55 protein-coding genes and 3 pseudogenes are annotated in these 47,045 nt (G+C 58.0%); 17 read left to right on the top strand and 41 right to left on the bottom strand.

The features are described 5' to 3' along the window. From M0808_RS20615 to M0808_RS20590, 6 genes and pseudogenes are all read left to right on the top strand, one after another. On the top strand, nt 1-982 hold a 982-nt coding region (locus M0808_RS20615; RefSeq protein ID WP_247842293.1), incomplete at its 5' end, for a phage baseplate assembly protein V. A 3-nt stretch (nt 983-985) separates the two neighbouring features. Further along, entirely contained in the window at nt 986-2,278 is a 1,293-nt protein-coding gene (locus M0808_RS20610) for a VRR-NUC domain-containing protein (protein ID WP_247842292.1), read from the top strand. A 12-nt stretch (nt 2,279-2,290) separates the two neighbouring features. Then, nucleotides 2,291-3,415: a type VI immunity family protein gene (locus tag M0808_RS20605; protein ID WP_247842291.1), complete on the top strand. Its 1,125-nt coding sequence runs from the start codon at nt 2,291-2,293 to the stop codon at nt 3,413-3,415. Nucleotides 3,416-3,484: 69 nt separating this feature from the next. Next, nucleotides 3,485-3,763, top strand: a pseudogene (locus tag M0808_RS20600) (contractile injection system protein, VgrG/Pvc8 family); the annotation flags it as partial. 72 nt (nt 3,764-3,835) lie between these two features. Then, on the top strand, nt 3,836-4,777 hold the full coding sequence (locus M0808_RS20595) for a PoNe immunity protein domain-containing protein (protein WP_247842290.1): 942 nt from the start codon (nt 3,836-3,838) through the stop codon (nt 4,775-4,777). A gap of 59 nt (nt 4,778-4,836) precedes the next feature. Continuing rightward, a pseudogene (locus tag M0808_RS20590) lies at nt 4,837-5,127 on the top strand (contractile injection system protein, VgrG/Pvc8 family); the annotation flags it as partial. 318 nt (nt 5,128-5,445) lie between these two features. On the opposite strand, the gene M0808_RS20585 reads toward M0808_RS20590, so the two are convergent. Then, entirely contained in the window at nt 5,446-5,742 is a 297-nt protein-coding gene (locus M0808_RS20585) for a hypothetical protein (protein ID WP_247842289.1), read from the bottom strand. Between the two features lie 489 nt (nt 5,743-6,231). Here M0808_RS20585 and M0808_RS20580 point away from each other — a divergent pair, with 489 nt between their 5' ends. Beyond that, nucleotides 6,232-6,501: a DUF2790 domain-containing protein gene (locus M0808_RS20580; RefSeq protein ID WP_223007571.1), complete on the top strand. Its 270-nt coding sequence runs from the start codon at nt 6,232-6,234 to the stop codon at nt 6,499-6,501. Between the two features lie 90 nt (nt 6,502-6,591). Continuing rightward, a complete protein-coding gene (locus tag M0808_RS20575; RefSeq protein WP_247842288.1) occupies nt 6,592-6,990 on the top strand; it encodes a hypothetical protein in 399 nt (132 codons plus the stop codon). Here M0808_RS20575 and M0808_RS20570 read toward each other — a convergent pair. Next, complete coding sequence (locus M0808_RS20570) at nt 6,987-7,256, bottom strand: DUF1652 domain-containing protein (RefSeq protein WP_007964586.1); 270 nt, start codon at nt 7,254-7,256, stop codon at nt 6,987-6,989. The two genes, M0808_RS20575 and M0808_RS20570, sit on opposite strands and share 4 nt — an antisense overlap. Nucleotides 7,257-7,626: 370 nt before the next feature. Between M0808_RS20570 and eco the strand changes: the two genes are divergently transcribed. Beyond that, on the top strand, nt 7,627-8,112 hold the full coding sequence (eco, locus tag M0808_RS20565; protein WP_139053904.1) for a serine protease inhibitor ecotin: 486 nt from the start codon (nt 7,627-7,629) through the stop codon (nt 8,110-8,112). A gap of 22 nt (nt 8,113-8,134) precedes the next feature. Further along, a complete protein-coding gene (locus tag M0808_RS20560; RefSeq protein ID WP_003225174.1) occupies nt 8,135-8,440 on the top strand; it encodes an NIPSNAP family protein in 306 nt (101 codons plus the stop codon). 30 nt (nt 8,441-8,470) lie between these two features. On the opposite strand, the pseudogene ilvA reads toward M0808_RS20560, so the two are convergent. After that, nucleotides 8,471-9,460, bottom strand: a pseudogene (gene ilvA, locus M0808_RS20555) (threonine ammonia-lyase, biosynthetic); the annotation flags it as partial. 252 nt (nt 9,461-9,712) lie between these two features. On the opposite strand from ilvA, the gene M0808_RS20550 reads away from it, so the two are divergent. Continuing rightward, a complete protein-coding gene (locus M0808_RS20550; protein WP_247842287.1) occupies nt 9,713-10,048 on the top strand; it encodes a DUF2834 domain-containing protein in 336 nt (111 codons plus the stop codon). 146 nt (nt 10,049-10,194) lie between these two features. Here the strand turns inward: M0808_RS20550 and M0808_RS20545 are convergent, their stop codons facing one another. After that, nucleotides 10,195-11,118 carry a magnesium transporter CorA family protein gene (locus M0808_RS20545; protein WP_247842286.1) on the bottom strand — a complete coding sequence of 308 codons (924 nt, stop codon included), beginning with the start codon at nt 11,116-11,118 and terminating at the stop codon, nt 10,195-10,197. Between the two features lie 7 nt (nt 11,119-11,125). Then, nucleotides 11,126-12,700, bottom strand: coding sequence for a RimK family protein (locus M0808_RS20540; RefSeq protein WP_096796561.1), 1,575 nt, complete (start codon nt 12,698-12,700; stop codon nt 11,126-11,128). Nucleotides 12,701-12,792: 92 nt separating this feature from the next. Here M0808_RS20540 and rimI point away from each other — a divergent pair, with 92 nt between their 5' ends. Further along, the gene (rimI, locus tag M0808_RS20535) at nt 12,793-13,902 is read left to right on the top strand and encodes a ribosomal protein S18-alanine N-acetyltransferase (protein WP_247842285.1); all 1,110 of its coding nucleotides are present in this window, start codon (nt 12,793-12,795) and stop codon (nt 13,900-13,902) included. A gap of 146 nt (nt 13,903-14,048) precedes the next feature. Here the strand turns inward: rimI and M0808_RS20530 are convergent, their stop codons facing one another. Further along, nucleotides 14,049-15,194, bottom strand: a complete 1,146-nt coding sequence (locus M0808_RS20530) for a PQQ-dependent sugar dehydrogenase (RefSeq protein WP_210557240.1) — start codon at nt 15,192-15,194, stop codon at nt 14,049-14,051. 52 nt (nt 15,195-15,246) lie between these two features. Continuing rightward, the gene (locus M0808_RS20525; protein WP_247842284.1) at nt 15,247-15,588 is read right to left on the bottom strand and encodes a hypothetical protein; all 342 of its coding nucleotides are present in this window, start codon (nt 15,586-15,588) and stop codon (nt 15,247-15,249) included. A gap of 189 nt (nt 15,589-15,777) precedes the next feature. Between M0808_RS20525 and M0808_RS20520 the strand changes: the two genes are divergently transcribed. Further along, nucleotides 15,778-16,650 (top strand): Ku protein, encoded by an 873-nt coding sequence (locus M0808_RS20520; RefSeq protein WP_247842283.1) that lies wholly within the window; start codon nt 15,778-15,780, stop codon nt 16,648-16,650. A gap of 76 nt (nt 16,651-16,726) precedes the next feature. Here M0808_RS20520 and lpxO read toward each other — a convergent pair whose 3' ends face one another. Continuing rightward, nucleotides 16,727-17,626 carry a lipid A hydroxylase LpxO gene (lpxO, locus tag M0808_RS20515; RefSeq protein ID WP_098968420.1) on the bottom strand — a complete coding sequence of 300 codons (900 nt, stop codon included), beginning with the start codon at nt 17,624-17,626 and terminating at the stop codon, nt 16,727-16,729. A 589-nt stretch (nt 17,627-18,215) separates the two neighbouring features. Here lpxO and M0808_RS20510 point away from each other — a divergent pair. After that, nucleotides 18,216-18,425, top strand: coding sequence for a hypothetical protein (locus M0808_RS20510; RefSeq protein ID WP_201137575.1), 210 nt, complete (start codon nt 18,216-18,218; stop codon nt 18,423-18,425). Between the two features lie 54 nt (nt 18,426-18,479). On the opposite strand, the gene M0808_RS20505 is transcribed toward M0808_RS20510, so the two are convergent. Then, nucleotides 18,480-19,544 carry a fimbrial protein gene (locus M0808_RS20505; protein ID WP_247842282.1) on the bottom strand — a complete coding sequence of 355 codons (1,065 nt, stop codon included), beginning with the start codon at nt 19,542-19,544 and terminating at the stop codon, nt 18,480-18,482. Nucleotides 19,545-19,872: 328 nt separating this feature from the next. Between M0808_RS20505 and M0808_RS20500 the strand changes: the two genes are divergently transcribed. Both M0808_RS20500 and M0808_RS20495 read left to right on the top strand, forming a co-directional pair. Next, nucleotides 19,873-20,598, top strand: coding sequence for a hypothetical protein (locus M0808_RS20500; protein ID WP_247842281.1), 726 nt, complete (start codon nt 19,873-19,875; stop codon nt 20,596-20,598). Between the two features lie 23 nt (nt 20,599-20,621). Beyond that, nucleotides 20,622-21,305 (top strand): SOS response-associated peptidase family protein, encoded by a 684-nt coding sequence (locus tag M0808_RS20495; protein WP_247842280.1) that lies wholly within the window; start codon nt 20,622-20,624, stop codon nt 21,303-21,305. Here the strand turns inward: M0808_RS20495 and M0808_RS20490 are convergent. From M0808_RS20490 to M0808_RS20375, 24 genes are all read right to left on the bottom strand, one after another. Further along, the gene (locus tag M0808_RS20490) at nt 21,295-21,801 is read right to left on the bottom strand and encodes a lysis system i-spanin subunit Rz (protein ID WP_247842279.1); all 507 of its coding nucleotides are present in this window, start codon (nt 21,799-21,801) and stop codon (nt 21,295-21,297) included. The genes M0808_RS20495 and M0808_RS20490 overlap by 11 nt on opposite strands. After that, nucleotides 21,801-22,223, bottom strand: coding sequence for a cell wall hydrolase (locus M0808_RS20485; RefSeq protein ID WP_247842278.1), 423 nt, complete (start codon nt 22,221-22,223; stop codon nt 21,801-21,803). Before M0808_RS20485 ends, M0808_RS20490 begins: the two co-directional genes overlap by 1 nt. Nucleotides 22,224-22,281: 58 nt before the next feature. Beyond that, the gene (locus M0808_RS20480) at nt 22,282-22,620 is read right to left on the bottom strand and encodes a tail fiber assembly protein (protein ID WP_247842277.1); all 339 of its coding nucleotides are present in this window, start codon (nt 22,618-22,620) and stop codon (nt 22,282-22,284) included. Nucleotides 22,621-22,623: 3 nt separating this feature from the next. Further along, nucleotides 22,624-23,844 carry a hypothetical protein gene (locus M0808_RS20475; RefSeq protein ID WP_247842276.1) on the bottom strand — a complete coding sequence of 407 codons (1,221 nt, stop codon included), beginning with the start codon at nt 23,842-23,844 and terminating at the stop codon, nt 22,624-22,626. A gap of 25 nt (nt 23,845-23,869) precedes the next feature. Next, the gene (locus M0808_RS20470) at nt 23,870-24,532 is read right to left on the bottom strand and encodes a hypothetical protein (RefSeq protein WP_247842275.1); all 663 of its coding nucleotides are present in this window, start codon (nt 24,530-24,532) and stop codon (nt 23,870-23,872) included. After that, on the bottom strand, nt 24,529-24,837 hold the full coding sequence (locus M0808_RS20465) for a hypothetical protein (protein WP_247842274.1): 309 nt from the start codon (nt 24,835-24,837) through the stop codon (nt 24,529-24,531). Before M0808_RS20465 ends, M0808_RS20470 begins: the two co-directional genes overlap by 4 nt. Before the next feature lie 41 nt (nt 24,838-24,878). Further along, nucleotides 24,879-27,923: a DUF1983 domain-containing protein gene (locus M0808_RS20460; protein WP_247842273.1), complete on the bottom strand. Its 3,045-nt coding sequence runs from the start codon at nt 27,921-27,923 to the stop codon at nt 24,879-24,881. Next, nucleotides 27,920-28,318, bottom strand: a complete 399-nt coding sequence (locus M0808_RS20455) for a hypothetical protein (RefSeq protein ID WP_247842272.1) — start codon at nt 28,316-28,318, stop codon at nt 27,920-27,922. Before M0808_RS20455 ends, M0808_RS20460 begins: the two co-directional genes overlap by 4 nt. A 2-nt stretch (nt 28,319-28,320) precedes the next feature. Beyond that, the gene (locus M0808_RS20450; RefSeq protein WP_097090050.1) at nt 28,321-28,923 is read right to left on the bottom strand and encodes a hypothetical protein; all 603 of its coding nucleotides are present in this window, start codon (nt 28,921-28,923) and stop codon (nt 28,321-28,323) included. Continuing rightward, a complete protein-coding gene (locus tag M0808_RS20445) occupies nt 28,923-29,507 on the bottom strand; it encodes a hypothetical protein (protein WP_247842271.1) in 585 nt (194 codons plus the stop codon). Before M0808_RS20445 ends, M0808_RS20450 begins: the two co-directional genes overlap by 1 nt. 29 nt (nt 29,508-29,536) lie before the next feature. Next, nucleotides 29,537-29,836 carry a hypothetical protein gene (locus M0808_RS20440; RefSeq protein ID WP_247842270.1) on the bottom strand — a complete coding sequence of 100 codons (300 nt, stop codon included), beginning with the start codon at nt 29,834-29,836 and terminating at the stop codon, nt 29,537-29,539. Beyond that, entirely contained in the window at nt 29,833-32,745 is a 2,913-nt protein-coding gene (locus M0808_RS20435; protein WP_247842269.1) for a phage tail tape measure protein, read from the bottom strand. The genes M0808_RS20440 and M0808_RS20435 overlap by 4 nt, the downstream gene beginning before the upstream one ends. 54 nt (nt 32,746-32,799) lie before the next feature. After that, nucleotides 32,800-33,141 carry a superinfection immunity protein gene (locus M0808_RS20430; RefSeq protein WP_097090047.1) on the bottom strand — a complete coding sequence of 114 codons (342 nt, stop codon included), beginning with the start codon at nt 33,139-33,141 and terminating at the stop codon, nt 32,800-32,802. A 59-nt stretch (nt 33,142-33,200) separates the two neighbouring features. Further along, a complete protein-coding gene (locus M0808_RS20425; protein WP_247842297.1) occupies nt 33,201-33,440 on the bottom strand; it encodes a hypothetical protein in 240 nt (79 codons plus the stop codon). 2 nt (nt 33,441-33,442) lie between these two features. Continuing rightward, on the bottom strand, nt 33,443-33,928 hold the full coding sequence (locus tag M0808_RS20420; protein ID WP_247842268.1) for a hypothetical protein: 486 nt from the start codon (nt 33,926-33,928) through the stop codon (nt 33,443-33,445). 79 nt (nt 33,929-34,007) lie between these two features. Further along, nucleotides 34,008-35,168 carry a phage tail tube protein gene (locus tag M0808_RS20415; RefSeq protein WP_247842267.1) on the bottom strand — a complete coding sequence of 387 codons (1,161 nt, stop codon included), beginning with the start codon at nt 35,166-35,168 and terminating at the stop codon, nt 34,008-34,010. 67 nt (nt 35,169-35,235) lie between these two features. Next, the gene (locus M0808_RS20410; RefSeq protein WP_247842266.1) at nt 35,236-35,748 is read right to left on the bottom strand and encodes a DUF1983 domain-containing protein; all 513 of its coding nucleotides are present in this window, start codon (nt 35,746-35,748) and stop codon (nt 35,236-35,238) included. Between the two features lie 8 nt (nt 35,749-35,756). Then, nucleotides 35,757-36,152, bottom strand: a complete 396-nt coding sequence (locus M0808_RS20405; protein WP_247842265.1) for a phage tail terminator-like protein — start codon at nt 36,150-36,152, stop codon at nt 35,757-35,759. Further along, nucleotides 36,149-36,724, bottom strand: a complete 576-nt coding sequence (locus tag M0808_RS20400) for an HK97 gp10 family phage protein (RefSeq protein WP_247842264.1) — start codon at nt 36,722-36,724, stop codon at nt 36,149-36,151. Before M0808_RS20400 ends, M0808_RS20405 begins: the two co-directional genes overlap by 4 nt. Then, nucleotides 36,724-37,083 (bottom strand): hypothetical protein, encoded by a 360-nt coding sequence (locus tag M0808_RS20395; protein ID WP_064361197.1) that lies wholly within the window; start codon nt 37,081-37,083, stop codon nt 36,724-36,726. The genes M0808_RS20400 and M0808_RS20395 overlap by 1 nt, the downstream gene beginning before the upstream one ends. Before the next feature lie 3 nt (nt 37,084-37,086). Next, nucleotides 37,087-37,476, bottom strand: a complete 390-nt coding sequence (locus tag M0808_RS20390; RefSeq protein ID WP_247842263.1) for a protein singed — start codon at nt 37,474-37,476, stop codon at nt 37,087-37,089. Between the two features lie 40 nt (nt 37,477-37,516). Next, on the bottom strand, nt 37,517-38,101 hold the full coding sequence (locus M0808_RS20385; protein ID WP_247842262.1) for a hypothetical protein: 585 nt from the start codon (nt 38,099-38,101) through the stop codon (nt 37,517-37,519). A 50-nt stretch (nt 38,102-38,151) separates the two neighbouring features. Continuing rightward, a complete protein-coding gene (locus M0808_RS20380) occupies nt 38,152-39,120 on the bottom strand; it encodes a major capsid protein (RefSeq protein ID WP_047297589.1) in 969 nt (322 codons plus the stop codon). A 12-nt stretch (nt 39,121-39,132) separates the two neighbouring features. Continuing rightward, a complete protein-coding gene (locus M0808_RS20375) occupies nt 39,133-39,843 on the bottom strand; it encodes a hypothetical protein (RefSeq protein ID WP_247842261.1) in 711 nt (236 codons plus the stop codon). A 176-nt stretch (nt 39,844-40,019) separates the two neighbouring features. On the opposite strand from M0808_RS20375, the gene M0808_RS20370 reads away from it, so the two are divergent. After that, complete coding sequence (locus M0808_RS20370) at nt 40,020-40,613, top strand: hypothetical protein (protein ID WP_247842260.1); 594 nt, start codon at nt 40,020-40,022, stop codon at nt 40,611-40,613. A 38-nt stretch (nt 40,614-40,651) separates the two neighbouring features. Here M0808_RS20370 and M0808_RS20365 read toward each other — a convergent pair whose 3' ends face one another. The 8 genes from M0808_RS20365 to M0808_RS20330 all read right to left on the bottom strand — a co-directional run bounded on the left by M0808_RS20365 (nt 40,652) and on the right by M0808_RS20330 (nt 46,816). Continuing rightward, nucleotides 40,652-41,698 (bottom strand): phage head morphogenesis protein, encoded by a 1,047-nt coding sequence (locus M0808_RS20365; RefSeq protein WP_247842259.1) that lies wholly within the window; start codon nt 41,696-41,698, stop codon nt 40,652-40,654. Continuing rightward, nucleotides 41,691-43,106, bottom strand: a complete 1,416-nt coding sequence (locus M0808_RS20360) for a DUF4055 domain-containing protein (protein WP_247842258.1) — start codon at nt 43,104-43,106, stop codon at nt 41,691-41,693. The genes M0808_RS20365 and M0808_RS20360 overlap by 8 nt, the downstream gene beginning before the upstream one ends. 8 nt (nt 43,107-43,114) lie before the next feature. Then, nucleotides 43,115-44,416 carry a terminase family protein gene (locus M0808_RS20355; RefSeq protein ID WP_247842257.1) on the bottom strand — a complete coding sequence of 434 codons (1,302 nt, stop codon included), beginning with the start codon at nt 44,414-44,416 and terminating at the stop codon, nt 43,115-43,117. Continuing rightward, the gene (locus M0808_RS20350; protein WP_223007880.1) at nt 44,403-44,864 is read right to left on the bottom strand and encodes a DUF2280 domain-containing protein; all 462 of its coding nucleotides are present in this window, start codon (nt 44,862-44,864) and stop codon (nt 44,403-44,405) included. Before M0808_RS20350 ends, M0808_RS20355 begins: the two co-directional genes overlap by 14 nt. 92 nt (nt 44,865-44,956) lie before the next feature. Continuing rightward, entirely contained in the window at nt 44,957-45,466 is a 510-nt protein-coding gene (locus tag M0808_RS28590; protein ID WP_247842256.1) for an NUMOD4 domain-containing protein, read from the bottom strand. Beyond that, complete coding sequence (locus M0808_RS20340) at nt 45,467-46,090, bottom strand: putative metallopeptidase (RefSeq protein ID WP_247842255.1); 624 nt, start codon at nt 46,088-46,090, stop codon at nt 45,467-45,469. It abuts the gene before it with no gap. Nucleotides 46,091-46,142: 52 nt separating this feature from the next. Then, nucleotides 46,143-46,490 (bottom strand): hypothetical protein, encoded by a 348-nt coding sequence (locus M0808_RS20335; RefSeq protein WP_247842254.1) that lies wholly within the window; start codon nt 46,488-46,490, stop codon nt 46,143-46,145. Continuing rightward, nucleotides 46,487-46,816, bottom strand: a complete 330-nt coding sequence (locus M0808_RS20330; protein ID WP_047297555.1) for a hypothetical protein — start codon at nt 46,814-46,816, stop codon at nt 46,487-46,489. Before M0808_RS20330 ends, M0808_RS20335 begins: the two co-directional genes overlap by 4 nt. Between the last annotated feature and the right edge of the window lie 229 nt (nt 46,817-47,045).

Genomic DNA, 47,045 nt, shown 5'->3' with positions numbered 1-47,045 from the left:
TGCCGCCTACGGCGACATCGCCATCCCGCGCATCGGCATGGAAGTCCTCGTCACCTTCCTCGAAGGCGACCCCGACCAGCCACTCGTCACCGGCTGCCTGTACCACAAGGAAAACGTCGTCCCCTACGACCTGCCGGCGAACAAAACCCGCAGCACCTTCAAAACCCTCAGCTCCCCGGGCGGCAAGGGCTACAACGAGTTTCGGATTGAAGACAAAAAGGGTGCCGAGCAAATCTACATCCATGCCCAGCGCGATTGGGACGAGAACATCGAGCACGACCAGAAGATCCGCGTGGGCAATGAGCGGCATGACACGGTTGAGGCCAATGCCCTGAGCGAGTTCAAGGTTGAGGAACACCGGATTACCCATCTGGATCGCATCAGTGAAATGCGCGCGGATGACCACCTGACGGTGGGCGTGACGCAGCATGTGAAGGTCGGTACGGCGCAGTTTGTGGAGGCTGGGACCGAGATTCACTATCACGCGGGTGAGAAAGTGGTGATCGAGGGTGGCATGGAGCTGACCGCCAAGGCGGGTGGGAGCTTTGTGAAGGTCGATGCGGGTGGAGTGACCATCAGCGGGGCTGAGGTGAAGGTGAATACCGGTGGTGCGCCGGGTGTGGGGACCGGGATCGGGATTTTGGTGCCGTTGATTCCGGGGTTGGCTGACAAGGATAGGTTCGGGAAGTTACTTGAGAGTGCCCCGCGCAGTCACAAAGCGAGGTATCTGCTTCAGGACGAGAAAACTGGAAAGCCTTTAGTAGGAAGCCCTTACACATTGAAGTTGGCCGACGGCACGCTGATTTCTGGCTACACAAACAAAGAAGGAAAAACTTTCCTGGCTCATAGTGCTGAACCGACTGAAGTAGAACTGTTAACACCAATTCGTAAGCCTGAGCCGGAAGAGCAACTGATAAGGGCAGGTGAAAGTGCGCCAAAGGAAATGATCCTGGACTTCAAAAACGCCAATTTGGAGGGCTGACACATGGCAATCATGCAACCACCTCAGACGCCGCAAGGATGCACAAGCACCAGTATTGAAGGTACGATCAAAGAGGCGCCACTGCCCAATCCTGAAAATAAGCCTTATTTGATGGAGAAAGCAAACTATGCCTCGCGATTTCCAAAATTATCTATAAAGAAAGCCAAAGATGGTGGCGTGACAGGTCTGGAGCTTAAACAGCTTGTCATGAGCGGATTAATTCGCGCAGACGAATACCGCTGGGATTTTCTCTGGGACTATAAAGCAGAAGTGTGCTTTGACATGGCATCCCTTCCTCCCAAACCATTTCTGAGTTCATCATGGGTTGGTAACGACACGAATCCTGATCCTTTGAGGCGACACACTCTATTTCCCTTTCCGAAAGGATCAGTGAAAGGACTATTACGGCGCCCGGACGTCATAATCGTCAAAAGTCGCAGCCTGCGCTGGCCCGGACGAGCCGGGGTAGACCATCAAGGCGTTCACCACCCAGATAATCTGGCAAGACTTGTAGAAGTGAAATTTCCCGGAGATGTTCTTGGTCTGGCTCAGCGTGAAGCCTATCTAGACATAGCAGGCGACTCTAATCGTTTCTCGGTCTTGGAAATAAATGATTGTCGTGATGACGGTGAACGCGAACGCGATAGACAATACAATAAAGAACATAAACCGACCGGAGAGTTTAATCCTCTACAATGGCCGGTTTTACTACCACCTGCAGGTGGACCAAGACAAGCACCTCGACCGGCTCCTGTTCCGGTGCCAGCGTACGGTCCGACAGCTACCCCCAAACCCGCACACGTTGAGAGTTGGACCCAGCAGGTACAAGAGGCTGTAGATGGACTACTGGAACAGGGAGCTAAAGGCATTCGTACGCTTTCGAATGAGGTTCAACAACACCTGGAAGATGCTGCCATCTGGCTTGGAGTTAAAGGGCAATGGATTAGACGCGAGTCTAAAAAAGCTTGGGAGTGGGTCAGTGAAACGGGCGCTCAAATCATTAGTTGGACGGATGAACAACTTCGCGCTGCGTGGAAAGAGATTCAGCATTACACAGATCTGACCCTTGAAAAGCTAAAAGAAATTGACTGGATGCAAGTATTGATTGGTGTCGGAACCATTGTAGCCACGGTGGTCGTTGCCTTCGCCATTGGGACCGCACTCGTAGCAGCAGGGGTTCCTGCTGCAATAGTTGCCGCCATACTGGTTATCGTCCGATTAGCACAAGTGTCTTGGGCCTTGTTAGCGAGTATTTTGGGTGGCGCGGCCGTGACTGCAGCGGTGTCTGCCGGATAAACAGAGAAAACTATGAACACATTGGAAAAACTGACTGAGCGAGCTCCTGACCTGATGTTTGAATTACCGGATGGTACTCCGGTTGTCAGATTAGGATTGATCGTCACCTTATATTTCAAAGAAGGCTATACGCTGCAAAGCAAACAGGCCGTCATGCAGTGTTTCGCAAGATTCAAAGAGGAATTTGGTCAGCATCTTAAAGGTCAGTTTGATGATCGATATAAAAAGCTTACTGATGCGAGCTTCGATAAAAAAATCTCAAAAATCCTCGAGACGGGTCCAAATGAGCAGTACGAATGGCACATCAGTAGCGCTGCGACGGCTAACGAAGCCGGCGAGTACAACCTGTCTGCACTGAATTCTTTTGAAGTACATGGCGATCAAAAACGCTCATTTATCAAAATGACATTGCCATGGAACATACTGCAAGCTCCCGACGGAGCTGCACGCTATCGAGACTGGATTGTTTACCTAGCCGACAAAGTCAAGGCTGAGCATGGATATGGCGGACTATCCAGCATCTTGCCCTTTGACTTCGATAGCTATATGCCCATGGAATACCAGTTGGCTCAGCAATTCACTGGCCTTGAAGTTGACTCTTTGGTGACAAATTTCAAACGAGAACTGCTTGACCATATTAAAGGAATAAATTGGTATACCGTCGTAGGCAATCGATTTGCGGAACAGTTGGGCGGTATAGATGCGATAAATCATTCGTTTAGCGGTCGTGGCGACGTAGAAGTACTGAAATATCAATATGGTTTGATTGTTCGCGCCGGCGAACTTCCCGATCTAGGCCCTATTAATGAGCCATTGCCGACGGCGTATATCGCAGTAAATCGCGTTTTTAAACCACTGCGTATCCCCACACCTAATCAATTGCATACATATACTCCTTACGGGAATTGTTTCGAAGAAGACAGCACTGTACGTTGGTACGCTCGGTTCGATCAGGACGACAGTTTTTCTAAATCACCCGCTCGGCTTGAGGCAGGTCAACCTTGCAGTGTTGCCGGTTACTGGTTCACCCCTGCACAAAAAGATTCTCGTCGACACTTCAATCAGGGAGAAATTTTACCGAGCTTCAGCGGCTCGAGTTGGGGCGATACTCTTTGGTATTGGTCAGGCGAAGAATAAGTAACCTAGCTACTTACTCAGCGCCAACTTTCAGGCGCTGAGTATGAAAGGAAAACATTTAAAGCGAGCAGGCAGATTTTCCAGAACCTCACGGTGCCGAAGATCATCGCCCAGGTGCTGGAAGATCGCGGCATTCTGGCCGACGCCTACAGCTTCCAGCTCAACGCCGAGTATCCGCAGCGCGATTACTGCGTGCAGTACGACGAGTCCGACCTGCATTTCATCCAGCGCCTGTGCGAAGAGGAAGGCATTCACTTCCACTTCCAGCACAGCAGCAGCGGGCACAAACAGGTGTTCGGCGACGATCAGACGGTGTTCCGCAAACTCAAGGCCGTGAACTACCAGCAATCAACAAACGAGAGCGATCTTTAATTAAACAGTTCGGCAACCTTGAATCCCTAAAACTTGAGGCTTGAGAGCTTGAAAAGACGACAAAAATTTCTGACCGAAAAAATGTACGAAAACTTCAAGAAAGAATACGAAGACCAGTTTGTTTTTTGGAAGGATAAACTTTTCAAGGCGGATTCTCCTGCACAAGAAAAATCGCTAAGAGCAAAAAACTTCCAAACGCTTTACTTGGGAAATATTTTTATGCTCTATACCGCCGGCGAAGATATCAAAAACCTAGAATCCCCATTGGAAACCTTGATTGAAAGCTACGAAGAATTACAGGAAAAGCTCGCAATTTACGAAAAAATACCTAACATCACCCCTCTGACTATAGATGACTGGTTAGATGAGTACGAAGAATGCGTGCAAGTGATAAGCCTGTGCATTCTTCTTCACCGTACTGACTTATTAAAGCGTTTTGTACTACTAATCGATAATGCAGGGTATGCTGGCGTAGACACTCTATATGAAGATCTACTAATCAAAGTCCTTCCTGATCGTCAAGATATAGATCAGTGGTATCACGACGTTTACACACCACTAATCCAAGCAATTTACGCAGAAGATAAACAGGAGGCTTCCAACCACCTGAACACCTATTGCAAAAATTGGTATCCAGCCTTTGAACAGGCGCCTTGGCATGATACGCATAGTGATGGCGACGAAGGAAATTACGTTGGGTACTGGGCGCTTGAAGCCGGAGCTATAGCGTTTCTTTATGGGATAGATGACAGCAACATTAGTCACATGGTTTACCCGAAAGATTTAGTGGAATATGCAAGAAACTACAAACCCGCCAATGCTGCTGAAGTCTCCCGTATAGACGCGGGACAACCATGTAGCAAAACAGGCTACTGGTTCACCCCCTCTCAGGCAGAATCCCGTCGCCACTTCAATCAAGGTGAAATCATGCCGAGCTTCAGTGATTCGAAATGGGGCGATACGATTTGGTATTGGTCAGGCGAAGAATAAGTAGCCCTGCCATTCGCTCAGAGTTAACTTTCAGACTCTGGGAGAAGTATGCAGAAATAGACTATGACTACCCCGGCCGCTTCACCACCCGCGAGCGCGGCAAATTCCTCTCGACCCGCGCCCTTGAACGTCATCGCAGCGACTACAAACTCGCCGAAGGCAAAGGTGACGAACCAACCCTGACCAGCGGCCACTTCCTGACCCTGGCCGAACACCCGCGCGCCGAATGGAACGACTTGTGGCTGCAGCTGGAAGTCTTCCACGAAGGCAAACAACCGCAAGTGCTCGGTGAAAACGTCACCAGCGACGTCACCGACAGCAAAAGCGATTTCCACCAGGGCTACCGCAATCAGGCAAGCACTAAAACATAACTAAAAGGAACTGAAAGCGCTTGAAGAAACACTCCTGACGATTACACGCTTGAGCTCTACAAAGCTGACATTGGCTGAAATCTACGCGATTGCACGGCACTGCCGGAGCTGCAAAAGCATATCGATCGTTGGGCTGAGCATCGGGAGAATCAGGAGTCGGTACGATTGGCACAAATTCCACGATCCACCACGACAAGCATGGCTTGAGGCGGCATCACGATAATGGTTTGATGCAAACGGCCTATGCAGTTGGAGGGAAGTCTCGTCTGACTTCCCTCCAACCCTGATTCTAGAATTTCAAACCGGCGCCTTCCAATCCAGCATCTGCTGCTGTGCCACCTGCAGCAAATCATTGCCATCCTGCGCCAGCAGATACAGCGCATGGGTAATGTGTGGAATGTCCTGAACATCGCCATGGCGGAAGCACAAGCAGTGCAGGGTTTCGAGCAGGTCGCTGCAGGCGCGGATGCGCTGGACGGCAGCTTCGAGGATGTCTTGGGGGTTGGCTTGGGTGTCGATGACCATTGGCGCGCTGTCGGTGACGCCGCTGTTGAGCGGGTGATAGCGGTTTGGAAGCGGATTTAGTATTCGCATATTGATTACTCGATTGTTTCGAAAGTAACCCGCCAGCACCGTGACCAAACGATGGGAGGCGGACCGTGTACAGGCTTGGTCAACCGAGAACAATCAACTCAGCTCGCCCGAAGGCGTCCTGCACACGGCCACCACAGCAATGCACTACACGGTCAAAGAACTCCGCGGTGCAAATGATGGCACATATGCAATCGATTATTCTCAGGTGACCAAACCCGAATCGCTGATTTTGCAGCGACGCCAAACCATAACCGCCCCGTTCCCGCCGCCGGAAGCAGACAAAGCATCCATCCTTGTAGGAATCGGCACCGCATTCCCGAGAAATCATCCCTCTGCCAGACAGCCGGCGTTCAGCGAGGTTAACCATCGCTTAACGCCGCAGTCCAAGACTGTACTGAACCGCACACCTCAGCTCCTGGCTGACGCCGAGTGCGGCAGGTTCGGCTGTATGGCGCCGAACGCTTATTCCGTCGCACGGGAGTCCAATTCATGAACATTCGCACGCTATTGTTTACCTCCGCCCTCGCCTGCACCGCATTCGCCGGGCTGGCTCAGGCCAATGACACCAACGCTGCTACCCAGCCCGTTCCCTATCAGTACGGCATGCCGTTGCATGTGAACAAAGTGATTTCCCTGACCGAGCCACAGACTCAGCAGTGCAAGGTCATCACCGCCGACATGAAGTACATCGACAATGCAGGCAAGCCGGCGGAAATCACCTACCGGAAAATGTCTGACGCCTGCAGCTTCCAGAACTGACAGAAGGCTCTGATTTGCGGCTTTGCGGTAGGCGGTGAAGGGCTCGCGGGTTATGCTCGGGGTCACTTCTCACTGCCGCAAGGACTCGCCATGCAGTTGTCGTTTCGCACTTTGTCGATCATCACGTCTTTGTTGTGTTTCGTACTGGCGCTGGCTTGGGGCTTTTTCCCGCAGGTGTTGCTGGCGATCTGGAGCATTGAGTATTCGTTCGCTGCCGGTTTTGTAGCGCGGCGCAGTGCGGTGCTGTTTGCGGCGTTGGGGGTGATGTTTTATCTGGTGCGCAGCGCGCCGCCGTCGCTGGGTCGCAATGCCCTGAGCAACGGGTTTATATTCGGTTGTTTTGGTCTGGCGGTACTGGGTTTTGGCGAATGGCTCAACGGCCATGCCGGCCCCGGGATTCTGCTCGCGGTGCTGGTCGAGTTCGCGCTGGGCCTTGGCTTTGTGCAGGCCCGGCGCGTGACGGTCGAACTGGGTGAAACGGTGAGTTAAAGCGCTCTGGAGCGAGGACTGTAATGCTGTGGTGTGGTTTGTTGCGCCAGATCCGAACGCAGGCCGGCAATCAGTTCATTGATCTCGCGACAGCCATTGAGATGGCTGGCGTCGATACCGCTGACGTGCAGATCAACCTGGTCAGTCTGGTGGTCACCGAAGACCTTGACGGTCATCGACAGGTCTGGCGACAGCGTGCACTGGCAGCGTTTAGGCAAAAAACTGCTTTCAATGATATTGCGTAGTTCCAAGGCAGACAGAAACATGGTGAACCTCTCCTTATTGATGAAACTGCCAATCAACTCTTCACGTTGACCGCTTTTGCTGCCCCTGCACGGGTGTGTCCCCGCTGATTCCCTGGTGCGGCAAACGGTTGTACTGCGAAATGCCCATTGGAGTGTAGGCGCCCGAAGCCGGTGCGCTGCACCAAAGCGACGCATAAAACGTGCCTTTCATCGGGTCATTTCGACCCTCATGAAATCAAGCACTTGGCGCGCTGGCCAGCAGTTGGCCAGTTGCAAAATGCAAGATCGACCTTCCTGAGCACTGCAATTTGCAAGTCGACGCCGGTTTGCATTCATCGCTGATGACAGTGAGAATGCCCGACATCCACCCTACACCCGCCAGGAGGCTTTCATGGGTTCTTTACGCGCTCGCGCGACAATCGGTCTGCTCGTTGCCGGCCTGTCTACCCTCGCCCACGCGGCCAAACTCGAAGACGTCGCGCCGTATCCCAAGGCGGAAAACGGCTTCACCCGCCAAGTCATCTACCTACCCAAACAGGATCAGGAGGAGAACTTCCAGGTTGAAGTGCTCGCCGGCAAAACCCTGGAAGTCGACTGCAATCGCCAGCGCCTGGGCGGCGCTCTGGACGAGAAAAACCTCGAAGGCTGGGGCTATCCGTTCTACCGTCTGGAAAAAGTCATTGGCCCGATGAGTACCATGATGGCCTGCCCACCCGGCACCGCGAAGAAACGCGCGTTTGTTCCGGTCGTCGGTGACGGCTTCATGCTGCGCTATAACAGCAAGCTGCCGCTGGTGATTTACGCGCCGAAAGATGTCGAGGTGCGCTATCGCATCTGGTCGGCTTCGGACAAGGTCGGCACCGCCATCGTGGAATGATCTGAAACAGGGAGCACCAACCGTGATTACCTGCCATGTGCGATACGTGATCGATCCGTACCAACTGACCGAATTCGAGGCCTACGCCAAGGCCTGGCTGGGCATCGTCGAGCGCTTGGGCGGTACTCATCACGGCTATTTTCTGCCCTCCGAGGGCGCGAGCAACATCGCTTATTGCCTGTTCAGCTTTCCCTCGCTGGCCGATTACGAAAGCTACCGGCACATCGCGCTGACCGACCCGGAAAGCACGGCGCTGGTGGAATCACTGGTGCAGAAGAAATTCATCGTCAGCTACGAGCGCAGTTTCCTGCGCCCACTGCTGCCCTGAGCGGTATCACGCCGGCACGCCGCACACTGCGGCGCGCTCGGCGACGTGGCGCAGGCTGTCGAAGTTGATATTCGCACCCGAGTCGATCGCGACGAAGGTCTGCTCGCGAACACCGCTGCGCGCCACGTATTGCTTGATGCCGGCCACCGCCAATGCCCCGGAAGGCTCGGTGATCGAGCGGGTATCGTCGTAGATATTCTTGATCGCCGCGCACAGCTCGTCATTGCTGACAGTGACCACCTCGTCCACGCAAAACCGGCACACCTCAAATCCATAAGCGCCGATCTGCGCCACCGCCACGCCATCGGCGAACGTTCCGACACTGGGCAACACAACGCGCGCATCCGCTTGCAGCGCCGCCTTCAGGCAGGCCGAATGCTCCGATTCGACACCGATGATCCGTACCTCCGGTCGCAGGTATTTGACGTACGCCGCGATGCCGGCGATCAGCCCGCCCCCGCCCACCGGAACGAAGATCGCATCCAGCGGCCCCTGATGCTGACGGAGGATTTCCATGGCCACCGTGCCTTGGCCGGCGATCACGTCCGGGTCGTCGAATGGAGAGACAAAGGTGCGCCCGGTCTGCTCGGCGAGTTGCAGCGCATGGGCCAGGGCAAACGGAAAACTCTCGCCGTACAGCAGCGCCTCGGCACCCCGACTTCGTACCCCAAGCACCTTGAGTTCGGGGGTGGTCGAGGGCATGACGATGGTCGCCGCGATCCCCAGCTCGCGCGCTGCCAGCGCCACGCCTTGGGCATGGTTGCCCGCCGAAGCGGTGATCACCCCGCGCGATTTCTGCGCATCGCTCAGTTGAACCAGCTTGTTGTAGGCGCCACGGATCTTGAAGGAGAACGTCGGTTGCAGGTCTTCGCGCTTGAGCAGGATCCGGTTGCCCAGCGCCTCGGACAGCGCCGGCGCCGCTTGCAACGGCGTGCGCACGGCAATGTCGTAGACCGGCGCGGCGAGGATCTTTTTCACGTACTGCTCAAGCAGGGTTTGCTGGTCGGGGCTGTGCGGCATGATCGTCTCCTGACGTTTTGATCAGAACCCCGTAGACAGAAAATGAAAACCCGCCTCTAGGGCGGGTTGGGTGCTGCAGTCGTGAGCTAGCCCGCCAAATGAGGAATGGCGGTAATAATGCTTGGCTGGCAGCGCAATACGGTGGAAGTCATGGGCCTGAAATTAGCCCGGCGGCGGCCGGCGAGTCAATGGCTTATTTGCGGACGCCAAGGTAGGCTGGCGATTCTGCTCATCACCCCAAGGAAGGAATGCATGATGTCTGTCGCCCTGCCCCTCACTGCGTTGATTGCGTTTACTGGCTACACCGTATCGGTGATGCTCCAGGCCGAACAGTCGTTGATCGACTTCGGTATCAGCCTGATGTCGCGTCCGGACACGGCGCAGGTGGTGATTGATCTGTATCTGCTGGCGACGCTGGCCGGGGTATGGATGGTCAAGGATGCGCGAGCGCGAGGAATGTCGATCTGGTCGGTGGTGCCGTATCTGTTGCTGACGGCGGTGTTTGTGTCGATTGGGCCGTTGTTGTATCTGGTGGTGCGTGGGGTTCGGGAGCGCCGGAAAGTGATTGTGCCAGATCCGGCGAGCTGATCCTGAGTCTCCGGTGCTGCTGAAATAGCTTTCGCGAGCAAGCCCGCTCCCACAAGGGATTTGTATCAGGCACAGATCCCGTGCCAACCCGCAATCCACTGTGGGAGTGAGCTTGCTCGCGAAGGCGTCGGCCAAGTCACCACCGATCACTGGGCCAACCGCCGCAGCCCAAACAACATTACCCCCGCCCCCAGCAACATCACCAGCAGAAACACCGGGTAGGAAATCCACCACGGCGTACCCGCCGTCATCATGCTGAACTCGGACATCCCGCCAATGCTCGCAATCAGGTTCAACGGCAGAAACACTACGTTGATCAACGTCAACTTGCGCAGCAAGTTGTTCATGCTGTTATTCATCAAGTTTCCGCGCGCATCGATCAGCCCCGAGAACACCGTGGAGTAGATCTCCGCCTGCTTGTAGCACTGGTTATTCTCGATGATCAGGTCGTCGATCAGCCCGATCGCTTCACTGCCGAAATGCTGTTTTTCCGCGTGATTGCGCAGCCGCGTCAGCACCGCGCCGTTGCTGTGCAGGGCATTGATGTAATAGATCAGGCTTTCGCTGAGGTTGAACATCTGCACCAGATGCTGGTTCTGCATCGAGGCGTTGAATTTCTGTTGAAGCTCGCGGGCCACCAGTTTGATCACCTTCAGATGGCCGAGGTAGTGATGGATGTTGTTGAACAGCAAATCGAGCAGCACATCCAGCGGTGCATTGAGCGGCTGGCGCGTGCCGATGCCGTGCAGCGGCGTGTCGTCGGTGGCGATCACCAGCAGTTGCCCGGGCGCGAACAGCAGGCCGCAGGACGACACCTCAAACGCCAGGCTGCCACCGCCGGAATAGTTTTCCGGACGTTTCCAGATCAGGAACAAGTGATCGGGGTGAAACTCGATTCGCGAGACCTCGTCCGGGTCCAGCGCCGAGGCCAACGCGTGTTCGTCGACCTTGTAGTGGCTGTGCAGCAAATCGCGCTCGGCCGCATCGGGATTGCTGAACAGCATCACCTCGGCGTCCAGCCGCTCGACCCGCTGCAACGCGCCATGACTCAATGCGAAACTGCTGATCATCGGCGCTTCACCAGGCCTGGCCGCGACGCTTGAGCTCCAGCCGTCGCACGAACTCCTCCAGCACCAGTGAATACAGATCGTCCTGCAAGTAGGCGTCTTCGATACCGGCATCGAGGTTGGGGTTGTCGTTGACCTCGATTACTACCACTTTGTCGCCGGCCTGTTTCAGGTCCACCCCGTAGAGGCCATCGCCGATCAGGTTGGCGGTCTTGACCGCCAGTTCCACCACCGCTCGCGGCGCCTCATGGACCGCCAGGGTGCGGCACTCGCCGTTGATGTCCTGGCCCTTGGCTTTGTGGTTGTAGATTTGCCAGTGGCCCTTGGACATGAAGTACTGGCAGGCGAAGATCGGTTTGCGGTTGAGCACGCCGATGCGCCAGTCGTACTCGGTGTAGAAAAACTCCTGAGCCAGCAGCAACACCGAGTGCTCGAACAGTTCGGCGGTGGCTTCGAGCAACGCCTGCTGGCTTTCGACCTTGATCACTCCGCGAGAAAAACAGCCATCGGGGATCTTCAGCACCAGCGGAAAACCGAGGCGTTCGCCGACCCGCTCGAAGTCTTCCGGTCGTTCCTTGTAGAGAATTTCGGTGGCGGGCATGCCCAGTTGGTGGCTGTTGAGCAGGTCGGTCAGATACACCTTGTTGGTGCAGCGCAGGATCGACGTCGGATCATCCATGACCACCAGCCCTTCGCTTTCGGCTTTTTTTGCAAAGCGATAGGTGTGGTTGTCGACGCTGGTGGTCTCGCGGATCAGCAAGCCGTCGTACTCGGCGATCCGCGCATAATCCCTGCGCTCGATCAGTTCGACGTCGATGCCCATGCGTTTGCCGACCCGCACGAAGTTTTCCAGCGCCTTGGCGTTGGATGGCGGCAAGGCTTCCTGCGGATCGTGCAGGATCGCCAGGTCGTAGCGCGCCACTTGTGGCGAGCGTGGCGCCCGCCAGACTTTACGGCTGAAGCCGTCCAGCGCATTGGCGAACTGATCTTCTTGGTCATCACGCAACTTGTGCAGAGCGCCGGACTTTATGCCCTCGATGTGCCAACCGTTAGTTCGCCGAAACTCAACTAACAGAATCGGACACGGGAACACTTCAAACAACTGTCGAGCCAGATCCTGCAGCGGCTCGATATGCGTCTTGCCGAAGTAAAGAGTCAAGGTGAAACCTTCGGTATCGCTGTAAAGGTGATGACTGAGGGCCTTTTCCAGGGTTTTATCGAGATCGTCCAGTGCCAGACCGTAAAGCGATTTTTTGGTCAGCTCGCTGATGGTACGTACCGATGGAATCACCTTGTGGCCGCGGGCTTCAGCCAGCAGCGAGCAGTAGTAACCGTGGCCCAGGTACTTGTAGCTGCGGCACAGATTGATCACCTGCACCCGCTTGCCCGGCTCGCTGTCACGGGTTTGCTCGAGGTATTCCTGAGCCGTGACGATGTCCTCGCTGGGAAAGTACGAGGCCCAGTCTTCCTTGCGTTCGACGATAATCAACACTTGACTGGAAGTTCTGATGGCTGGATTTAAAAAAGTTGCCGCCGGCAAACTTTGCTCGGATACTTCGCGCCAATGACCCTGTACCGCTGACATAGAGATTGATCCGTTGGAGAACAAGACCATTTCTATTAAGCACGAAGTTTTTCGAAAGTCCCGTTTCGTTACGCAACTTTTACGGTGGTCATATGAATGCTGTTTTTCGTTTGGCGGTAGTTGAAGATCTGCCAGCGTTGCTGGCCCTGGAAATGCAATGTTTCACCACCGACCGGCTCACCAGCCGCAGCTTTCAGTGGATGATCACCCGCGCCCATGCGCAGCTAATGGTCGCCGAGATCGACGGTCGATTGCTCGGCTACGCACTGGTGCTGTTTCATCGCGGCACCTCGCTGGCGCGCCTGTACTCGATCGCCATTGCTGGCGAGGCTCGCGGCAGCGGTTTGGGCAAACAGTTGCTGCAACGTATCGAGGCCTGCGCCGTCGAGCATGACTGCGCATACCTGCGTCTTGAAGTGCGTATCGACAACCCCACCGCCATCGCGCTTTACGAGCGCAACGGCTACCGACGCTTTGCGTTGATTCACGATTACTACGAGGACCACGCCGATGCGCTGCGCCTGGAAAAGCGCATTGTTCAGCATCGTGATTCGCGCAACATCAAGGTGCCCTATTACCCGCAAACCACTGAGTTCACCTGTGGCCCGGCTTGCCTGCTGATGGCCATGGGCGCGCTGCAACCTGAGCGCTTGCTGGAGCGGCGTGAGGAATTGCAGATCTGGCGTGAAGCGACCACGGTGTTCATGACCTCCGGCCATGGTGGCTGCAGCCCCCAGGGCTTGGCACTGGCGGCCTGGCGACGGGGGTTTCGGGTGCGTCTACAACTGAGTATGACCGGACCGTTGTTTCTCGATGGCGTGCGCGATGAGCATAAAAAAGACGTCATGCGCCTGGTGCACGAGGAGTTCACTGCGCAAATGCACGAAACCGACATCGATCGGCAGATTGGCACCCACCTGGATTTGCCGAAGTTGTTACAGGCTGGCGGACAGCCTCTGGTGCTGATCAGCAGCTATCGCCTGACCCGTTCCAAATCACCGCATTGGGTCATGGTGACCGACTGCGATGAAGACTTTGTGTATCTGCACGATCCGGATGTCGATCACAGCCAGCATCGTCAGCCGATGGACTGCCAGCATGTGCCGGTCAGCCATGGCGAGTTTGAGAAGATGAGCCGGTTTGGGCGTGGCAAATTGCGCGCGGCGGTGGTTTTGTATGCCCGGAATGAAATCTCTGGCTGACCCGTTGTAGTGAGGGGATTTAGCGAAACGTCGCACCGCCCCGATGGCGCGCGAAGCGGGCCCTCCTGAATTTTTAAGGGCCTGCTGCACAGGCCATCGGGGATAAATCCCCTCACTACAATTGAGACTGAGTGTCTGAAGTGAAGTTATTTCAGACCGATTTTGTACAACGAACCATCCTGTTCATCCGTCAGCACATACAGATAGCCATCCGGCCCCTGCCGCACATCGCGAATCCGCTGTTTCAGCTCACCCAGCAGCCGTTCCTCATGCACCACCTTGTCCCCGTCAAACTGCAAACGAATCAGCTCCTGACTGACCAGCGCGCCGATAAACAGGTTCTGCTGCCAAGGCTTGAAGCGATCAGCGTCATAGAACGCCATGCCGGAAACACCGGGGGATTTTTCCCAGACATGGTGTGGGTCAACCGCACCTTCGACGCTTTTGCCCTTGGCTTCCGGGATCGGTTGCAGCGAATAGTTGATGCCGTGGGTCGCCAGCGGCCAACCGTAGTTCTTGCCGCGCTCGATGATGTTCACCTCATCGCCGCCACGGGGGCCGTGTTCGTTTTCCCAGATAGTGCCATTCCACGGATTGAGCGCCGCGCCCTGCGGGTTGCGCTGGCCGTACGACCAGATTTCCGGACGCACACCGGATTGGCCCACGAACGGGTTGTCATCCGGCACCTTGCCGTCGGGGAAGATCCGCACGACCTTGCCCTGCAGCTTGTCGAGATCCTGCGCGGTCGGTCGGTCGTTGTTTTCGCCCAGGGTGATGAACAGATAACCGTCGCGGTCGAACACCAGTCGTGAGCCGAAGTGGTTGCCGGTCGAGAGTTTCGGCTCCTGACGGAAGATCACCTTGAAATCGCTGATCGTCTTCAGGTCATCCGACAGCCGCCCACGCCCCACCGCCGTACCGGCCTTGTCCCCGGCACCGCCGCCCTCGGCATAGGACAGGTACACCAGTCGATCCTGTTTGAAGTCCGGCGACAGCACCACGTCGAGCAAACCGCCCTGGCCCTTGGCCCAGACCTTCGGCACGCCACTGATGGGCTCGGAACGCTTGCCGTCGGCTGTAATCAGCCGCAGGGTTCCCGGCCGCTCGGTCACCAGCATGCCCTGACGATCTGGCAGAAACGCCAGCGCCCAAGGGTGCTGAAGGCCTTGAGTAACCGTGGTGACTTCAAGGGTGCCCTGCTCGCTTTGCAACTCTTGTGGAGCAGCGGCGAAAGCTGGAGCGCTGATCAGCGCGCTGGCGCACAGCGTGGCTAGAAGGGTTTTACGCAACATGCACGATTCCTTTTGTTCATTTCAAAGGCTGACAGGGACGCAGTCCCGCCGTTCAACGGTTGCGGTCTCCATCGCGTGGCGGTGGGTTGGGGATGAATCTGGGCGACGTACTCGGGACCGAACGTTGCTGCTGACCATTGCCAATCCCGCCGTTGCCAACGGTGGGCGTACTGGGTACCGGCACCGTATTCGGCCCGCGAATCGCCGGCGCGCTGGGCTGCGTGCCCTGCATGCTGTTGGGATTGGCCCGGCGGATCGGGCTGTTGTAGGGATTGTTGTTGGTGCCGGTGGGACTTTGCGCCAGCAATAGCGGCGCGGACGGTGCCGCGACGTCGGCATGCGCCAGACCGGCCCCAAGGAGCAGAACGATAATGCCTGGCAGTATTCGGTTCATGGGGTGGCCTCGCGGTGCACAGGTGATAGAGCCTTCGAGTCCACGCTACGCCCCGGGTTCGGATTTGTTAACCCGTCGTCCTTAAACAAGATGTAACACGGCTTGACCGGCAACGCCGCGCGCCACGCAAATGCCGGAAACTTTCGCACTGCGCCACAGGTCACCTGATCATCACTTGGAGAACTCACCATGGCTCGGGCAATCTGGAAAGGCGCGATCAGTTTCGGACTGGTACACATCCCTGTCGCGCTGGTGTCGGCAACCTCTTCGCACGGCGTGGACTTTGACTGGCTCGACAGCCGCAGCATGGATCCGGTGGGTTATAAACGGGTAAACAAGGTCACCGGCAAGGAAGTCACCAAGGAGCACATCGTCAAAGGTGTGGCCTATGAAAAGGGCCGCTACGTGGTGCTCAGCGAGGAAGAGATCCGCTCGGCGCACCCGGTGTCGACGCAGACCATCGACATTTTCTCCTTCGTGGATGCCGAGCAGATCCCGCTGCAGAACATCGACACACCCTACTATCTCGCACCTGACAAGCGCGGCGGCAAGGTCTACGCGTTGCTGCGTGAAACATTGAGCAAAACCAACAAGGTCGCCCTCGCCCGCGTCGTCCTGCACACTCGGCAATATCTGGCAGCACTGATGCCGCTGGAATCGGCGCTGGTGCTGGTCAAACTGCGCTGGCCGCAGGAGGTGCGTGGCCTTGATGAGCTGGAGCTGGGCAGCGAAGTGACCAAACCGCAACTGGCCAAGGGCGAGTTGGACATGGCTAAACGTCTGGTGCAGGACATGAGCGGGGACTGGAGCCCGGAGGACTACAAGGACGAGTTTGAAGACAAGATCATGGCCCTGGTCGAGAAAAAGGCCCATGAAGGCAAGATCGAGGATGTCGAGACCGTGGGTGGCGAGGAGGAGCGCAAGTCTGCGGATGTTATCGACTTGACCGAGTTGCTTAAACGCAGCCTGGGCGGTAAAGCGCGGGCCAAAGCGAAGGCAAAAGAAAAGCCTGCCAGTAAGGCTGCGCCGGCGAGGAAGACCAAAAAGGCTTCTGGGGAATAGTCAGAACCGGTTCCTGTCAGCAAGCTGACAGGTTGGCTTTGAGAGACTCATCAGCAGCAAAGGCGAATTGCGGAGGTCAGATCAAAATGAAGATCGCCAGCAAACCGCCGAAGATCGCCCATTTTTCCATGTAGTAACGCGCACGATTACGCTTCTTCAGCTCTTTACCGCGCAGGCGAACCTTGTAGATTTTGGTAAACAGGCGGTTGATCCCGCCAGTGCGGTCACCAGCGTCATTCGGCGCACCGGCCGCCGACATCACGGTACGGCTGAACCAACTGTTGAACGCCGCCGCCCAGCGATATTTCATCGGGCGCTCAATGTCGCAGAACAGGATGATGCGGTTTTTGTCGGTGGTGTTTTCGGCGTAGTGGATGTATGTCTCATCGAACATTACCGCCTCGCCGTCGCGCCAGTGGTAGCTCTCGCCGTCGACATTGATGTAGCAACCGGCGTCGTTCGGCGTGTCGAGACCCAGGTGGTAGCGGTACGAACCGGCATACGGGTCACGGTGGCGAACCAGTTTCGAACCCGGTGGCAGCTCGGCGAACATCGCCGCCTTGATCGAACCGATGCTCTGCACCAGCTCAGTGGTGCGCGGGCACAGCTTCATCGCCGACGGATGGCTCTCGCCGTACCATTTCAAGTAGAAACGCTTCCATCCACTTTTGAAGAACGAATTGAAACCGACGTCATCGTACTGATTCGAGCGCTTGATCTCACCGGCGCGCAGCAGGTTCTGCCCTTCCTGGCGAATTTCTTCCCAATGCGCCTGCAACGGGCTCAGGTCCGGAAACTCGGACGGATCGAGATACGGCTTGTTCGGCTTCTTCGAAAACAGGTACAGGAAGCAGTTGATCGGGGCCAGAAACGTCGAGTGATCGCTCAGTTGACGGCCCAGTTTGTGACGCACACGTCCACGAAGGTGAACGTATGCAATCGAAATGACATAAATAGCGGCAATGATGAGTTTCACGGAAATCGTCACACGTCAAAAGTGAACAAACTGCGCGCCTGCCGGCCGGAGGCCCAGGGTCTGATGCAGTGGCATGAATACAAATACTATCCCGGTGGCACTTCCTTGAGCCCATGCCGTTAGCGGCTATTGGGTAATCGGATGGCATTTTAGCCATACTTTGTAACCAATAGTGAACCTGATCTGTGAAAAACTGTCCGCTGAATCTGCCAAACAGCAGGCGCGACGTCATCGCCCTATCGTTTAAAGAGCCAGACCAGTACAATCGCCGCCAAACTTTACGCGCCCCCCTTGGTTGATGACGGGACTGTCCCGCTTCAGCGCACTTCGACTCGGGCCAAGCGCTCCAGCCGCACCCTCGCTACTCAGAACGCTTCGCAGGAAAAACCTTTGATTTCTACAGCTAACATCACGATGCAGTATTGATCGGGGCTTTCTGAGGGTTAAAGCCAGCATTTACAGGGGGTTGCGCCCGCACCAACCCCCATCATTTCGCACCATTGGCCCAAAAATTGGCCCAAGCCTCCGGCGTTCTGCCGAACTAAAATACCATCCCTGCTAATCTGGGGTCTTCCACTGAGGACGCCAAATGCAAAACTCTGACCTGCTCCCCTCCCTGCTCTTCAAGATCAACGAAAACCAGCTCGCCCTCGAAGCCGCCATCATGGAGCTGTCCAACTGGGTCGAGCAGCGCGGATCGGCAGATGTCGCCGAGAACGTGCGCGGAGCACTCTGGACGATCGACAAAAACGAGGAGTTCATCAAGATGACACTGGCGGTTTTGATGGCGCCCGAGTGACCGCTATCGAAAGCACCCCCTGTCATTGTGAAAGTGTCAGCGACCGAGGTGGTATCAGCGGTATGTCACAGAAAAACTGGCAGCACCGTTAGCACTCCCCGGCACTGGAGTGGGGCCATCTCCCGTCTGGATATAACGCGCTTTAAGAGGAACCGTAGTGGTTCCGTTGAGAACACGATTGAGCTGCACCGGTCTCCCGAGATTCATCGGAGTGCCACCGTCTTGCAATATCTGAATTGCCACGCCTTTGGCGGTGGAATCACTCGTTAGACTCAGTATGCCGTTGTCCGCGTCAATAATCGTTGAGGTCCTGTTGCCGTCAATCTGAATGTTGGCGAAGTTGCCCGAAAAATAAGCGTTAGCCCCATTTTTCGGGTAGTTGCTACCCGCGATGCAGGAATTGAGGGTGATAGCGAAAGGCTGCGCATCTGTGGTGGAGTTTTTGCCGTTAAACACTCGTTTTTCCCAATTCCCCATAGGCACATCAATCTGGTTGCCTGGGGCTGCGGGCATCGAGCAACCGGCTAATGTCACAGTGGCAGTGAAGCTTAAATCGAACATATGCCCCATGTCAGATGATCCAGTGGCCACCAGCTGGTTAATACTGTGCGTGCCCGGGGCGATCTCACCGGTCTTGATCAGCGCGTAACGCATCATGGCCTGGGACATGGTCGCCGTTGACGGTGCTGTGCGACTCATGTTGAAGGGAATGAAACGGGACGGGTTGCCCACCGGTGGCTGCCAAGCTGATGCAAAGCCTGTCATATAAATTGCCAAACCAATTCCGGGCACGTTGGTTTGTAGCAGCGCATTGCTTGGAACACTCAACACATCGACGGGCACATTTAGAGCGAGGGGGCCGATAAGGGTCGTGTTGTATGTGGCAGATCCATAGCAGCTCAGCGTATCGCCAAAGTTAAGTTGAAGCATCGTCGATGTGGTATTCAGTGTCGTACCAATCGGAACGTCCCGCGGCGCAAACACTGTACCGGCGGCAAGTGTCAATTGCTTGGGGGCGTTGTTACCCGAAACCCAGGTGCAAACGGCTAGCGCAGGCGCCGAAGCCAGCATCAGGGCTGACAAGCACACATAGCTCAGTAATCGTGATCCAATTTCCATTTCTCAGGCCCTCGTGAATGCGCCTGATCGAACCATGACCATCAGACTGCGAGTTCAGTAATTACTGGTGCGAACGCCAGTACGGGGGTGAGATTTTCGGTGGAAAACCTTGTTAGGCCTGTAGCTTGCTTCCCGTCATCTTGTAGGAAATTTCCTAGTGCGCATGGAGTGGCCTCGGAAGACCGGGAACATGCAATCCCCCCGTCTTACCGCTCAGTATTTAGTTCGAATCGACGACTGACATGCAGTTCGTCGAGCTGACCTCGCCCACCTGCCCCGCCTCAATTACTGTACATACATACAGCACCTGTACAGCGAATCTTCTTCCATGAATTTCGACCAAGCCAAATCTCTCCGGCTCCAGCAATGGCGCGCGACTCTCGACGACCAAGACTTTCGCATGCAAAACCCGGAGGCACATCGGGAAACGCTTCATCAAATGGCTGGTGCGCTACATACAGAGGGACTGATCGATCAGCTTGAGCAATTCGATATGAACGAGATGGCAGACGCCGCCTACTGGCATTCTGTAGAAGAGCTGCAAAACTCGCCGGGCCAGTACCGCGGAGCGTCGACCTACGATGTCGTGCAGGTCGACACCGGCAGGCTGCTTGGCAATATCAGCCGTTCCATCTTCAACTTCGAAAGCGACGAACCACGCGGCGCCTCGTTTCCCTACGACGGCAAGGTTTACTCTGGCGCGGACGGAGTGCGGCTGACCTTGGGGCTTTCCCGAAAGATCGGGACAATCTCGGGCCTGTTTCTGGAACTGAATGGGCGCCGGTACCAGCTCGTTGAAACCGAGCGGGTTGTTCGAGGGGTTGATTACAAGCCAATGGATGATCCGGACGTTTACCGCGCTCTGGTTGATGCGGCTCAAATCGCCAAAGAAGAGCGAGACCTACGCACTTTTGAAAAGGTGCGACCTCACATTGAGTCGGCGGCCTTCTGCATGTGCCCTGCCTGCCTCGATCAGTTTGGCGCCCGGGAAGACTGCCCAACCTGCTCCGGAAAAGGTTTTGTGACGAAGCCCGCGCCCGCGGGTCTACGCTGAAGAAACCATGCGAGGATCGGGCAATGTGCGGACGACTATCCCAGTACAGTGGCATTCACGACTTCGTGGCAGCGCTGAGCATGCCGAACGCCCTGGTCAATTCGACCGGGGATCAGCGTTTCGATCGGTACAACGCCGCGCCGACCGCCCAGCTCGCCCTTTTTCACCAAGAAGGCCAATTCTTGCACGCGGACATGGTTCGGTGGGGATGGCGACCGCACTGGGCCAAAGACCGCGCCGCACCGATCAACGCCAGGGTCGAGAAAGTCGCCCACGGCCCGTTCTTCCGCGCGATCTGGCCGCACCGAGCAATCATCGCCATCAACAACTGGTTCGAGTGGGTTGATGAAGGCGGGCCGAAGAAGCAGGCCTACCTGATCCGACATCGGGATCAGTCCCCGATCCTATGTGCCGCCATCGGCCAATACCCGAACGACGAGGACGGGCCGGGCGAGCACGACGGGTTCGTGATCATCACCGCCGACAGCGCCGGCGGCATGGTGGACATCCACGACCGGCGTCCGGTCGTACTGTCACCAGAGCTCGCCCGTGAATGGCTGGACCCGGCAACGCAGAAAGAGCGTGCGGAGCAGATGGTTCTTCATCAGGGGGAGCCGACCGAAGTGTTCGAATGGTTCAAAGTCGACCGCGCGGTGGGGAATGTCCGAAATCAGGGCTCCGACCTGATCCGCCCAGTCAGCGAGTGAGCTCTCGAATATACGCCTGGCATGCCTGCAGCGCGATCAGTCCCCGGTCACCCTCGTCAGTGATGGCGACAATTCGTTGAGCATGCGCTGGGTCAAGTTGGGCGCGTACGGCTGCATGATCCACGCCGCCGGCGCCGGCGGGGGCAGGCACCCCACAGCCTTTGGCAGCGTCGGTTGCGTCGAGGAGGACTGACAGCCGCAGATCAGAAGTGGCAAGGCGATCGCGCAGGCGATCTTGGTCACGTTGGGCATCGGTCATTTTCCTGAAGTGGGTTTGCTCACTCGCCGCCAGCCGCTGCTCGAGCGCAAGACGCTTGTCCTGCTCGGCCTGCTGCGCGGTGGCGGCCGCCTGGGTGAGTTGGTTGAGGGTGTCGGCGTGCAGCCGCGCTTGCTCAGCTAACTGCTGGCCGTAGCGCCAGTCCTGAAACTGCCAGGCGCTGCCGGCGCCGATCAGCACCAGCACCACCGCGCCCACGGTTTTCCACGGCACGACCATCACGGCACGTCCTTGAAGAAGACGTGTCCGCCCAACCTGAGCGTCTGCTTCGCCTTCGCCGACCACGCCGGCGCCTTGATGCTGGTGGCGTAATAATGCGTGGCGCCGCCGGTAGGATCCTGTACCTTGCCGTCGATCACCTGGTCAGCAGCGATTCGGCATTGCGCCAGCTCGCGGAACGGGATTTCCTTCACGCCGATCAGGAACTGATAGTTCGGGTCGGTCTTGTTCCAGCAGCTGAACTGGTACGGTTTCTGGCACACGCCGGCGTAGCCCTCGCCCCACCACGAATTGGGCTTGCCGTCGAACACTCGGTTGCGGATCGTCCAGGCCACAGCCACTTGGCCGGCGGTGCTCTCCCCGCGCGCCTCACCCCACAAGGTGCGGGCGAGTATGTCGCGGTCTTTTTCGGTTGCAGTCATCACTTTTCTCCAGGCAAAAAAATACCCGCTCGGTGGCGGGTTTGACGTGCTACTCAATTTACTCAGGCGCACTCGGCCATTCTGGGTTCTGCGGCCATCCTGCTTGCTCAGGAACCTTTCCCAGCGCGCTTCGGTAACGCTTCCAGGCCTTTAGCCTCTCAAGATTTCCAGCTGTAATTTCTTGCAGGTCCGCATCATCCTGCAGCGGCAGAATGATTTGGTTCGCTGCGACTTGAAGTGAGCTCAAAGCCTCCCGCGCCTGCCTTTCAACTTGATCAAGTCTTGCCTTCTCCAGTAGCCAATCCGGCAGCGCCTCAACGAGTGATTCCTCGGGTGACAGCGGGATCGGGTAAGGATCAGAAACCGCAAGCCAGCTCTTTTCAGTTATCAAATACATGGTTCACCTTTCGAAGATGTAGCCCGTGACATAGAGAGACGCAGTCCCCGATGGGTAGACCACGAAAAGGAAATTCCCATTTGTTGCCGGCGCCCTGGACAGTGGGATTGGAATCGGACAATTAAGGGCCGGGCCGACCGCGATGATCCAGTTCGCCGCAGCGGGCGCACTGGCCTGCTCAGCAATGCAAGTATTGAAGTAGGCACCCGGCGAAAGCGATACAACGCCAATTAGGGTTGTGGCGGTGGATGGCACCACCGTAGGCGTACTCGCCGAGACAGGCGAAGGCGCTGTTACGCCGGAAAATAAAGTAAACGGCGCTTGAGTCGGGGCACCCTCGGTGTAGGTAATCGTCGAACCACGAATATCATGCCGAAACGACCAGATATCGCCCGCACTCGAAGCCAGGACGCTACCAAGATAGCGGCGGGACGGGTCACCTGTCTTCTGATGGGCAGTGTTGTAGTAAGCCGCCGGTGCTACATTTGAGGTCTCAACGTCGGCCGTGCCGCTGTTATCGAAGAGGTAGAAGTGGGTGAAACCACTCTGCACAGGGACAATGGTCATGGCCTTGTCGGCGGGGAGCGTCAACACCTTTGCCGGCCCAGGCACGTAGGCTGATCCGGCTTTTACGGTGATGCTCTTACGCCCGCTGTAAACCAAAGTGAAGCCGTCGATATATCCCCTCCCAACCTCAAGGACGGGCGTGGTTTTGCCGGTGCCACCTTGGCTCGCACTTAGCGGTGTAGTCAGTCCAGACAAGGATGTGATATCAGCATTCGCCCCTGATTTAGCAGCTGATAACGTAGCTCGCGCAGCCACATCACTGGAGTCGTTGAGAAGCCCCTGCATAAATACTGACAAGTCATTGATCCCGGTACCACCCTTGTTCGGCGGCAAGATCTCGTAGTTGCCAGTGGTGCCGAGTGCAGCGAGCTTTGCCCCCCATTGATTGACCAGCTCCCGTAATGCATCAGCGGAGTCTTTGACGTAGCCCTGCATTGGCGCCAGCGCGTAGCTGCCGGCAGGCGCAGTCGCCCCAAGGTAAGGCGGCGCGATCGACATCGCCGTGTCGCTGGCAATGTTGGTGACTTCGTACCAACCGCCGTCAGGACCGCGGAACGCGTCACCGACTCGGCTGTTGGCAATAAAGGCGGTACCGGCGCCGATCACCGCATTGGAATTTTGGACGACAGAAACCGTCCCGGTTTTGTACCAGGGCATCGAGGTTCTCCAGAAGAAGTTGGGCTCAGGTCAGCAATTTGGCGCAGAGAAATGGCCGGTGGCCCTGATCGGTCCAGGCGGTCGTAGCCAGGCTGTACATCATGATTCGACCGCCCGCATAGTCGACGCCCAAGGCGCAGCCCCCACCGGTTGCGTCGTTGTGGCAGTTCATCGCGAATGGGTTCAAGGAAATGTATTCGCCGACTCCCAACGCCTTATTGATTGTCCAGATGTACCGGCGCCCCACCACAAGCACCTCACTCCCGACATACGTCCAGTTGCCGGCGGCGAACGTCACAACCACGGCCGGTGCGCCGCTGTCATAAATCAGCGTTCCGGCGCCGTCCCATAGCCTCATCCCGTAGGCAGCGGTCCCCATGGAAGCCCACGCGGCGACGAAATACTGCCCGCTAAGCGTCGAGTCCACGTTTGATGCCTTCATGGTGAAACCAGTCCAATTACCTGGCCCGCCTGTGAACCAGACCGATATCGGCACCTGAATGGCGCCAGTCTGATTTGGTCGGATGAAAACAATCGGTGGGTCTTGGCTTGTGACAGCCCTGGCAAAAACGCCGGATGCGTTGGTGGTTCCGGAGTAACTTCCCTTCGTCAAAACGCACAATCGTGGAGCTTCTGAATCGATCTGGACGAATGCGTTGTCGTTGATGCTCTGAAAGCCGTAAGTCATACCCCGTACCTAATTGCGTAGCCTTTGGCGACAATTCGCGTTGCGGTCGTCGAAGCGCTCGCCGATGGGTTCTTGTTCCTCACAATCACTTGGCCAGCCGAGGTGGTCACATACGGGTAAGACTTGCTGTTTCCCAAGCCATCAGCTTCCGATGACTGCACATCCTGCGCCCTCGTCGGGATGATCATGAAAACGCAGTTGGCAGGGTTGAAACCCGGAATGTTCAGCGTGTAGCTGGGCGTGGTACCGCTGAAATCAATCACGCCCTGCCACAACACCTGGTAGGTGAAGCTGTTAGTGTCCATCCCTAGATTGCCATTCTCGTCCCAGACTCTCGCTCCATAAGTCATGCGTCGAGATCTCCAAGTTGCACGCGCTTAACCCCGTTTTGGTCGAAAACCTTGATGGCTCGGTTGGTCATCGTTAAACGACCTCCACCCGGCGCTGGACCGTTGAACTCTAGGTTGCCGGCTTTATCCAGCCTCCAGCCAAGTGTTCCAGGGATATAGTTGTCGGATTGAAGGTATTGGCCGATCTTCAGCATTGTGATGCTGCCGTCTTGAATGAAGGCCGAGTTCATGAATACCTGACCGCCCTGCACCGCAAACGGCACTGATATCGCCCCGCCGGCGATGGTGTTGACGATGGCGAACCGGTCGGCACTCACCAGGAACTGGCTCTGCAGCCCTGCCGGGCCATTTTCAATGCCAAGGCCAATCCCGGCCGCTATGTACTGCCCAGTTCCAGAGTTGTACTGCATCTTCACAGACCAGCTCGCCGATACCCTGCCGTTCACGTCATTTACGATCGACGTGTTCTGCTGGATGGCGGTTTGCTGATCTCCGACGGTGGTACTGAGCTGGCTCAATTGCTGAGCAGTTGCCTGCTGGTTCGTGACCACTACTTCTTCAAGCAGCGTGACGTTTGCCGAGTTTTCGGCCACCACCGCGGTCAGTTCAGTCTGGCGTCGAGCGGAGGCTTCGTTTTCGGAGGCTCTGACCTTCTCTTCTGTGGCAATCGCAGCAGTGCTGGACCAGCCTTTCAGAGCGTCCGCCAGTTCGCCCTCGCCATTGTCATCTCGCGAAGCCGCGCGAAGCGCCTGAAGCGCTGTCGCCTCTGCCGTGACCACACCGTCAAGCTCGGTGATCTTGGTGGTATTGGTGGCCACCTGCTGGGCAAGCCCGTTGGCAGTCTGCACGGTCTGCCCCACGTCGAGCCAGTAGGCAGCGTTCGGCGGGGGCGTCTCCTTCGGCACCGGGCCGGTGGCCTGATAGATGCGCTTGCCCTGCACGACCAGGTCGTACTCTTCGTAGGTATCGTCAGGGTTGTATCCCTTCAATCCGTCGAGCGCATCGATCTGTTCCTGCAAGCCTGGGATTTTGTCGATTTCGTCGACAATCTCCTGTCCCAACTCTGTGCGACCAATCTTCCCAGCCAGCGCCGCAAGGTATGCCGACACATCGTTTGAGGTCTGAGCCGGAACATAAAGGAAGGAACTTTTCCCATAGGCATTGGATGAGCGGATGAAATAGTAGTAGTTCGTCCAGAACCCAAGCCCGGTATGAGTGAAAGTAAGTCCCTGCCCCAGATACTCAGCATCAGCAGCCGTTGCCGTCGGCGAGGTGCTGAAGAAGTACTCGTAAGTCCCTCCATTCAGGCCGTTTTGCGAGTTGCTTGGGATCAGCACGATGTTGTCGATCGAGGACTGAACCACGCAGCTTTCCGGAATGGGCGGGCCGTTGATGCTGACGGTGATCGTGGCCTCACCAGACCGCGCCATCGGGCCGACTGCGGCTACGCTCATCGTGTAATTGCCAGACGGAAGACCATTTATGGCGATCTCCGTCGAGGTGGCAGGTACGTTGTGCGACTGGATAGCTGTCGCGCCCTGGCGGACGATGACGATGTATTCCTTCACAATGCCAGTAGGTGGCAGCCACGAAAGAACACCCTGAGTTACCTCAGCGGTCGTGTCCTGCGTCCACGTCAAAGCGGTTGGTGTTCCGAGTCCGCCGGCCGGCAGATTGATGAAGCCGATCGGATTGTACGGCTGGCCCACCGCATCATCGAAGATTGCTGCCTCGTACTGTTTGACCTGGACGGTGCAGCCCTCGCTGTCGCCCATGGACCAGTCCGAAACGATGAACTCACCCAGGATGTTCAGCGACTGCAGGTTTACCCGAACCACGCGCCCCGGCCGGCAGTTGTAGCCTGCGAAGTTCATCGGAATACTGATCGCCCCGCCCGCGCGGCGCCGGCGCAACTCCATGTTCGCCAGGCGCTGGGCTTGGTAAGGATCGGTGACGTAGGAATAAGTCAGCGTTTCTGCCGCCTCGCCGCCGTCCTCAACAATCCATTCAGCGACACTGACCTCGGGGTAGTCGGTTTCCGTCCAGGACTGCGACGGATCAATGAACGTGCCCCGGACGGTGTTGATCGCCGAGTCGTTGGTCGGCTCGGTACTGCCGGAGACAGTGCCGATCACCATATCCTCGGTGATCTCGAAGTCATACGGGCCGTAATACGCGCCCGCCTGGAGCATCCAGCGACCACCAACACGGATCAGATGACCACCACAGGCCGCTTCAAGCTTCTGCAGCACACCCGTGCGCTGCTCGTCCGCGCCGATCACGCAGCCGCTGCGATAGCGCTGGCTGGTTGAGCCATCGGCATTCGTCAGGGCCTCGTCGCACACGTTGGCAGCACTGGCGAAGGTTTCGAACACGATCTCGTCGTCCGGTACGCCGCAACGCGCGCGCAGGAACCAGAGCAGATGCAACGCGGTATTGGCGCTGTAGACGGCGGTACCGGTGCGTGGGTCGTAAACGTCGTTGCGGCCGCGCACCACGAAACGGGTATCCGGGATGCCTGACGGGAATTTCTCTGCGCTGTACTGCAGCGATACCCGAACGAACGACAGGCCCCTGCCGATCTGGCTGTCCTTCCAGTCTGGGCAGTTGGCCTTCAGGAAAGCGTTCACCTGAGTCGGATTGACCACCAGCTCATACGTCGCCTGCGCGCCGTAGCTGCCGATCTCTTCCTCGCCCAGGTAGATGTTTTCAAGCGCGGCGATCGGGCCCTCGCAAAGCACGTAAACCAGATGCAGCCATTCACCCTCACCCTGCGCACCGGCCTGCTCTTGCGCCCAGACCAGCACGCCGCCGGTGGACACTCGGCCGAGGATGAAGCGAACCGGAGCCTTCGACGATCGCACGGTCTGCGCCGACGGCTCGTTGTCGCGCAATGGCGACTTGGTGTTGAGCTTTTCCTGCTGCTCCGATGCGTAGAAGGCCAGCGCAGCGCCGGCGACCGCACCCCACGGGCCGCCTTGGGCAAAACCAACAACCGCACCAACCACGACCGAGGCAAGTTTTCTGACGCCGCCGCTCATTCAACCCTCCACGCGGCCAGTGGCTCGCATACGACACGGGCTGCGCCGTCGTCGGTTGTTGCCCAATAATCGCCAGCCCAGAAAACAGCCATGCTCCGGCCGCCGGGCGCGTCGTACATCACCACGTCGCCGCGCTGGATGAACGTCAGCGGGACCCTCGCAAAATGGGCGTCCCATGCAGCTTCAAGGCTGCCGTGCTGCTTTTTCAGCTGCCGCTTGGCGCCGGTTTCCGAGGTGTATTTGCCGCGGTAGTTCTCGGCCGGATCGACGCCGCAAATCGCCGCCGTGCAGTCAGCGGCAAACAGGCAGCAGTCAAATTCTCCCCATGAAAAAGGCCGCTCTTGGGCGGCCTTGATCACGTCGTTCAGACGGGTTGTCCAGTCTCGGTAGCGCATGGCTAACTTCCATAGGTGAATGTCGGTGCGTCCTTCTTCGAGCCCCAGTAAATGGGCCACTCGGACATCTGGGCGATGGCGTAGAAGAACCGGTCGCCGTCATGGCGCGCGCGGTGGTTTTCGTCGGTGAAGCGTTCGGTACCGGTGCGGCTCCACTCAGCCATCCGGTCGACCACGGGCACGGTGATGCTGTTGCCGTCCTGGCCATTGCCGGCGAACGAGAACTTGGCTGCATCCATCCGGCCGGAAAACAGGATGTCCGCCGCGTAGTTGCCGGCCTCGTCGAACACCACGAACAGGACCTTGGCCATCCGGCCGCGGCAGCCGCGCACGTTCGTCTCGGAGAGGATGTAGGCATCCAAGCCGCTGAGCGTCAGCTCGACCGACATCGGCGAACCGGAGTTGTCGCTTTCCTGCGACTGGCTGACCTGGCCGAAGTTGCCCACTCCCTGATAGGTGATGCCGTCAACCACCAGGTCGCCGGTGCCGGTATGCGCGAAAACCATGCCGTCAACGAAGTCGAGCTGCACGGCGTAGACCGGCATGAACCGGCCAGTGGCAATGATGTTCACCACGTTCTGGCTGAACGGGAATGCTGAGGGCATCAGAAAGCCTCCCTGAATTGATAGCTGCCGTTCGACACCACGGGGCGCACGGACATGGACCAGGTGTCAGAGGTCATCCGCATTTCCGAGTAGGGGTTGAGGTACTCGACAGCAGTACCGGCCGTGAGCGTTTTGCGGATCCGCTTGTTGAGCAGCACGGTCACCCTGCCCTGCGCATTTGCTGATGCAGGATCTGTGACTTCGAACATCTCGCCGGCGATGGTGATGTAGTCGCCGGCGCTGAAAGCCGGGGCGTTCGCCGTTGCGCCGCCGATGAGCATCGACCGCGCCTGAGCGTTACCGGTGACCACAGTCAGTGCGCCGACGCTGTTCGTCCTGCGCCTGGTGAAAGCTGGGAGGTTGAAGGTGACCATCATGCCGTCGAGTCTCCCAAGGAACGCCGACAGCTCGCGTTCCTGAACCCTCGTCAATAGCCCGAAGGTCAGCGTGCACTGCCAGTAGGCGCCCGGGTAGCCGATGATTTGCTGGGCGTTCGAAAGTGTCGACGTGAACGCCCTGCTGTTGTTGACGATGCCCCACGTCATTTCTGACGGGCGCAGCGAAGCCGGCCACGTGAGAGCCATGCGGTACTCCTTGGAAAAATCGGCGGTGTTTAGAGCTTGTGAATTTTGCTCAATGAGCCGCCCGGACCCAGCAATTCGCCAAACGATTCAGCGTGTCCTGTCTTCATGTGCGCCACGCTTCGATCAATCAGATCAAAGACCTCCTCGCCAACCTCATCATTGCAGAGGAGAACCCCCATGATCCGCCCCATGATCTCGGAGTTTAGGTTTGCACGATCACGCAACTCGTTTGGAGGTGTTTGGGCGTCTACCCCCTCAAAAACCACTGGAAAGATTGCACGGTTGATTACTTCGATTAGCTTCCCCGTATCTAAATCGGAAACCTTCATCGATTTCTCCTTATCAGTTGCATTGCTGGTCCGTTTTGCTTGAGGTCGCGCAGCATCATCTCGTAGCCGCCCCTCATGCCGCGGTTCGCGCCATCATCTGCAGCCTGCTTCAGCTGCTCGGTGGTGTTTGAATCAGGGCTGCCTTGGAAATAGAAGTTCTGCTCAATCGGTGGAAGGCTCATCGATGCAGAAGACGTAGCTGCTCTTGAAGTAGATGCCCCACCACCAACGTAGCCACCGTCAGCATAGCCCTTGGTGTTCGAGTTCATGCGCTCGAGGAATTCCCGGGCGCCAGGCTGGCTGACTACGTCTTTGCGCACCACGAACTCACCGCCGTGCACCACGCCCTTCGGCTCGAACTTGCCGCCGTCGCCGGTGTAACCACCGTCGGAGAAGCCGTACTTCGAGCTGTAACCGGCCGCCGATGCTCCCAGGCTCGACGATGTCGCCGCAGCAGAGCCGGCAGCAAAACCGTTGCCAGCAGCAGATGCACCAGCACCAGCCAGCCCGCTGAACAGCGTACCGAAGATGCCAACCGCCGCCTGACGCACCTGGATGCGGATCAGGTCGGCGATGATGCCGTCCGCCAGATCCTTGAACGACAGCTTCCCGGTCTTCACGAACTGGATAATGCCGTCTTCCATGTTGCTGAAGGCATTGGTGAACAGGTTGCGGGTTTGGCCGGCAACGTCGCGGGCCTGCTCGGAGTAGGTTTGAAACGCCGACGAGGCGCCGAGCGACCAGTCCGACTGGGCTTTGTCGACGTCCGAGTAATACTGCTGCTGCATCGCGAGGCGAGTTTGCAGCGCCGAACGCAGGGCTTCAGTTTCCTGGCTGTACAGGCTGTCGCTGATTCGCCCCTCGTTGTGCTGCTGCTCCAGTGCATCCAGTTGAGACTGGTACTGCTGCTGGATATTGAGCTGTTCCTGCAGGCGCTGCCGCTGCTGATCTCCCATTCCCATGCCGGCCAGGTTGTTGTCCAGCCCGGTCTGGGCCTTCGCCAATTGGCTTGCGAGATTGGTCTGGAATGCGGCGAGCTTTTGAGTCTCGTCGGAAGCGATCTTGCGCAGCGCGTTTTCCTTTTCGAGCGCTGCGTTCTTCTTCAGTTGAGCGGTGATCAGCTCCTGGTTTGCCAACAACGACTTTTGATCAGCCGTCAGGGTCTGCTTACCCTTGATGTCCGCGAGTTCCTGCTCCCACTTCACAAGCGCCTGGCCGGCAGCTCCGAGCTTATCGACCTCGCCCTTTTGCACGCCGATGAGTGAGGTCTGCTGCTGAAGGACGGCGTATTGCTGTTTGGCCTGATCGAGCGCCTTGATGCCGGCATTTTCTGTGTAGGCCTTTGTCTTCGGCTGGCTCTTGTCGAACTTGGCCTGAATATCAGCCACGACCTTGTCGATCTCAGCCTGAGATCTGCCAGCCTCTACCCCAAGCCTTCTCGCGTCGGCGATGTCCTTCGCCAGCTTGGCCTGATCGCCCAGCTCCTTTTTCGAGAGTGCGTTCCACTTGCTCTCGGCAGCGATGCGGTCCTGATTCTGGCGATTTGCTGTGGCATCGATTTCGGCTTTTGACGCTGCGACGTCTCTTTGCTGCTTCAGCGACTTGAGCTGAGCCTCAATGAATTTTGTCGACTGGCTATCCGGACCGAGCTCATCACTGAAGAAGTTCGAAAGAAAACCGCCAGATTTGCGGCCTTCCAGCACCTTCTCCAGATTCGCAATTTCCTGATTCAGGTCGGGAAACAGTGAGCTCTTTACGTTGGAGTAAGCATTACTAATTGCGGTACCGATATCGTTCCAGTCCCGCTCGACTTCCGAAAGAGACTCGCGATATTTTTTCAGCCGCTCCTGAGCATTTTGATTAAGCGACTCGCTGAGCGAATCAAGCGCCTCCTGTTTTTTGCCTTGGTTGTCGAGCCCGACGATCACCTCGTACTGGGCAGACGTGAGCAACCCATACTGTGCGCTGATCTTTTCAGCCGCCTTGGTGGCGTTGTCGCCCATATCTCCAAGAGACTTGGCGACTTCGCCGGCGCCTTTTCCAGTGAATTCAGATATCGAAGCGGACGCCTCGGCCAAATTCTTGAACTGCACCTGGCTCAGGCCACTGCTGGCTGCAAGAGCTACAACCGCGTCTTTGGCCTGGGAGAGGTTTCCGGTAATGATTGCGGTATCTTTTGATATCTTGGCAAGGCTCGCAGAGGTTTGACCGGAGTTCGCAGATCCAGAAAACAGGGCTTTATTGAAGGCGCTGACCTCTTTCTCGGCGTCGTAGTAGACAAGGGCCAGGCTGCCCGCTGCTGCCGCCGCTACGGTGAATGGGTTCACAAGGCTCATCAGGTAGCCGCCCAATGCTTTCGAGGCTGCACCGATCCCGCCAAAGGAGTCTTTGATCTGGGATCCCTGCTGCAGGAACACCGTCAGCGGCGCCTGCCCGCCCTGAAGCGAAATGAAGATGTCGGAAAACTGCGCTGGCAGCATTCTCATCGCGGCGGCCGTCTGTTTCGCTGTGTTGCCCGTGCGAGTCATGGAGTCGTTGAAGCGGGTTAGCTCGGTCCGAGTGGCGCTGATTTTCGATTGGTAGTCCGAGTAGGTATCCAGATCAAGGTTTCCAGCCGCGCGATGGCGTGCCAGTTCCTGCTCTTGGCGGTCAAGCTCGCCAAGTTTTTTGGTTAGCGGATCGATCCTGCCGAGCAGAGATTCGATTTCATCTCGCTCAGAAGCAAAGGACTTTGTAGCCTTATCGGCACTTTTCCCGGCACCTTCCATCCCGGTTCCGGCCTTGTCCATAGCTGGCTTGACGCGAAGCCCGGCGTTTTCGAGAGCCTCCAAAGCCTTCCGGGTATCCGATGCTTTCTGCTCTGCATCTCGGCTATCAATCTCCAAAACCAAGCGTGACGTTTGAGCCATACCTTTTCTCCGGGCATAAAAAAACCCGCCGAAGCGGGTTATTTGTGCAGGCATTCAGCTCTGCAAGATTTTGGCCTTTTCAGCCTCGTACTCAGTTTCGGTAAGCAGCCCCTTCTCTTTTAGGCTGCCGAGGCGCTCGATCTTCTGATACTTATCCTCGGCTGGCTCAGCTTCCGGGCGAACCCTAATCGGCTCAATCGGTGCAATGGAAGATGCCGACCATACGATCGAGACCACCCAACCTATAAGCGTCCAGCCGAGGAAGAGATTCAGCAAAAGGATCGAGTTGAAGTTCGGGTGCTTGCGGTGATAAGCGTTAAGCGTTGGCATGAAATAGATCATCCACACCACAAACAACAGAACCAGCATCCCAAGCGGCCCGGTATCGTTTTGCATGCCAAATCTCCCTGAAGTAATGGCAGCAATCTACCACCAACCGGAGGACCTCGACAAAATCACTCTTCGTCGCCAGCCAAACACACCGCATCCAAAGCAAACATCACGTCGTCAACCTCATCGCGCGGCAGCGGCGACGGATGCGATTCAAGCCAGTCGGAGATCTCCCGGGCCGACAGTGGCAGTGGAAAGGCGCCAGCCATGCCGGCGATGTAACGGCGCCCTCGGCACACGTTTCGGTAGAGGTTCAGCAGATAGGCGGTGATCGGATCATTTTCCGGCTCATCCGGTACCGCCAGCTTCAGGCGCGCGTAGACCGCACGGCGCTTTTCGCTTTCCCCGCCCCACTCTTGCTCCCACTCGAAGCGGCAGACTGCTTTCCCACCGACTCAGCTCGCTCTTCAGCGGCGTCTTTGGCGGCAGCTGCACCCTCGCGTAGGACGAAGACGAAGAACTCGATGTTGGTTTCCAGCAGCTCGGCGGCGATCGCCGGGCTGTACTTGATCGGGTTGCCCTCGGCGTCGAGTACGCCATCCCAGTCCTTCACGATGAAGCTCGCCAGCAGCATCGAGTGGTTCTGGTGCTCGGTCTTCTCGCCGGCGACCACGCCCACCTGCCCCTCTTCAAACCGCGCATCGTTGCGCTGAATACGGCGGCGCATGCGCTCCAGCGCAACCTGGTATTCAGGGTTGTCGATGCCGGCCAGCAGCACTTTGGTGTCCTTGTCGAAGTTCGCCCAGCGCTCGCCGGTGACGGCCGGCTTCTTTTTGCCCAGTTGCAGAGCCATGGTAATTCCTCAACGCCGCGCCAATAAAAGGGCAGCCCCGGCCGGCGTGAATGCCAGGGCTGCCAAAGGTCGAGCAGGTTTATGCAGTGACGGTGATCGCCGTCGTGCTGGTTTTGGTGACGTCCGACACGCTGGTGGCGGTGATCGTCGCGGAACCAGCGGAAACGCCGGTGACCAGGCCAGAAGAGCTGACAGTAGCGACGCTCGGCGCCGAACTGGACCAAGTGACGTTTTGCGCGGCTTCGGCCGGCAATGCCGACGCAGTGAGCTGACGAGTCGCGGCAACCGCGATGGAGGCGGTCGTAGGCGCCACCGATACGCTGGTCACCGGCACAAACGGAACACGGGTGATGGTCGGGCTGACCTTGGCAACGGTGTAATTCAGCGTCACCTCGATCAGATCGCGCTTGCCACCATTCGGCAGTTCGCCGTCCACTTCCACCGCCGGGAAGTTGAAGGTGTACTTGTTGCCCAGGCTGTCGGTGATCGGGAACACGACACCAATCGGGGCGCGGGTGAAGGTGTTCTTCCAGATCTCCCAGGCCCGCTTCGACCAGGCGAGCGTGATGCTGCCGGTGATCGCCGCCTCGGTCGCAATGTGTGCACCCGGGCCGAGACTGTCTGAGCCAAGGCAGCGCTGCGTTTGCAGGCTGTTGTCGAGGTTGACGGTCATGGCCGAGACGCAGGCCACGCCTTCCAGAGACTGGCCGTTCACCAGGATCGTGCCGACGTTGTTGTTCGACAGGAACGGGGTGGTGGTCGGCGCGTTCGGCGAAACGACGATCGAGGTCTCGCTGTCGGTGTAGTCCAGGCACGCCATATTGAAGGTGGCAGTGATCTTGCCGTCAGACGGGATGTCGAGCGCGAAGGTCGAGACGTGCGCACCCTTGAAAACGCCGTAGACGCCGACGTCGTCGTAACCCTTGGCGATGCTGAAGGTGTGGCGGGTGTCACCGACGCTCAGCACGTTACCGGCCCAATTGCCGTAGAACGCGGCCTCCAGCAGCTGATCGAACGAGCCGAACGAGAATTCCGCCGTCAGATCGCCGCCGATATCGATGCTGGTGGCCACCGAGCCTTGGCTCAGCCGAGTGTCGGTGATCTCGTCACTGACTTGGGTGTTGACGGTCGGGGTCAGCGCATTGCCGGTCAGGCGCAGCGTGTCCCAGGTGCCGGTCGGGGTAACGCCCGGCGTCACCTCGGGGATGATGTGTGAAACGACTTTTGCGCCAGAGCTCATTGGAGCCTCCTATTCGCGGGCATAAAAAAACCCGCTCAAGGCGGGGTTGGCTGGCCCAATGGGCTGGTTACTTGCGGTGCAGGATCCCGCCAGGCTGGAGCTCCTCGCGGAGGACTTCGCGAACGGTTTCGGCAATGGGCTTGATTTGCTCAGCCTGCGCAGCCATCGCACTGACAAGCTCCGTCTGGGAAATGAGGCCTGCGAGCTCTTCGAGGGCTTGCTCAGCATCTCGATCGTTGACTGCGAAGCGATCCGCGCTCACCAGAAACTGCGAGGCAATACCCAGCCCGATGCCAGCAGCCACATACTGACCATTGAGCAGCTCGGTTTTCACGCTCCACTGCGGGGTCAACTTCGGATTCTGAATGCCGGCTTCGTCGATCGACTCCTGACGGATGTACGTCACGCCATCAACGATGATGAATGGTTTTGGCGAAGGCTCTGCTGCGGACGGAGAGCCAGACTCCTCCTTATCAAGATCACCGATCCTGACCGGGCCCATCGGCCCTCCGTTGATCTCGAGCAACCCTTTGGTGAACTTCCAGCCAGACACGCCTGGCACATAATCTGCGCTTTGCATTTTCCCTCTCAGCCGGCTCGAAACCGGATGTTGACGTTAATTTGGTAGAAGCCCTCGAACTCGCCGGCGACCACTTGGCTGGCTTCCATGCATTCAAGGTCACCGGACTGCCAATAGGCGAAGTGAGCTTCGAGCGCGTCGGCCAGTTCATTGATGGCCTTGGTGCCAGTGCGCTCCCGAGCGAAGCACTGAATGCTGATCTGCCCGGGCTTGCGGGTGTGCGGCCGGTCAGCCATTCCAGCCATGAAGGCCGAGGCGTACTGGATATTCAGCCGGCACCAGAGGCCGGTCGCCGGCGGCGTGAACACTTCCGGCTGGTTCGGGTAATCGATCCGCGCTTGGTCAATGCCAGTGAAGGCGACCATGCGCGCGGTGATGAGCGCCCTGATTTGCTCGAAGGTCATGTATAGGCCTCGGATACGCCGATGAAGGCAAGGTCATAAACCCCGCCGGGCGCCTGCGTGGAATGCCCCAGCTCCAGCATCTCGCCGTAGGGACTGTTCGTTTGGATGTAGATGACGGGAAACTGGCCCGATGCCTTGATGAGCATGCTGCCCTTGCTGATCGTTTCGCGGCCAGACGGGTCGATGTTGTCGGTCACCGTCATGTCCGGAGCGCCGATCGAGACCAAATGACTGCCTCGGAATGTGCCGCCGATGTACCCCTTCCCAGCCGCCTGCGCTTTGACGAAGTAGTTCTCTTCGCGCTCCCGCTTGGTCAGCTTCTTTAAGGCCTTGCCACCGGTGCGCGCAGCGTTGCGTGCGTCGACGTTCGCGTCATAAGCATCAGCCAGCGCTACGTTCTTCGTGCGCAGCGCCACGTTGGCCTGCCATAGGTCAGGGTTACCGACCGGCGAACGGTTCACTACCTCCGTGAGCATGGCGGTCGCGATCACGCGAGCCATCTGAGTGATGTCCTCGCCTGCCTGGTCGGCGAACTCCGTGAGGCTATGGCTCCAGCCCGCTTTGTTGGCCATCAGACTTTCCTCAGCTGGATCTCGTAATGGGCGCCGGCCGGATCGGTCTGGACGTTGACCACGTCGAAATCGTTGATCTTGTGTCCGATGTCCGGAACCCCGCCGATCGTTTCGTTGGTCAGTGCGATCAACAACTGGTCGGTGGCGCGGATATTCACGCCGTCGACCTGGGCAATCTTGAAGGCGTCGAACACGCCCCTGCCGGTGTAGGCGATCACAACAGGGTCGCCCGCCACCTCATTGACCGGATCCCACGTTCCCGGCAGCGTCACGCCGCCGCTGAATGGCTTCACGGCGTCCGCTAGATCAGTGTCGAAGGCCTCGGCCAGATCCGCCTGGATCTCTTCACGTAGGCCCATGGGTCACCTGTACACGTTGAAGCTGAAGCCGCTGGCACGCCATGGCGCGAGCAGCCCTAGCGCGAACTGGATTCCATCGGGCAGCGCGGTGGACTTGCTGGTGTCGATCGAGGCGAACGTCTTGCTGGTGGTCACCGATCCGGCCTTCACCGTCTTGGCTTCCAGCGATCCTTCCGTTTGTTGCTGGTAAAGTTTGCCCTCGGAAGCGACTACCGCCAGCTCGGCGCCGGCCTGCTTCACCCCTTCTGGAATGGCGTCCATATCGACACCGACCAGGTTGAGCGAGGTCAGATAGGCATTCGCCTGCAGCACGGCGCGGGCCTTCTTGTAGTCTGGTGCCCATGAAGGTCCGAGCTCGGCGTCCACGTCCGCCACGGTGATGTAGGTAGCCATCAGGCCTCCGCTTGAATGAGTGGGGCCGAAACCCCGGGTGCTACTGGTTGGCCTTCAGCAGAGCGAGCAGCTCAGGCTTCGAGTCGTTGACCTTGTAGGTCACGCCCTTGGCGTCGAGCTGTTCCTTGATCTGCACGACGGTAAGATCATCGAGAGCTGAGCCGTTGTTCTGCGGTCCAGGAGTCAGCCGCGCGACTTCTGCGCGGAGCGAATCAACTTCACCCAGCAGCTCATCGCGCTTGCTCTTCAGTGAGGCGATGCCTTCGTGAATAGAGGTCAATGCATCGAACAGCCGAATCGGCAGTTCGCCGGCGCCAGGATGTTCCAGTGGAGCGAGACCCTCGGTCGCTTCGATCAACAGCACGACGCTGTCGCGCTCTGCATTCAACTTGTCGATCAGCTCCTGCAGCGCCGCGCCTTCCCCGCCGCTTTGGCCATCGATCACCAGAACCGTCGCGGGAGCAGCCTGTCGCAGTGTCACTTCAGGCACATCGAAGGCTTCACCCTCGCGGTCTTCGGTGACGTTCGCATCGACGATGCGCAAGCCGCGCTCCTTGGCCAGCGCCTTTACGTTTTCCCGGTACTGGTGGAACGGACCGGGCAGATACCAGATTTTGTTGCTCATGATCATGTCCTCGCGGAGCCGGGTACAAAGCCCGGCTCAACAGTCAGGGGTTACTTGGAGGCGTCACCGATCAGAGCAACACCGGCGGTGTGCTTGATGCTGGTGGCAGTCTTGTCCCAGTTGGTGCCGGTCGCCAGTTCGGCGTCGGTCGGAGACTTGCCGCCGGCGGTGGTGTCCCAGGTGTAACCCTTCAGACCCAGGCCGAAGGTGTAATCGGTCTGTAGCGTGGTCTCGATGCGCTCCTTGCCGTTGGTGGTCTGGACGTTGCTGATGATGTCGCGGCCGTCGTGCACCATCGCCGCGCCTTGCACCAGCGACAGGACGATTTCCTTGTTCGGCGTACCGGTCTGCATGAGCGCCGGCGCGTCAGTGACCACCGAGATCTTGCCGAGGATGTCCACTACGCGGACGTTGCCCGCTTGGAACAGCTGCTCGCTGTTGGTGAGCGCCTGACCGACCAGCTTGTGGTAGGTGGTGCCCTGCATGATCTGGGTGACCAGCGACTGGCTCGCATCGCCGAACTTCGCGTGAGCGTTGTTCAACGCGGCCTGGCTGATGCCGGCGGTTGCAGAGACGTCGTTGACGGCTGCCGCCTGAGCGGTGATCGCGGCAACCAGTGCGGCGATCGCCGTGTTCAACTGATCCTTCAGCAGGATCTCGGCGAACGCGCGCGAAGCGACTTCAATGCCCTGAGCGGTTGGTCGCTCCAGCCAGGTCATCTGCGATGGCTCGTAGCGGATCGGACCGAAGCCACCGGCCACCTTCACCGAGGAGTTTTTCAGCTCGGTCAGGTCGGTGATCGGCGCTGCACCGTTGGCGGCGTAGCGATCAACGCGGCGCTGGGCAGCAGCCAAGGTCTGGAAGAACGACTCCTGAAGGAAGTCGCCGGTGAAGCCGTCAGGCGACAGCAGGATGGCGCCACGGCTGGCAGCGTTGAACGCCACCAGCATCTGATCCAGCGTCTCGATGGTCGCCGGCATTACGTATTCGTTGAAGACCTGCATTTGCGACAGGGACATGAGTGATTTTCCTTATTTCTGAGGGAGGTCTGGGAACCGGCTCGCGATTGCGGCCTGTCGTTCCTCTTTGGTGCCGCCGATGTTTCCTTTTGCGGCCCCGCCGCCTTTCCCAGCACCGCCGGCCCCGCCGCCCGATGCCTTGCTACCAGCGATCAGCGGACCGAAGGCCGGATCGTTGGTGAATTCTGCTTTCAGCTCATCCAGCGTTGCCGCCGAGAGCTTGCCGGCCGCGTCCAGCACGACGACGGTTGGTTTTCCGTCGCGCTGCTCAACGCTGAGCCGGCGCTCGATGTGGGGAAGCAATGCCTTGGCGCTGCCAGGGATGGCCAGAGTGGTCGCGATCTCGGTCGCAGTACGACCCACGGTCAGATCCCGGATCTGGCCTTGAAGGGTGGCATTCGTGCTTTCGAGTTGGCCGGTCAGCTCAGCTTCGCGGCGGGAGTACTTTTCGGACCAGGACTTTTCGAGCTCTTCGACGTTGCCGGACTTGCGCAGCGCTTCTTCTCGATCCAGTCGAGCCTGCTCTTCAGCAGCCTTGCGCTTGTCGGCCTCGGCCTTCTTCTCGTCCAGGAGCTCCTGGACTTTGGATTTCAGGCCGGAAACATCTTCCGGTTGTGGCAGTCCTTCAATGCCGAGGACGAACTTGCCGTCCTTCTCGACGTACAGGGCCTGGATGGATTCGTCGACGCCTTCGAGGCTGTCCAGTTGGAATTTCAAGGTCATTGCTGTCTCCCAGAGACGTTGGGCAGGCCCTGCCTGCAGGAATAAAAAGGCCGGCGGTTGGCCGGCCTCTAGTAGATAAACTGGATAAGCTTGAGGGAGCACTCAGGGAGTGATATATTTTACTCAAGGAGCGACATTTCGCTGCTCCTTTAACCCGAATAGTGAGGTAATCAGAAATGTTGAAACACCAATTCATTCTCGGTGAGGATGGCCAGCCAATTTTTGCCGTCATCCCGTACGCTGAGTACGCTGACGTCTTCGGCGCTGCGCGAGCAGAGCCGACCGGCCACGTCGACCACCCAATCCCCCTCTCGATCCCACTGCCGAATGCAGGAGCAAGCGCTGCCATCGATCTGCCGCGGTTCGTTGAGTACTGGGTGCGTTGTGGAATCCAGAGCCTTCCGATCAACAAGCGGGCGAAGCCGTTTCACGAGTTCGAAGGTCGAGAGCTCTTCTCCTTGGAAGCGCTCATTCGCACCTGCTTCATCTCCGAGTCGTACCGCAACACGATGCAAGCGGTGAACGAGGTAACGGACAAGCTGGTCGATACTGGACTTTTCCGCGAAGTCCGCTTCAACCAGGCTCGCCTGTTACCGGGCCAGATTTTCCAGCGTGAGCAGGCGATCCTGGAAGCACAAATTCTCCCCTACTCCCGCAGCGTGAATTGCCTGGAGATCGTGTATGACAAGGCGAAGGAGTACTGCAAGCAACATCCCGTCGCCCCGGACCAGAAGATTCCGTCCGCTTGGTTTAATCGAGGCCATGCCTAAAGCACAGGAGCGCGTGACACAGTCGTGCGCTCCTTCTTCTACGATGCAAAAGCCTTTTCAAACGCCATCGGCTCACGCTCGCGCAGTTGCTGGAGGGTCAGCGTCTTGCCGTTATCGTCGATGAACCTGTCGAGGGTTAGCTCACCTTTGCTGAACAGCGCATACCGGTTCGGCCCGAGGATGTCGCGCTGGAAGGCCGCCGGCTGACGAGCCAGCCATACCTGATAGCTCGTCTTGCTCGACACAAGCGTCACCCCGTCAGGGCCGATTGAGGGCCGCGTCGAGCCTTTAATTTCACGCGCAAACTCGTCCTTCAGCACCGGGATGAGCGTTGTGCGGCAGCCCCAGTGATACGGCGGCTTCGGCCCATCCAACGGGATAATCGTCTGGTCGACGCTCATGCAGAACAGCGTGGTCTTCGAGTCCAGGGTCGCCACCCTGCGCATTCCTGCGAGGATGTCGTCGTTCGCCTTCAGCGTCTCCACTCGCGCCGTGCTGGCGATGTGGTTGGTCATGGTGCGGACCAGTGTGCCGGCCTGATCCTGCTGCAACTGGTGAATGCTGGTCAGTCGGCGGCTGATCTGCTGGCTGGTTTCGCCCAGGCTCGAACCGATCTGAATTTCGCCGATGATCTCGGCGGCCTTCTTGGTTCCGAATTGGTCGAGCGCACCACTGATGCTGATGCGCTGGATGCCTTTGCGTGCTTCGAGTTGCAGCGGATCGGCCAAGGCCGCGGCGGAGATCATCTCGGCCGATGGCACATGGAGCTGAACCACCGCCCGGACCACTTTGCCCAGCATCGTCGCGTTGAACTGCGCCTCATACGTTGCGAACTCGCTGAGATCCAGCTGCGTGCGCCCTTTGAGGTCGTCGTAGATGCCCCGCAAGTCGCCCTGAAGCGTTTCAATCTGAGAGTTGTACCGACGCGTACCGTAAGCGCTCAGGCCCTCCGAAACGCGCTGCTTAGCGGTCTTGATGGCTTTGCTGATGAACGACGCCACACGCTTCAGGTTTCCGCCAGCATACCGCTGGACGTAAATCTGGTGCCGCGTGGCGGCGTCCTCAAGAAAGCCTTCATTACTCATCGTTCCCGCCTACCGGTGGCGCGCTGGCCAGCTCTTCGTCGATCTTCTCGTCGGTGCGATCAGCTTCAAGCACACCGCCCTGACGCAGATTCACCCGGACATCCGACTTCGCAATGAAGCCTTGTTGCCACAGTTGCACCTGGGCAACGATGTCTTGCGCGGTCATCGTCTCGTCGAAGAACGACTGATTTAGCCAGAACACCGTGCCCTTCTCGTCCGGCGCATCCATCATAAAGCGCTCGGCGTCGAGGATGGCTCGCTTCAGCGCCTCGGATACGTTGCCGGCAATAGTCCCCAGCACGCTGTTGTCGGAGCTGTACCGGATTCGAACAGCCTCTGCCGTCTCGGCGCCGCTGCCCTTCTGGACTACACGGGCGCCGATCATCAGCATCTGCTCTTCCTTGTCCTTCATCAGGGTTCTGGCGAGCTGGGTTTCGGTTGCCTGCAGCATGACTGCGGATCCGGACTTTCCGAGGTTATGTCCGCGCCGCGAACCGATGTGCATGCCGTTCGGGTTCAGTTTCGCGAACTCGTCGGCTTCAATACTGGTGGTGATGAACAGTGTCGGCTGGCTGCTGATGAAGCCGCTCTCCTCCACCGTGGCGCTGTTGCCGTAGTGCAGGATGTTGACGTCGGCCAGGTCTTCCAGCGGAGACTTGTCGATGCTGGCGTCGTTGTTCTGGGCGCCGTAGAAGCTGAACGGGATGTGATCGAAGGGCTGGCCGGCCTTGTCGGTAGGCTGCGTCTCCTCAATGCTTTCTTCGCCCTCCTTGTAGACGCGCTGAATGTATCGCCCATCGACCAGCAGCAGGACCCGGTTCTGCGTGTACGTCTCGCGGGACAGATCGGCGGCATTGAACTCGGATACGCACTCCCGCAGGTTCACGTACACCAGACGCTTCACGCCATCGATCACCTGCTCGTCCCAGTCGATGATCGATAGGGCGTCGTAATGGTGGATCAAGGCGCGCTTGGTAGCGAGATCAGCCATCGAGCTGACACCGCTTTCAGTGGCCACGGTCGGGAAGTCGACCAGAAAGCCGCCTCGCCCGCTATCCAGGCACTCGCCAACCGATTCTTTCGACAACTGCTCAAGGCTGGTGCCGTCGCCGCTGGCGTTTTCCTTCAGGTACTCCACCGCAGTCGGCAGTGACAGCTCCGCCGTCTTGCGAAACACTGCCCCCATCAGACCAGTGCGCGTGCGATCGGTGATATTGAGGAACATCGCCCGCTTCTTGTACTGCTTATACCGAGCCAGGTTCTCCGGAGATTTGTTTTCCGGGTCTGGCATCGGCAGGTATTCGTCGTGCTTGCGCACCTCACGCGCACCGGCTACGCAGCGTTTCACCAACTGCCAGCCAGGCAGGGCTTGTGCGTACTCTGCCCGGGGAGTGCTGAAATTCGCCATGGATGGCCTCAGAAGCTGAATGTGACAGGAATGTGCGTGACCGGCCTGATGATCGGGTAGTCGTGGTGGATGAAGTAACCGCCAGCGTCGTTCGCGTGGTCGACGCCTGACTTCTTGTCGGGCTCGCCATTCGGCGCCCATACCTGCTGCTCCAAGCCGTCCGCATATGTTGGGCAGCGCAGCGGGTTTACCAGGTAGCGCCGCTCGCCATTGGCGTTGCAGAACATCGCGTTCATGGCGTTGATGCGGTCTTTCACCGGCGGGTTCGCATCTGGTGCGATGACGCTGAATCCCGCTTGGCGCAGGATGGCAATGTCTGTCTCACTGGCATTTACCGACTTGCGGGAGCCACCCGAGGCATCCGGATAGATTCGAATCTCACAGGTTTTCTCGTAGTCCTTGCCGTTGTAGCGCCAGTAGCGCTCCTTGATGCGCCGGATCATGTCCGGGGTATCGAAGCCATCGATCAGCTCGTCGACTGCCCGAGGCTTCCCGTCTGCACGCTTGACGTGCGTGATTGCCGCCATCTTGCCGACGTTGAAGTCCATGCCGATGAAGAGTGGCTCGCCGGGCTCCACCGCATCGAAGCAGCCATTCAGCTTCCGGTCGTACGCGTGGTAGATCGAACCAGCATTCAGGTTGACGAACTGGCCGTTGAGATAGGCCAGGATCAGCTGCGGCGGGTAAGACTCCATCAGGGATGGAATGTAATCGGGTGGCAGGTTCAACTCGTTGTCGAACGTGCTGGCCTGTACCAGCCCATACATGCCTTGCAGCGAGGGCTTCTCGCGCAACTGCTTCACGAACTGCTGGTATACGAACTTGAAGCCTTCCGGCGTCGTGGTCACGTCTACGCCGTTCTTGAGCCCCGGCTCGTTGTAGCGCATACGGGCAATGATCTTGCGCCAGGCGTGTTCAGCCTTCAGTGCGGGCAGGACGTCCAACTCATCCACCAGCGCATGTCCAATCTTGAAACCGACAATCGTCTGCGGCTTCTCCATCGAACGGCAGATGGTCGTGCTGCGATACTGTCCGCCGCTGTAGAACTCGACCTCCTTGTCGCTCTCCTTCGTCTTGACCTTCAGGCCCCAGTCGAAAGCCACCTCTTCAATCGTCGGAAAGAAGATGTCGCGGATCTGCGGGTAGGTCGGCGCGAAGTATCCCGAGTTGATCCTCGGCCACTCCCAAACATGCTTGCAGATACCGGCGCAACCTACCCACGTCTTACCCGAACCGAAACCGGCAACAAAGCCGCGAAACTTGTTCTCCATCTGGAGGAAGCGCGCCTGCGGGACGTTAAGCGTCGGCATCAGGCTTCCTCGCATCCACCACGTCGACCTGCACTCGCGTGGGCGGCACGTTGTCGTGGGGGTTCTCGTTCTTGGTCTGGCGATTGACGTAGATGTCGCCAACCTCTTTGGCCGCCTGCTCTAGTAGCTGAGCAGTGAGGGCCATGTTCTTCATGCTCTCGGCCTTCTCAGCCATCCGCCCCAATGCGCGAAGCCGATAGGCTCTATGGGCGATCGGGATGTCCGCAGTCTCGGCAGTGAATCGCTCTCGGCAGGCATGGAACATGTCCGCCCAGCGCGGTGCCAGGCCACGTCCTGCGTACTTCGTTGGGTCATGCCCCTCACAGGTCTGGCGACTGACATCTATGCCGAATTCTTTCTTGACGGCCTCCACCACCTGAGAGGGTGTATCGAAGCAGGCCAGAGCCTGAACAATGAAGGCTTTGACCTCGCTTCGTAGTGCTGCCATGTGAATTTCATCCGTCAGGACCTGTCAGGAATCAGGCCGACTTGAGCAGACAGGTTCCGCAGGCCCTCGATATATTCGATTTCGGCGTCATTTCAGATGTGCGCCCATGTTCTTCTTGCTGCCACATCCCTAACTGTCGCCATCGACACGCCGAATTGATCAGCCAACTCAGCCTGAACCGATCTCGTCAGCGGCTTGGTCGCGCGAATGACGCGAACGTGATCTTCAGTAAGCTTGGAATAGCCGTTGCGCTCACCTTCAGCGGCGTTGGCGCCATGGTCATATCCATGCTTCCGGTTGCCTGAGGCGCTCACCCACTCCAGATTGAGCAGGTCGTTGTTGGATCGAGAGGCATCAATATGATTTACCTCGGTGGCGTCCACTGGCTTTGGCAGGAAAGCTTCAGCAACCAGGCGGTGGACACGCACGGATTTTCGCTTTCCGGAATCGGTTAGGTTCACCGACGGATACCCGGAGACCAGGAACTGCGAAAGAATTGCTCCAGCGACTCCGCTGTTTCGCGTCGTAAGTCTCTTGATTCGTCCACGATCACTGACCGCGTAGTTGGGCCAGTCCAGAATCTGTTTCCATTGCTCTTCCACCTATGCAACTCCTCTGATGCAAGTACCACAGGACCGGGCAATCGAAGCCTTTGAGACCTCTGGGGAACCGTTCGCCGCGTCAACCATTCGCTGGACGTCTTTTGATGCGCCGTATCGCCTGACGACACCAACAAATTCCTCGACATCATGCCCGCGGATACAAAGCTTTGGCGCGCCCTCTTTTGTAAATTTTGGAGCCCCGTACTGATCAAGCTCTTGAGCTATATGAAATAACTCATGCTCGACCAACGCACAGAAGTCAGCGTCGGAACAGTCGGCGCAGTAGTCGGCGGCCAGGGTGATGATGTAGGCCGGCACGTCGCCGAACCAATCCAGCATCTGCTGTTCCATCCGGGCCTTTTGCCAGCCACCGGCGCGGAACGCTACCTGCTCTGCCTGGCCCACCACCGTGCGCCCCTTCTTCGTGAAGGCAGCAGACGCCCACATCACACGAATGTCCGCATCGATCAGATGGGCGTGCTCTTCGTTGTGGATGCTTCCGGTGTCAGCGAGGATCTCGGCTTGGAGCCATTCCCAAACTTCAGGCGCCGGGATCAGGCGAATGCCAAAGCTGGACAGCTCAGACAGGTCGAGCAGTGAAGCCGGCGGCATTGGCCTATCCATTCACTCCTCCGTGTCGCGACACAATTTGCTGATTCGCGATACGTGTCGCGACTTACTTGGATCGACGTTCGATCCCGCCCGGTGCCTTGTCACAACGCATGCAGTGCTCACAGTTCAATGTCCGGCAAAGCCACGCTTTCACCCGCTGCCACCAGATGACCATGAAGATGTGACGCATACCGGCAAGGGCCAGCGAGACGTGAAGCGTGATCCCGGCGGTGGTCGGGCCGATGATGAAGATGTTCTGGTTGCGGCTCATCACCACAAACCCGCTGATGGCGATCGCCGAATAGATCAGCTTGCCGAGGATGCCGTCCCGCACTTTCCCGCTCAGAACACACCAGGTCGCCCACAAGGCAATCAAGCCGCAGGCAATGGAGTTGATCAGTTCAAGACTCATGGTGGATTGCCTCCCCCGAACCGCTGGCGAATGAGCGCCCAGAGGTCAGCGGCTTTGATGGCCCGGTTGATGGCTGCGAGCAGCGATCCGCCGAAGGTGCCCAGCAGGAAGCCCACACCGGCAACGATGTTCGGCTCGGTCACGCCAAGGTACGCACTGACCATACCGGTCAAGTACAGGGCGCAGGCCACTCCAGTGGTGAGGAAGATCAGCCAGGCGCGCCAATCGGTCAGATCGTCCTTGTGCCACCAACTGGCGACGATGACGCCGAACAGGCCGGCGATCAGCAGATCCAATCTGTCGAGCAGGCGGTGCAAAAAATCCATGCGCTCGACTCCGTGGGCATGAAGAAACGAAAAGGCCCCTGCAAGTGCAGAGGCCCTGAATAGGTGCGCTCGTCTTTCCGAGCTGTCTGCCAAAGACTCTCCCAACGTCGACGCCCCTATGCATCGATCTCGCTGATCCAGTCTCGCGCCACCCCGAAAGCAAGTTTGAGGTCAGGGTGCGCGGGCTGCCGGCGTTGATTCCGTACGTCGCACTATCCGGCTATCGACG

It is taken from the genome of Pseudomonas sp. MWU12-3103b, assembly GCF_023100615.1.
GTDB lineage: Bacteria > Pseudomonadota > Gammaproteobacteria > Pseudomonadales > Pseudomonadaceae > Aquipseudomonas > Aquipseudomonas putida_A.
The sequence above is the reverse complement of the archived record's forward strand: the minus strand, read 5'-3'. Positions and strand labels throughout refer to the sequence as shown.

Bases quoted from the DNA above. Each gene is read 5' to 3' on its own strand.
- M0808_RS20380 (WP_047297589.1), bottom strand. From the start codon at position 39,120: ATGTCCCTGTCGCAAATGCAGGTCTTCAACGAATACGTAATGCCGGCG.
- M0808_RS20580 (WP_223007571.1), top strand. From the start codon at position 6,232: ATGAACATTCGCACGCTATTGTTTACCTCCGCCCTCGCCTGCACCGCA.
- M0808_RS20480 (WP_247842277.1), bottom strand. From the start codon at position 22,620: ATGTATTTGATAACTGAAAAGAGCTGGCTTGCGGTTTCTGATCCTTAC.
- M0808_RS20390 (WP_247842263.1), bottom strand. From the start codon at position 37,476: ATGGCTACCTACATCACCGTGGCGGACGTGGACGCCGAGCTCGGACCT.
- M0808_RS20365 (WP_247842259.1), bottom strand. From the start codon at position 41,698: ATGAGTAATGAAGGCTTTCTTGAGGACGCCGCCACGCGGCACCAGATT.
- M0808_RS20410 (WP_247842266.1), bottom strand. From the start codon at position 35,748: ATGCAAAGCGCAGATTATGTGCCAGGCGTGTCTGGCTGGAAGTTCACC.
- M0808_RS20575 (WP_247842288.1), top strand. From the start codon at position 6,592: ATGCAGTTGTCGTTTCGCACTTTGTCGATCATCACGTCTTTGTTGTGT.
- M0808_RS20550 (WP_247842287.1), top strand. From the start codon at position 9,713: ATGATGTCTGTCGCCCTGCCCCTCACTGCGTTGATTGCGTTTACTGGC.
- M0808_RS20510 (WP_201137575.1), top strand. From the start codon at position 18,216: ATGCAAAACTCTGACCTGCTCCCCTCCCTGCTCTTCAAGATCAACGAA.
- M0808_RS20370 (WP_247842260.1), top strand. From the start codon at position 40,020: ATGTTGAAACACCAATTCATTCTCGGTGAGGATGGCCAGCCAATTTTT.
- M0808_RS20420 (WP_247842268.1), bottom strand. From the start codon at position 33,928: ATGGCTCTGCAACTGGGCAAAAAGAAGCCGGCCGTCACCGGCGAGCGC.
- M0808_RS20330 (WP_047297555.1), bottom strand. From the start codon at position 46,816: ATGGATTTTTTGCACCGCCTGCTCGACAGATTGGATCTGCTGATCGCC.
- M0808_RS20435 (WP_247842269.1), bottom strand. From the start codon at position 32,745: ATGGCTCAAACGTCACGCTTGGTTTTGGAGATTGATAGCCGAGATGCA.
- M0808_RS20335 (WP_247842254.1), bottom strand. From the start codon at position 46,490: ATGAGTCTTGAACTGATCAACTCCATTGCCTGCGGCTTGATTGCCTTG.
- M0808_RS20450 (WP_097090050.1), bottom strand. From the start codon at position 28,923: ATGCCCTCAGCATTCCCGTTCAGCCAGAACGTGGTGAACATCATTGCC.
- M0808_RS20400 (WP_247842264.1), bottom strand. From the start codon at position 36,724: ATGGCCAACAAAGCGGGCTGGAGCCATAGCCTCACGGAGTTCGCCGAC.
- M0808_RS20465 (WP_247842274.1), bottom strand. From the start codon at position 24,837: ATGGACACTAACAGCTTCACCTACCAGGTGTTGTGGCAGGGCGTGATT.
- M0808_RS20475 (WP_247842276.1), bottom strand. From the start codon at position 23,844: ATGCCCTGGTACAAAACCGGGACGGTTTCTGTCGTCCAAAATTCCAAT.
- M0808_RS20440 (WP_247842270.1), bottom strand. From the start codon at position 29,836: ATGAAGGTTTCCGATTTAGATACGGGGAAGCTAATCGAAGTAATCAAC.
- M0808_RS20415 (WP_247842267.1), bottom strand. From the start codon at position 35,168: ATGAGCTCTGGCGCAAAAGTCGTTTCACACATCATCCCCGAGGTGACG.
- M0808_RS20505 (WP_247842282.1), bottom strand. From the start codon at position 19,544: ATGGAAATTGGATCACGATTACTGAGCTATGTGTGCTTGTCAGCCCTG.
- M0808_RS20540 (WP_096796561.1), bottom strand. From the start codon at position 12,700: ATGTCAGCGGTACAGGGTCATTGGCGCGAAGTATCCGAGCAAAGTTTG.
- M0808_RS20430 (WP_097090047.1), bottom strand. From the start codon at position 33,141: ATGCAAAACGATACCGGGCCGCTTGGGATGCTGGTTCTGTTGTTTGTG.
- M0808_RS20385 (WP_247842262.1), bottom strand. From the start codon at position 38,101: ATGAGCAACAAAATCTGGTATCTGCCCGGTCCGTTCCACCAGTACCGG.
- M0808_RS20470 (WP_247842275.1), bottom strand. From the start codon at position 24,532: ATGACTTACGGCTTTCAGAGCATCAACGACAACGCATTCGTCCAGATC.
- M0808_RS20530 (WP_210557240.1), bottom strand. From the start codon at position 15,194: ATGTTGCGTAAAACCCTTCTAGCCACGCTGTGCGCCAGCGCGCTGATC.
- M0808_RS20360 (WP_247842258.1), bottom strand. From the start codon at position 43,106: ATGGCGAATTTCAGCACTCCCCGGGCAGAGTACGCACAAGCCCTGCCT.
- M0808_RS20375 (WP_247842261.1), bottom strand. From the start codon at position 39,843: ATGACCTTGAAATTCCAACTGGACAGCCTCGAAGGCGTCGACGAATCC.
- M0808_RS20500 (WP_247842281.1), top strand. From the start codon at position 19,873: ATGAATTTCGACCAAGCCAAATCTCTCCGGCTCCAGCAATGGCGCGCG.
- M0808_RS20495 (WP_247842280.1), top strand. From the start codon at position 20,622: ATGTGCGGACGACTATCCCAGTACAGTGGCATTCACGACTTCGTGGCA.
- M0808_RS20445 (WP_247842271.1), bottom strand. From the start codon at position 29,507: ATGGCTCTCACGTGGCCGGCTTCGCTGCGCCCGTCAGAAATGACGTGG.
- M0808_RS20490 (WP_247842279.1), bottom strand. From the start codon at position 21,801: ATGGTCGTGCCGTGGAAAACCGTGGGCGCGGTGGTGCTGGTGCTGATC.
- M0808_RS20455 (WP_247842272.1), bottom strand. From the start codon at position 28,318: ATGCGCTACCGAGACTGGACAACCCGTCTGAACGACGTGATCAAGGCC.
- rimI (WP_247842285.1), top strand. From the start codon at position 12,793: ATGAATGCTGTTTTTCGTTTGGCGGTAGTTGAAGATCTGCCAGCGTTG.
- M0808_RS20405 (WP_247842265.1), bottom strand. From the start codon at position 36,152: ATGACCTTCGAGCAAATCAGGGCGCTCATCACCGCGCGCATGGTCGCC.
- M0808_RS20605 (WP_247842291.1), top strand. From the start codon at position 2,291: ATGAACACATTGGAAAAACTGACTGAGCGAGCTCCTGACCTGATGTTT.
- M0808_RS20395 (WP_064361197.1), bottom strand. From the start codon at position 37,083: ATGGGCCTACGTGAAGAGATCCAGGCGGATCTGGCCGAGGCCTTCGAC.
- M0808_RS20520 (WP_247842283.1), top strand. From the start codon at position 15,778: ATGGCTCGGGCAATCTGGAAAGGCGCGATCAGTTTCGGACTGGTACAC.
- M0808_RS20460 (WP_247842273.1), bottom strand. From the start codon at position 27,923: ATGAGCGGCGGCGTCAGAAAACTTGCCTCGGTCGTGGTTGGTGCGGTT.
- M0808_RS20485 (WP_247842278.1), bottom strand. From the start codon at position 22,223: ATGACTGCAACCGAAAAAGACCGCGACATACTCGCCCGCACCTTGTGG.
- M0808_RS20610 (WP_247842292.1), top strand. From the start codon at position 986: ATGGCAATCATGCAACCACCTCAGACGCCGCAAGGATGCACAAGCACC.
- M0808_RS20340 (WP_247842255.1), bottom strand. From the start codon at position 46,090: ATGGATAGGCCAATGCCGCCGGCTTCACTGCTCGACCTGTCTGAGCTG.
- eco (WP_139053904.1), top strand. From the start codon at position 7,627: ATGGGTTCTTTACGCGCTCGCGCGACAATCGGTCTGCTCGTTGCCGGC.
- M0808_RS20355 (WP_247842257.1), bottom strand. From the start codon at position 44,416: ATGCCGACGCTTAACGTCCCGCAGGCGCGCTTCCTCCAGATGGAGAAC.
- M0808_RS20570 (WP_007964586.1), bottom strand. From the start codon at position 7,256: ATGTTTCTGTCTGCCTTGGAACTACGCAATATCATTGAAAGCAGTTTT.
- M0808_RS20585 (WP_247842289.1), bottom strand. From the start codon at position 5,742: ATGCGAATACTAAATCCGCTTCCAAACCGCTATCACCCGCTCAACAGC.
- M0808_RS20545 (WP_247842286.1), bottom strand. From the start codon at position 11,118: ATGATCAGCAGTTTCGCATTGAGTCATGGCGCGTTGCAGCGGGTCGAG.
- M0808_RS20350 (WP_223007880.1), bottom strand. From the start codon at position 44,864: ATGGCAGCACTACGAAGCGAGGTCAAAGCCTTCATTGTTCAGGCTCTG.
- M0808_RS20525 (WP_247842284.1), bottom strand. From the start codon at position 15,588: ATGAACCGAATACTGCCAGGCATTATCGTTCTGCTCCTTGGGGCCGGT.